This is a genomic window from Paraeggerthella hongkongensis, assembly GCF_003726035.1.
Taxonomy (GTDB): Bacteria; Actinomycetota; Coriobacteriia; order Coriobacteriales; family Eggerthellaceae; genus Paraeggerthella; species Paraeggerthella hongkongensis.
On sequence record NZ_QICD01000003.1, the window covers coordinates 1 to 57,671 of the forward strand.

General features: G+C 59.8%; 48 protein-coding genes (1 of these 48 running past the window's edge). 18 read left to right on the plus strand and 30 right to left on the minus strand.

The genetic code is table 11. The features are described 5' to 3' along the window. The 5 genes from DMP08_RS12410 to DMP08_RS02720 all read left to right on the plus strand — a co-directional run. Window positions 1-547, plus strand: a 547-nt coding sequence (locus DMP08_RS12410) for a hypothetical protein (RefSeq protein WP_161555407.1), incomplete at its 5' end; no start/stop codon positions are given. Continuing rightward, the gene (locus DMP08_RS02700; RefSeq protein ID WP_123191463.1) at window positions 534-833 is read left to right on the plus strand and encodes a hypothetical protein; all 300 of its coding nucleotides are present in this window, start codon (window positions 534-536) and stop codon (window positions 831-833) included. The genes DMP08_RS12410 and DMP08_RS02700, both read left to right, overlap by 14 nt. Before the next feature lie 5 nt (window positions 834-838). Continuing rightward, window positions 839-1,879 carry a Shedu anti-phage system protein SduA domain-containing protein gene (locus tag DMP08_RS02705; RefSeq protein WP_123191464.1) on the plus strand — a complete coding sequence of 347 codons (1,041 nt, stop codon included), beginning with the start codon at window positions 839-841 and terminating at the stop codon, window positions 1,877-1,879. 830 nt (window positions 1,880-2,709) lie between these two features. Further along, window positions 2,710-3,567, plus strand: coding sequence for an Abi family protein (locus DMP08_RS02715; protein ID WP_161555408.1), 858 nt, complete (start codon window positions 2,710-2,712; stop codon window positions 3,565-3,567). Between the two features lie 323 nt (window positions 3,568-3,890). Further along, window positions 3,891-5,333 carry a hypothetical protein gene (locus DMP08_RS02720; RefSeq protein WP_123191467.1) on the plus strand — a complete coding sequence of 481 codons (1,443 nt, stop codon included), beginning with the start codon at window positions 3,891-3,893 and terminating at the stop codon, window positions 5,331-5,333. A 439-nt stretch (window positions 5,334-5,772) separates the two neighbouring features. Here DMP08_RS02720 and DMP08_RS02725 read toward each other — a convergent pair whose 3' ends face one another. After that, complete coding sequence (locus DMP08_RS02725) at window positions 5,773-6,192, minus strand: YjdF family protein (RefSeq protein WP_123191468.1); 420 nt, start codon at window positions 6,190-6,192, stop codon at window positions 5,773-5,775. A gap of 149 nt (window positions 6,193-6,341) precedes the next feature. On the opposite strand from DMP08_RS02725, the gene DMP08_RS02730 reads away from it, so the two are divergent. Both DMP08_RS02730 and DMP08_RS02735 read left to right on the plus strand, forming a co-directional pair. Continuing rightward, the gene (locus tag DMP08_RS02730) at window positions 6,342-6,596 is read left to right on the plus strand and encodes a helix-turn-helix transcriptional regulator (protein WP_280176541.1); all 255 of its coding nucleotides are present in this window, start codon (window positions 6,342-6,344) and stop codon (window positions 6,594-6,596) included. Between the two features lie 203 nt (window positions 6,597-6,799). Continuing rightward, a complete protein-coding gene (locus DMP08_RS02735; protein WP_123191470.1) occupies window positions 6,800-7,486 on the plus strand; it encodes a class I SAM-dependent methyltransferase in 687 nt (228 codons plus the stop codon). 148 nt (window positions 7,487-7,634) lie between these two features. On the opposite strand, the gene DMP08_RS02740 is transcribed toward DMP08_RS02735, so the two are convergent. From DMP08_RS02740 to DMP08_RS02775, 8 genes are all read right to left on the minus strand, one after another. Continuing rightward, window positions 7,635-8,381: a class I SAM-dependent methyltransferase gene (locus DMP08_RS02740; RefSeq protein ID WP_123191471.1), complete on the minus strand. Its 747-nt coding sequence runs from the start codon at window positions 8,379-8,381 to the stop codon at window positions 7,635-7,637. A gap of 167 nt (window positions 8,382-8,548) precedes the next feature. After that, the gene (locus DMP08_RS02745; protein ID WP_123191472.1) at window positions 8,549-9,964 is read right to left on the minus strand and encodes an MFS transporter; all 1,416 of its coding nucleotides are present in this window, start codon (window positions 9,962-9,964) and stop codon (window positions 8,549-8,551) included. A 152-nt stretch (window positions 9,965-10,116) separates the two neighbouring features. Further along, on the minus strand, window positions 10,117-10,989 hold the full coding sequence (locus tag DMP08_RS02750; protein WP_123191473.1) for a MaoC/PaaZ C-terminal domain-containing protein: 873 nt from the start codon (window positions 10,987-10,989) through the stop codon (window positions 10,117-10,119). Between the two features lie 214 nt (window positions 10,990-11,203). Further along, entirely contained in the window at window positions 11,204-12,778 is a 1,575-nt protein-coding gene (gene caiC / locus DMP08_RS02755; RefSeq protein WP_123191474.1) for a crotonobetaine/carnitine-CoA ligase, read from the minus strand. A gap of 220 nt (window positions 12,779-12,998) precedes the next feature. After that, on the minus strand, window positions 12,999-14,213 hold the full coding sequence (caiB, locus tag DMP08_RS02760; RefSeq protein ID WP_123191475.1) for an L-carnitine CoA-transferase: 1,215 nt from the start codon (window positions 14,211-14,213) through the stop codon (window positions 12,999-13,001). A gap of 72 nt (window positions 14,214-14,285) precedes the next feature. Next, window positions 14,286-15,437: a crotonobetainyl-CoA dehydrogenase gene (caiA, locus tag DMP08_RS02765; RefSeq protein WP_123191476.1), complete on the minus strand. Its 1,152-nt coding sequence runs from the start codon at window positions 15,435-15,437 to the stop codon at window positions 14,286-14,288. A gap of 70 nt (window positions 15,438-15,507) precedes the next feature. Next, window positions 15,508-16,503: an acetyl esterase gene (aes, locus tag DMP08_RS02770; protein WP_123191477.1), complete on the minus strand. Its 996-nt coding sequence runs from the start codon at window positions 16,501-16,503 to the stop codon at window positions 15,508-15,510. Window positions 16,504-16,596: 93 nt separating this feature from the next. Next, entirely contained in the window at window positions 16,597-17,889 is a 1,293-nt protein-coding gene (locus DMP08_RS02775; RefSeq protein ID WP_123191478.1) for an MFS transporter, read from the minus strand. A gap of 303 nt (window positions 17,890-18,192) precedes the next feature. Between DMP08_RS02775 and DMP08_RS02780 the strand changes: the two genes are divergently transcribed. Beyond that, the gene (locus DMP08_RS02780) at window positions 18,193-19,656 is read left to right on the plus strand and encodes a helix-turn-helix transcriptional regulator (protein ID WP_123191568.1); all 1,464 of its coding nucleotides are present in this window, start codon (window positions 18,193-18,195) and stop codon (window positions 19,654-19,656) included. Between the two features lie 8 nt (window positions 19,657-19,664). Continuing rightward, window positions 19,665-20,255 carry a hypothetical protein gene (locus DMP08_RS02785; protein ID WP_244596756.1) on the plus strand — a complete coding sequence of 197 codons (591 nt, stop codon included), beginning with the start codon at window positions 19,665-19,667 and terminating at the stop codon, window positions 20,253-20,255. Here DMP08_RS02785 and DMP08_RS02790 read toward each other — a convergent pair. The 3 genes from DMP08_RS02790 to DMP08_RS02800 form a co-directional block, all read right to left on the minus strand. Beyond that, window positions 20,245-21,180, minus strand: coding sequence for a LysR family transcriptional regulator (locus DMP08_RS02790; RefSeq protein WP_123191479.1), 936 nt, complete (start codon window positions 21,178-21,180; stop codon window positions 20,245-20,247). The two genes, DMP08_RS02785 and DMP08_RS02790, sit on opposite strands and share 11 nt — an antisense overlap. A 143-nt stretch (window positions 21,181-21,323) precedes the next feature. Beyond that, window positions 21,324-22,589, minus strand: coding sequence for an MFS transporter (locus tag DMP08_RS02795; protein WP_244596757.1), 1,266 nt, complete (start codon window positions 22,587-22,589; stop codon window positions 21,324-21,326). Window positions 22,590-22,898: 309 nt separating this feature from the next. Next, window positions 22,899-24,053 carry an acyl-CoA dehydrogenase family protein gene (locus DMP08_RS02800; RefSeq protein ID WP_114566018.1) on the minus strand — a complete coding sequence of 385 codons (1,155 nt, stop codon included), beginning with the start codon at window positions 24,051-24,053 and terminating at the stop codon, window positions 22,899-22,901. Between the two features lie 485 nt (window positions 24,054-24,538). On the opposite strand from DMP08_RS02800, the gene DMP08_RS02805 reads away from it, so the two are divergent. After that, a complete protein-coding gene (locus tag DMP08_RS02805; protein ID WP_123191481.1) occupies window positions 24,539-25,849 on the plus strand; it encodes a CaiB/BaiF CoA transferase family protein in 1,311 nt (436 codons plus the stop codon). A gap of 287 nt (window positions 25,850-26,136) precedes the next feature. On the opposite strand, the gene DMP08_RS02810 is transcribed toward DMP08_RS02805, so the two are convergent. Next, window positions 26,137-26,760: a flavodoxin family protein gene (locus DMP08_RS02810; RefSeq protein WP_123191482.1), complete on the minus strand. Its 624-nt coding sequence runs from the start codon at window positions 26,758-26,760 to the stop codon at window positions 26,137-26,139. Between the two features lie 95 nt (window positions 26,761-26,855). Next, window positions 26,856-27,734, minus strand: coding sequence for an enoyl-CoA hydratase/isomerase family protein (locus DMP08_RS02815; RefSeq protein WP_123191483.1), 879 nt, complete (start codon window positions 27,732-27,734; stop codon window positions 26,856-26,858). 641 nt (window positions 27,735-28,375) lie between these two features. Here DMP08_RS02815 and fadK point away from each other — a divergent pair. Beyond that, window positions 28,376-30,004, plus strand: a complete 1,629-nt coding sequence (gene fadK, locus DMP08_RS02820; RefSeq protein WP_123191484.1) for a medium-chain fatty-acid--CoA ligase — start codon at window positions 28,376-28,378, stop codon at window positions 30,002-30,004. Window positions 30,005-30,156: 152 nt separating this feature from the next. Here the strand turns inward: fadK and DMP08_RS02825 are convergent, their stop codons facing one another. The 6 genes from DMP08_RS02825 to DMP08_RS02850 form a co-directional block, all read right to left on the minus strand. Further along, on the minus strand, window positions 30,157-31,023 hold the full coding sequence (locus DMP08_RS02825; protein ID WP_123191485.1) for an MBL fold metallo-hydrolase: 867 nt from the start codon (window positions 31,021-31,023) through the stop codon (window positions 30,157-30,159). Further along, on the minus strand, window positions 31,008-31,844 hold the full coding sequence (locus DMP08_RS02830) for an NUDIX hydrolase (protein ID WP_123191486.1): 837 nt from the start codon (window positions 31,842-31,844) through the stop codon (window positions 31,008-31,010). Before DMP08_RS02830 ends, DMP08_RS02825 begins: the two co-directional genes overlap by 16 nt. Before the next feature lie 66 nt (window positions 31,845-31,910). Beyond that, window positions 31,911-34,025 carry a heterodisulfide reductase-related iron-sulfur binding cluster gene (locus DMP08_RS02835; protein ID WP_123191487.1) on the minus strand — a complete coding sequence of 705 codons (2,115 nt, stop codon included), beginning with the start codon at window positions 34,023-34,025 and terminating at the stop codon, window positions 31,911-31,913. 1 nt (window position 34,026) lies between these two features. Further along, window positions 34,027-35,019 carry an electron transfer flavoprotein subunit alpha/FixB family protein gene (locus tag DMP08_RS02840; RefSeq protein WP_123191488.1) on the minus strand — a complete coding sequence of 331 codons (993 nt, stop codon included), beginning with the start codon at window positions 35,017-35,019 and terminating at the stop codon, window positions 34,027-34,029. An 18-nt stretch (window positions 35,020-35,037) separates the two neighbouring features. Continuing rightward, window positions 35,038-35,829, minus strand: a complete 792-nt coding sequence (locus DMP08_RS02845; RefSeq protein WP_123191489.1) for an electron transfer flavoprotein subunit beta/FixA family protein — start codon at window positions 35,827-35,829, stop codon at window positions 35,038-35,040. 51 nt (window positions 35,830-35,880) lie between these two features. Next, window positions 35,881-37,020, minus strand: a complete 1,140-nt coding sequence (locus tag DMP08_RS02850) for an acyl-CoA dehydrogenase family protein (RefSeq protein ID WP_123191490.1) — start codon at window positions 37,018-37,020, stop codon at window positions 35,881-35,883. Between the two features lie 396 nt (window positions 37,021-37,416). Between DMP08_RS02850 and DMP08_RS02855 the strand changes: the two genes are divergently transcribed. Further along, on the plus strand, window positions 37,417-38,271 hold the full coding sequence (locus DMP08_RS02855) for a phage tail protein (RefSeq protein ID WP_123191491.1): 855 nt from the start codon (window positions 37,417-37,419) through the stop codon (window positions 38,269-38,271). Between the two features lie 364 nt (window positions 38,272-38,635). Here DMP08_RS02855 and DMP08_RS02860 read toward each other — a convergent pair whose 3' ends face one another. Then, a complete protein-coding gene (locus DMP08_RS02860; protein WP_123191492.1) occupies window positions 38,636-39,820 on the minus strand; it encodes an acyl-CoA dehydrogenase family protein in 1,185 nt (394 codons plus the stop codon). Between the two features lie 138 nt (window positions 39,821-39,958). Then, on the minus strand, window positions 39,959-42,040 hold the full coding sequence (locus DMP08_RS02865; RefSeq protein WP_123191493.1) for an oxidoreductase: 2,082 nt from the start codon (window positions 42,038-42,040) through the stop codon (window positions 39,959-39,961). A gap of 345 nt (window positions 42,041-42,385) precedes the next feature. Between DMP08_RS02865 and DMP08_RS02870 the strand changes: the two genes are divergently transcribed. Next, window positions 42,386-43,039, plus strand: coding sequence for a TetR/AcrR family transcriptional regulator C-terminal domain-containing protein (locus DMP08_RS02870; protein ID WP_123191494.1), 654 nt, complete (start codon window positions 42,386-42,388; stop codon window positions 43,037-43,039). A gap of 63 nt (window positions 43,040-43,102) precedes the next feature. On the opposite strand, the gene DMP08_RS02875 is transcribed toward DMP08_RS02870, so the two are convergent. From DMP08_RS02875 to DMP08_RS02900, 6 genes are all read right to left on the minus strand, one after another. After that, a complete protein-coding gene (locus DMP08_RS02875) occupies window positions 43,103-43,579 on the minus strand; it encodes a PaaI family thioesterase (protein WP_244596767.1) in 477 nt (158 codons plus the stop codon). A 269-nt stretch (window positions 43,580-43,848) separates the two neighbouring features. Beyond that, entirely contained in the window at window positions 43,849-45,333 is a 1,485-nt protein-coding gene (locus DMP08_RS02880) for an aldehyde dehydrogenase family protein (protein ID WP_123191496.1), read from the minus strand. A 479-nt stretch (window positions 45,334-45,812) separates the two neighbouring features. Then, window positions 45,813-47,342: a 2-isopropylmalate synthase gene (locus tag DMP08_RS02885; protein ID WP_123191497.1), complete on the minus strand. Its 1,530-nt coding sequence runs from the start codon at window positions 47,340-47,342 to the stop codon at window positions 45,813-45,815. 210 nt (window positions 47,343-47,552) lie between these two features. Next, entirely contained in the window at window positions 47,553-49,133 is a 1,581-nt protein-coding gene (serA, locus tag DMP08_RS02890; RefSeq protein ID WP_123191498.1) for a phosphoglycerate dehydrogenase, read from the minus strand. 217 nt (window positions 49,134-49,350) lie between these two features. Further along, a complete protein-coding gene (locus DMP08_RS02895) occupies window positions 49,351-49,791 on the minus strand; it encodes a hypothetical protein (protein ID WP_123191570.1) in 441 nt (146 codons plus the stop codon). Between the two features lie 76 nt (window positions 49,792-49,867). Then, complete coding sequence (locus DMP08_RS02900) at window positions 49,868-51,667, minus strand: InlB B-repeat-containing protein (RefSeq protein WP_161555409.1); 1,800 nt, start codon at window positions 51,665-51,667, stop codon at window positions 49,868-49,870. 194 nt (window positions 51,668-51,861) lie between these two features. Between DMP08_RS02900 and DMP08_RS02905 the strand changes: the two genes are divergently transcribed. The 3 genes from DMP08_RS02905 (at window position 51,862) to DMP08_RS02915 (ending at window position 54,296) form a co-directional block, all read left to right on the plus strand. Then, window positions 51,862-52,584 (plus strand): LytR/AlgR family response regulator transcription factor, encoded by a 723-nt coding sequence (locus DMP08_RS02905; RefSeq protein WP_123191500.1) that lies wholly within the window; start codon window positions 51,862-51,864, stop codon window positions 52,582-52,584. Window positions 52,585-52,588: 4 nt separating this feature from the next. Continuing rightward, entirely contained in the window at window positions 52,589-53,884 is a 1,296-nt protein-coding gene (locus tag DMP08_RS02910) for a sensor histidine kinase (RefSeq protein ID WP_123191501.1), read from the plus strand. Window positions 53,885-54,035: 151 nt separating this feature from the next. Then, window positions 54,036-54,296 carry a hypothetical protein gene (locus DMP08_RS02915; RefSeq protein ID WP_123191502.1) on the plus strand — a complete coding sequence of 87 codons (261 nt, stop codon included), beginning with the start codon at window positions 54,036-54,038 and terminating at the stop codon, window positions 54,294-54,296. Window positions 54,297-54,307: 11 nt separating this feature from the next. Here the strand turns inward: DMP08_RS02915 and DMP08_RS02920 are convergent, their stop codons facing one another. Continuing rightward, window positions 54,308-54,649 (minus strand): arsenate reductase family protein, encoded by a 342-nt coding sequence (locus DMP08_RS02920; RefSeq protein ID WP_114565987.1) that lies wholly within the window; start codon window positions 54,647-54,649, stop codon window positions 54,308-54,310. Window positions 54,650-54,654: 5 nt separating this feature from the next. Continuing rightward, window positions 54,655-56,610, minus strand: a complete 1,956-nt coding sequence (locus tag DMP08_RS02925) for a fructose-1,6-bisphosphatase (RefSeq protein WP_123191503.1) — start codon at window positions 56,608-56,610, stop codon at window positions 54,655-54,657. A 252-nt stretch (window positions 56,611-56,862) separates the two neighbouring features. Here DMP08_RS02925 and DMP08_RS02930 point away from each other — a divergent pair, with 252 nt between their 5' ends. Together DMP08_RS02930 and DMP08_RS02935 are read left to right on the plus strand one after the other, a co-directional pair. Continuing rightward, window positions 56,863-57,231, plus strand: a complete 369-nt coding sequence (locus tag DMP08_RS02930) for an Hpt domain-containing protein (protein ID WP_123191504.1) — start codon at window positions 56,863-56,865, stop codon at window positions 57,229-57,231. 4 nt (window positions 57,232-57,235) lie between these two features. Beyond that, a protein-coding gene (locus tag DMP08_RS02935) for a bifunctional diguanylate cyclase/phosphohydrolase (protein WP_123191505.1) crosses the window boundary here: on the plus strand, window positions 57,236-57,671 show its 5' end (the start). It continues 1,661 nt past the right edge of the window; only the first 436 of its 2,097 coding nucleotides appear in the window; the start codon lies at window positions 57,236-57,238; the stop codon falls past the right edge of the window.

Genomic DNA, 57,671 nt, shown 5'->3' on the forward strand with positions numbered 1-57,671 from the left:
TTGGCTACCAGGTTCCGGCGGAGGTGATGGAAGACTTCTTCAAGCGCACGGCACCAAAGCAGCCCGCGCTGCAGAAGGCGGCGTAAATTCTCTAACTTTTGTGTCCGAAATCTTGACACAGGTCAAGTTGACCCAAAGCGTCACGACCGACATCAAATACCTTACTGAGGGGCGCTACAAAGCGAGAAAGACAGGGCAAAAGGGAGCAATCGAGGAAAGGCTTGCGAGCATTCGCAGCTCCCTCGACGCAGTCAATATGTCTTATGCCTTGAAGGCCGCAATTTACTATTCCGATGGCGAAACTGACGCGATGCTGAAATGCCTTGAGCAGTATGCCGACTTCATCGGGAAGTCTATTGCATCGAAGAGCAGGAAGCTTGCCGAGCTGGACTCTACCGACAAGCTGCCAAAGGGTGGCTTCTGGGAAGAGAAAGCTCTTGCGCTAGAAGCCGTTGGCAATATACGCGGACTCCTTTGTGAACCAGATGAAGCTATTGAAGTATTGGCTTTGGAATCCCCCAAGGAGTCTGAAAATGTCGAAGGATAAGAGAGTTAAGGGCTGTTCAAACCCGGAATGCCCAAAGGCCGAGTCAAAGGTTCAGTACAAGAGCGATGAATGCTTCTGCGTCACCTGCGGCAGCGAGCTTGTGTTTGTATGCGCAAAGTGTCATGGTCCGCTCGACGACGAAGGTGCCAAGCATAGAGTCTGCGCAGCTTGCGAGGCTGCCGCGGAGGATAAGAAAGCGAAGATCGTAGATGGCGCCAAGAAAGCTGGCGGTGTTGTTGTTGGAGTTGCTGGTACTGCTATTGCCGTGCTGTTGAAGAAAAGGTAGTCTACATGGTCGACAATTCCTCAATAGTGACCCGTAAAGCCTCTTCAAACGAAAACGTCGAGTATACCGAACCTGTCATCCTGAGTGAAAATTCAAAGACAAAAGTAACTCTTAACGGATGGTATATTCATCATAGCGATCATATTGAATTCAAGGCAAAAATCACCACATACCAGAAGCCAGAGCTAGGCTGGATTGAAATTGAGCAGAAGTCAATCAGCTTAAACGGAGAGGCAACCTCGAAGCTTGCCTCCGAGTTGCAGAAGCTTTCTTCAATTGCGAATGAAATCATGCCGGGTGATTACTTGACCATCCGTCTTTCCGACGGAACAGCAAATCTTGATCGGCTTGACCCAGATAAGGTTGTCTCGAGCCTGCTTGATGTTATGAGCCAGGAAAATATCTCCAAACACCTTAACGGGAGAGAACTTGGCCCAGAACTCGCTAAAGCTCTCCGATACTCCGTTCGCCTTACGGAAATGAAAACAGCAATGTTGGAGTTGAGAAGGCTGCTAGAGTCGAATATCACTCAAGAACGTTATTACCAGGAGTGGTGCGAAAAGTACCCGTGGGCATTTGGCAATCAGTTCGTGATTAACGATGAGATAAGGTCAATCGGAATCCATGACCAGGTCGATATTTTGGTTCCTAGAATCATGGCAGGCTTCCGCGACATCATCGAACTGAAACGACCGGATATGGACGTGCTGTCCTACGACAACACTCATAGGGATTACTTCTTTACACGTGATGCTTCTATGGCTATAGGTCAATGCCATCGATATCTTGATAAGTTTTCCGAAGCAGCAAGGCACGGTCTCGACGACGCTGCCCATATAGTTGCATACCATCCAGAAGCCACGATCGTCATGGGACGCTTGATTGGATGGGAGGACGAAAAAATCAAGGCTCTTCATGGGCTTAACAGTAGGCTCTCAGGGATTCGAATTATCACGTACGACCACTTATTAGCTCAAGGTGAGAGCCTTGTAGACTACCTCTCTCAAGACAATGAAACGACTAAGGAAGACGACATACCGTTCTAAACATCTCAGCCACATGCAACATAAAGAATACGGGCATACGTGAGTACATAATGAGTACACCGAAATCTCCCACTTTTGGCGTCCGATTGCCCACTAGGGGCACACCGCGTTACGAGAAACCACGACGATTCACATTTTCACAATTGAGTGGGAGCAGGGCGTATACTTGCTCGATAGCTTGTCTTTAGTGCCCGAAGGTTTCTTCGGGCACTTTCTTAATGGAAACTATTACGTAGTAGCGGCAGTTGAAGCTGCGGGATATTACAAATTCGCGAATCGTGACCCGAACGAAGCAAGCCTTCACTGCCTTCAGGAAGCCGAATTAATCATCGCCGCTAGCGGAACCGATGCCTCTTGCAACTCGGACCGCGATCCGCTTGAAGCAGCGAGGGCGCAATCGAGACAAAGGCTTAATTCAGCAAGAGAAATATGCGCATGCAATCCCTGAACGCCTCCTTAGTGTTGCTACCGCCCTTCTGCTCGACAAGAGACGTGCCGGCAAGAGCAATCTTAACTGTCTCGCGATCCGACGTCATCATGCTGGTCAAAATACGCTCCACCTCGCTTATGGTCGCGATGACCTTCGTCGATGAAGTAAATTCTCTGCACGTTGAGCGGGTAAACGTAATCCTCCGCCTTGGCCGCACCCCCTTTCACTACACTCGGCAAACTTTTTCTTGACCCATGGGTTATGCAGACTTAGACTAATGAAATCAGCGCCCACCCAAGGCTACGCTTAGCGTCCTGAAATGCGGTGGGCCTCCTTGTATCTGCGGAAGGCTCGCCATGTCCCAGGATAAGCCTTCAAAACCATAGATGAACTTGTTAGCTTGCTTGTTTACGACCGCAAAATCAAATGCGAAGATACGGACGAACTCGCTAAATTTCTCAAAGTAACGAACTACTATCGCTTTACTGGCTATGCGCGCCAATTCCAGCGTAATCCAGAATACGGGGACAACGCATTCGTCGAAGGCGCAAGCTTTGCCGACATACGGAAAATCATGGAGCTAGATAGTCAGCTTCGTAAGCTGCCGTTCCAGCAACTTACCGTAATCGAAATAGGCATAAGAGCTGCGCTTGCCCACGAACTCGGTCGTACGCATGGGAACAAAGCGTTCTATCTTGGCGAATCTTCGTATCTCAATCTAAACGACAAGCGGGAAAACATAGTTAAGAGCCTTGTGAGCGACCTCTCCCGGACAAAGGCTGCTTCTATAGCTCACTTCGCCGATGAGGAATTTAATGGCGATGACCTAGAAAGCAGGATCAGCCGTTACAGGAAGGTTCCCATCTGGGCTGCTGTGGAAGTTGTGTCGTTCGGCCATATTTCAAACATGATCGAATATTTCGCTGACCGTGATTCAGTCAAAGCAGTTGCCGCGTCATTATCGTTGCAGTGGGATCCCTTCGGCAGCGTAGTGCATTCGCTGTCCGTTCTTCGTAATATGTGCTGCCACCATGCTCAGATATGGCATCGCAGGCTCGACATCCAATGCCCCGTCCAGAAGAAGCTTCGCTCTCGCCACGTCAAATACGATCCAGCTGGACCATATGCCGCAATCATCATGGCGAACCATTACAGAAAAAAGATCGACGGAGACACAACCATTGCGGATGAGATCACTGCGCTTTTGGACAGCAGCCAGGAGTTTGCAAAAGGTATCTACTTCCCGCAACCGAAGTAATTCTCTCCGCTCATACCCCCGCACCACTTCGCGCGGTACTCCCATGGCTACGCGCTTGCCTCGCCTTCTTCGAGCGCGTCCTGTCCGATCCTACGGGCTGTGGCCAGGACGTCACTTAACACTTTATCAGCCTTATCCCTAAGTGAACCATTGCTGAAGCATGCAAACAGCTTCGCGCCTATTCCTAGGGCGCTGGTCATCCACATCAAAGGCGCTAATGAGCAGTCCGTCTGCATATCAGCAATATAATGAATAGCAAGCATCACAGGGCATTATAGGAGCGAACGAGCGTATGGATAGAAAAGCTATGGGAGGGGAACATTATGGGGTTTAATCTTCTCTCGAAGGCAGCAGAAGCAGTTCAGGGTGCTGCAAAAATTGCCGGCGAGGTCGCCGATACGACATCAAGCAAAATTCAAGAAGCAGCGAATGCGGTTGGCGAAACGGCTTCAGGGACTGTTAAGGCAATCAGTGGCGCTGCTGCGTCTGCCGCTGATGGTATTACCGACGCTATAAAGAATGCCCAGGAAGAAGATGAAAAGCGAAGGGCTCAAGAGCTTTCAACTTACCACGTTGAAACCAACAAGGCACTGCAGAAGTTATCTGAAAAGGACTCGGGGTCGAATGGCGAATTAGCCTGCAAACAAACATCGAAGGGAGTTATAAAACTTCCATTGGCTGAGCTTGCCGCGCTTGGTGCAGGTTTTGCTTCTCTTTCGGATTCGTTCCGCCAGATAGCCGTCCAATCAAACGCTTCGATTGCTGGCGGAGAAACCTTGTATCGCTGGAGCGCGCCGAGTATCGGAGCTGTACCGTTTGCCCGCGGAGACGGAGCAGGGTTTCTCTCGGCAACCACTGGGGCAAACGGATTAACCCAAGGCGCTTTCGTTCCTGTTGATTCAGGATTCAGCATGACGAGCATGGCGGTTGCGCCCATTGACCCCATGACGCTCTTTATTGCTGCAGCAGTTGTCAACATGGATAGAAAACTCGATGACATCAAGGAGGCGCAACAGGCCATTCTTGATTTCATAGAGGATAATGAGAAGGCGAAGCATATCGGCAATATTAATGCCTTAAACGAGATAACCGATACCTATCAGCACAATTGGAATAACGAGAAGTTCAAGGAAGCCAAACTGCACTTGGTCCAGCAAATTAAAAAGGACTCAGAACAGGCGATTGTATTCAGGCGTGGCAGGATTTCGAAAGCTCAAGAAGAAGGCTCGCTGATACATGGTGATATTTCCGTCAATTCAAAGCTTGAGACTCTGAATGCAGAATTTGACCAATACCAACTCGCGCTTTATGAATTCGCCCATGCATGGTTCCTTGAAGTCATGCTTCTGGAGAACTTCGAAGAAGGCTACCTGCAAAGCGTCCGTGACAAATTGGAGCGATATTCGTTGCAGTACCGAGAGCTTTATACCGAATGCTTTGATGGTCTGATAGAAAAGTCGGCCACAACCGTGGAATCGATGCTGCTTGGCGGCGTCTCCGTTGCAAGCAATGCAATCGGCAGCGTTATCGGGTCGATACCCGTTCTAAAGGACGGTCCAGTCGATGAAGCCCTTATCGACGTTAGCTCCAAGATTGGGGATTATCGCTACACCCGAATCGCCGAGTCGCTTGCCCGAATGAAGGAAACGGGCGATACGCGCATTACGCCGTTTATCAACTCTGTTGACGGTCTCAATGCGCTCCATAACGAGCCAATCGAGGTATTCTTCGATTCTGACGAGGTAACATTCAAGTTGCCGGAATAAAGCAGCCTAAAAAAAGAGTTGCGAAAAGTATTACGGGCAAAACACTTCTGCGATTCGCTTCCCTCACAAAAGTGTTTATCAAATTCCTACGTGCAAACAGGAAGCAAACACGCGAAATCAGTATCACCCCTATGATTCGGCTGCGGCAATCATAGAGGTGATTGCGCAATGGTTCGGGTCGGCGTAACTGCGAATGGCGAAGTGGTACGAGTTAATGCGAAGTGGCATGCATAGCGAAACCGCGAAAACGGAGTGGGAATAGGTTCCTCAAAATAACCGTAGGTATCCAAGCGAGTAAAGCGACCTGCCGATCAAAAATCGGCAGGTCGCTCCTTCTATGCAAACACGGCTCTGGGCCCGAAGCGAATGTCTGCACCACCGAACGGGTTTGGACGCACAATCAACCGCGACGATCATGACCGAGCGCATGACCCACCCGTCAATGTCCGCGCTTCTTTTTCTTGCGCTTCTCTGAGCGCTGCTCGAATCGAGCCCGCTTCTCTTCATCGTGTTTCAATTTGCGCAGCTTGACGGCCGCTCGCTTTCTCGCTTCGCGCCGATCCGCAAGCACTTGCTGCGCCTTCGTGCTCACAGCGGACTTGTCAAGCGCCTTAGACGCCTCGCGTTGGCGACGCTTCGGACTCTTCGCTAATTTCGGCTCGTCAGACCTCGCGTCGCCGAAGAACGACAGCGCCTCCCATTCACTCGCCACGAATCGCAGGATCTCCCCCTCCGACGGCTCTGCTCCGAAAACGATGCGCGTTACTCCGAGCCTGCCCTCTTCAACATGCTCGACAATTCCCACCCAAAACTGGCCGTCATGATATACGGTCAGAGTGGACGACACGCTGATCTGCATGGATGCTTCCTCCTTTTATGTAGACGAACCATGCAGAGAAGGGACAACCAAGGAGGCAGGTTACTGATACGCATTGCGCACGCCCACGACTACCCGACGGGGACTGTGTTTTCATCTCTGATGGGAGTCATTATAGCCCTACCTGCAACGTGCTGGCTCATCGCGCATGCATGGGGCAAACGAAGTTCAAGGCAACGTTCAAAAGCTACTTCGGAGCGTCCCCCAACGCTTTCGTTACCGAAGCGCGCATGGAAGAAGCCGCCGAACTCTTACGGACCACCAACATACCCGTTGCCGATATTGCCGAAAAGGTAGGATACAGAAAACCGGCGGCATTCTCCGAAGCGTTCAGACGCCATACCGGCATAGCCCCGAGCGCCATGCACGGCAAACGAATACGCTAACGCAGATCCCACGCGACCTTTCGTCGTTCCTGCTACCGTTTCCCACTCGCCCGCTTAAATTGGCTCGTTGGTTTGACAAAGCGCATCGCGAGCGGTAGCATCCAAAGTTAGTTAAAGTTAATTTATAGTTGAAGCATAACTTGAACGCCGCGCGAAGCGCAAGTCGCAAGCGCACCCTCCCCCGCCCAACCAGGAGCCGCTTTATGCCGAACAGCAAACCGAACAAGAAGTTCTGGGACAAGGTCGCGCCCCTGTACGCGCCCCTTGTCGAAAGGCGCAGCGGGCCTTACCCTCAGCTGTGCCGAGAATTGAGAAACTGGTTGGAAAGAGACATCGACGTGCTCGAGCTAGCCTGTGGAACCGGGCAGCTGACATTCGCGCTTGCAGGGTGCGTCCGCTCTTGGGAAGCTACCGATTTCTCCGGAGCCATGATCGAAAAGGCCCGCAGACGATCGCCCGAAAGCCGCGCCTCCTTCTCCGTGCAAGACGCCACGAGCCTTCCTTATCGCGAAGCTTCCTTCGGCGCCGTGGTCGTCGCCAATGCGCTGCATGTCATGCCCGCGCCCGAACTCGCACTTCACGAGGCGCATCGAGTTCTGAAACCGGGCGGCTTCCTGCTGGCCCCGACGTTCGTCCATGATCGAATAGTATCCCCCGCAAAACTGCGGCTCATGGAAGCAATCGGCTTCAGGACGTTCCACGAATGGACGTCCGAAGAACTGGCTTCCTTCGTCCAAAACTGCGGCTTCCATGTGATCAGCGCCAATCTGGTCGAAGGCGGTCCCGTCCCTGAATGCGTCTTGATAGGAATGAAGCCCTGGACGCCCGGCACGTCAACCACGCCCGGATGCACGATTCCGCTCCCAATGTTGCGCTCAAACGCATCTTGAAACCCGTTCGTCAGCAACGAGTATCCGCGACCAGGCGAAATGCACAGTCGCACCGAAGATCGTCGCCCCGCATGCCTTTCGAGCGCAACATTGCAGCGAGAATCGTGCAGCAAGCAAGGCGTCTGCCTCCGACGCCGCCTACAGCCCCTTAAACACCCGCGCGGACAACGGATGCTTGGAACCTACGATTGACCAATTCGGGAGTGAACTCGAATCCGCTCGGCACCACGCCGTCGCCCGGAGCGAACACGCACGTCGAGAAGCCTGCCTCTCGAACGGCGCGCTCGAACGTTCGCTTCGTGCGCGCCGCGCCGAAGACGTTGCCTCGCGCGGCAAGCTCGCCCATTGGCTCTTTCGGCAAAGGGGACTCGGCAAACACGCCGGCATGGTACAAGAACCCGCCCGGCGCAAGCGCGCGCACGATCTCGCACAATACGCTCGATAGGTCGCGCACCAGATTGAGCGAGCTGTTCACCACCACCACGTCGAACGTCGCATCCTTGACGCCAGCAGATCGCAGATCCTCGGGGCATCCCTGCGAGAACGCAAGGGTCCTCCGCCAATCATCGCCTTGAGGATGGTTGCAAGGCGCCAACTCCCGAGCGCGCCCAATGCGATCCTCGTCAGGATCGATTCCTAAAACGAATCCGTCCGGCCCCACCAGATCGGCAATCTTGTAAGCGCCCTTGCCGCTGCGGCACATCAGGTCAAGCACCCGTTTGCCCGAAAGATCGCCCGGAAGAGCCATCTCGCAGCGAGCGCTGTATCCCTGGCGCGGCAAGGCCGCGTAATAGCGCTCTTCGGAAAGCTGATCCTCCGAACGCTCACGGGTTTCCACCCCAAGCGAATCGAGCAAACCGACAAGCTCGTCTATGGTTTTGGGTTCTTGCAACATGCTCGCTCCTGAATCCAGAAGGTCGCTCGGCCCAGCAGGGCGGTGCCTTCTTCGTCGGCAGCCGTCATGGAATTCCTTTGACTATACCACCGACGCGAACTCAAGTGCAGGGTTGTTTTTTGAACGGATACCGCCTATCACCGAGCATCGAATCAGCATCTGCGCCACTAGTCCAGCGAGCTCGTTTCCAGAAGCGACTTGCCCTTGGTCTCGGGCGCCATGAGCACCGACAGCACCAATCCCAGGATCACGAGACCCGCCGCAACGAGCATGGTGGGTCCTATGCCGTACGCGGCCAAGAACAGCGGCGTGCCGTACGTGGCAACGATGGTGCCGATGCGCGAGATGCCGATGGCCACGCCCACCGCCGACGCGCGCACTTCGGTCGGGAACAGCTCGTTGGGATAGAGCCACTGCAAAATGCCCGGCCCGCCGCTGAAGAACGCGTACAGGCCGAACGCGAGGATGATCACGTACACGGGCGCATTGGGGAACACGCCCAGGATGACCAAGCCCACGGCCATGAGCGCCAGCGAGCGGATGAGCAGCGGGCGGCGCCCCATCGAGTTCAGCCAGAACATCGCCGGAATGGATCCGATCAAAAAGAACAGGCTGACCACGCTCTCTCCCAAGATGGCCTCGTGCCCCTCGCCCAGACCGAACGCCGTCATGATCTCGGGGCCGAACGTGTAGATGGCGTACATGGGCACCACCTGGCACAGCGTCAAGATGCCCAAGAACACGATGCGCTTGGCATAGCCGCCCGCGAACACCTTGCGCAGGCTGGTCTTCTCGCCCGGCTCCTCGAGCTCAAGCTCCACGCCCTCCCCGAATACGCGACGCATGACCTCGTCCGCCTCGGCAGTGCGCCCTTTCTGCGCCAGCCACATGGGCGATTCGGGAATGTCGTGGCGGCCGATCAGCAAAACGATGCAGGGAATCACCGCCGACCCGAGCATCCACTGCCATCCGTTGGGAACGCTGTACAGGAAGTAGCCCACGAACGCCGCAACGGTAGCGCCCAGATACCACGCGGCCGACACCATGCCCATCGAAATGGATCGATGCTGCTTGGGGGTGAACTCGGCAATGAGCGACGTGGCAATAGGATAGTCCGCGCCCACGAACACGCCGATGAAAAAGCGCGCCAAAACCAGCTGGAACGGGTCGGCGCAGAACACGCTCAAGATAGAGAACAGGCCGATAGCCACGATGTCGACGATGAACATCTTCTTGCGCCCGATACGGTCGGTCAGGTAACCGCCGAGAATCGTGCCCACGAAGATGCCCAGCAGAACCGACGCGCCGATAGCGGCGCTCCAGGCGCCCGTCAGGTTGAACAGCGGCGTGATCTGCGTAAGCGCCACGCCGATCAGGGAAAGCACGTACCCGTCCAAAAACGAGCCGCCGCTCGAGAAAAACGTGATTTTGCGCAAAAACGGGGTCATGGCAACGTCGTCCATGGTCTTCTTGGCGGACTTCTTCACCTTGCCCACCATGCCCTCGCCAATCTGCTTGGCACCGTCCATCGCCTCGCCCATTGTCGGGCTCGTCACCTGCGTGATCTGCTTCACATCATCCATGCTCTCGTCTCCTCACATGCTAAAACCAGCTCCGCCCGCGTCAATCGCAGGAGGCGATCCTTGGGCTGAGGGTGCCTGAAAGATCCTTGGAGCGAAGCGACGGTCTTTCAGGCACCCTCAGCCCAAGGATCGACCCCGCCCAATTGAACCTGCTACTCCCAGGTGCAAATACCGAAGTTCAAGTGCGGCTTCGCGCCCGTCTCGTCCACGTCCGCATCCACCAACTGGAAGCGGATCTCCTTCTCCCCCACCTTCCACATGCGGGTTTGAAGCGTGGTGCCCGGAAGCACCGGCGAAGTGATCCTCGTCTTGAATCGCTTCATGCGCTCAGGCTCGCCCGGGAAAAACGAGCTGATGACATGGCGCATGGAGAAGCCGCCCAAACTCACGCCGTGCGCGATCGGACGCGCAAGGCCGGTCTGCTCGGTGTAGGCGAAGTCGATGTGCTGCTGATGCCAATCGCCCATAAGGCGATAGATGAGCGGCATGTTGAGCGCCATCGTCTCCTCGACCACCGCATCGGGTGCGCGGTCGGGCATCTCGACGATGTCCTTCGGCGGCTTGGGTCCGCCCCATCCGCCGTCGTAGATGCACACGTCCCACGTCTCGGTTTCGCACAACAGCGTCCCGTCGGAGGCGAAGGAGCGTCCCGTCTGCTTCGACAGGCACCCGCGGCCCTCGCCGCGGTCGTACAGCGCGTCTTGCGTCACGAACGTCTCGATGCGGTCGCCCATCGGGAAGGGGGCATGCAGCTTGATTTCGAACCCATAATGCAGCGAGCCGTCATAGTTGTAGCCGTAGTCAAGCGTGCGCGTCATCTCCTCGTGCACCGTCAACGGCACGCCGAAAATGGGGAGCACCTTGAGCTGCGGGTTTTCTGCGTCATGCTCGTTCACGTACTCAAGATCGGTCTTGCCGTCGAAGCCCGCGTTGCAGCCGAGCGCGCATATCTCCAGATCCTTGAACGTGTACTCCCGCACGAACGGACCGAACTCCTTGCCCACGATCTCAGTACTGATACCCATAACGCCTCTCCTTATCTCCCAACCAAAAAACAGTACCCATTCACCAGGTTCTCAAGTACGCCCTACAGGTAGAACGCCCGCGCCCACATCTAGGATGTAGAAGCTTCACCGAGGCTGAGCGCGTCTGGGGCGGAGAGGTTGAACAAGATCCTTGGAGCAAAGCGACGGTCTTGCGAGACCTCCCCGCCCCAGACGCGCTCAGCCGCCCCACAGCTCACTTCAGCAACTTCTTCTCGATCTTCATAGAGCACGTGCGCGGAAAGTCGTCGACGATCTGGACGAACGAGGGAACCTTGAACCCCGCCATGTGCTCCTCGCAAAACGCCAGCACCTCTCCTTCGGTGATCTCGACGCCCGCGCGCGGCTTCACGAAGGCTTTGACGGCCTGGTCGCGAATAGGGTCGGGCACGCCGATCACCGCGGCCTCGTCGATGGCGGGATGCTGCATGAGCACGCTTTCAAGCTCGCTGGCCGATATGTTCTCGCCCGCTCGCTTGATCATGTTGGCCTTGCGGTCGACGAAGAAGAACCAGCCGTCCTCGTCCATGTAGCCCTTGTCGCCCGTGCGCAGCCATCCATCCTGGGTGAACGTGCGCGCCGTGGCCTCGGGGTCGTTGTAGTACTCCTTCATGATGGTGCGACCGCGCGTGCCCTTGACCTGGATCTCGCCCAGTTCGCCCGCAGCGGCTTGCGCACCGTCGTCGCTCGCAATGCGAACCTCGTACCCCAAGCCCGGGCGTCCGACGCTCGGCCAACGACGCGGACCGGTCGGCGGGTCGGTAAGCACCCAGCTGATCGACTCGGTGGAACCGTACGTGTTCATGATGCGCACGCCGTAGCGCTCCTCGAACGTGCGCTTCTCCTCGTCGGAAACGGCCAGGAAGTACAGCATCTCGCGCAGGCAATGATCCTTTTCGTTCGGATCGACCGGCTGCAGCAGCAGGGTGCGCAGCATCATGGCCACGCATTGCACGACCGTGGCCCGATAGTCGCGGATCTGCTTCCAAAAGCGGCTCGCGCTGTACTTCTCCACCACGATGAGCGTAGCGCCTGCCGTGAGCACCGGGGTGAGCGCCGCCAGTTGAAAGTTGGAATGGCAGGCAGGCATGGTCGAAAGCATGCGGTCGTCGCGCGTAAGCGACACTTCCCAATCGCCGTACAAACCGCTGAACAGCATGTTCGCATGCGTGAGCACAACGCCCTTCGGACACGACGTCGTGCCCGACGTGAAGATGATCTCAACCGGGTCGTCCGAAGCAAGGGGGCGCACCTCGCGCAGCACGGTCGGCTCGGCCGCGCGCGCCTCGTCGAAGCCGCGCACCGGAACGGAAGCAGGCAAGCCCGCTTCTGCATCCGCCGCGCCGCGCGCGACGAACACGCCCTTGGCAAGATGGCCCTGCCCATCAGCCAACCCGTCGTACAGGCCGACGAAATCCGCCTCAACCACTGCGCACGACGCGCCCGTACGCTCAAGCACGAACGCCGCCTCTTCGGCCAAATACTGCTCGTTCATCGGCACCATGACGGCGCCGATCTTCGCCAAGCCGAACAGGCACATCATGAACTCGGGGCAGGTGTGCATCTGCACGGCAACCCGCTCGCCCGCCTCGATGCCTAACGTAAGGAACAGGTTGGCGGTTCGGTTGATCTCCTGGTCGAACGCGCTGTAGGAAAACTCGCACGTCGAGCCCTCGCGATCCTGGAAGATGAGGAACGTGCGGTCACCGCACGAGTCGACGAGTCCTGCCCAAAGGCTTCGCAGCGTTTCGTTTCCTACGATGTCGGTCACCCGTCTCACCCTTCTCGTCCTTCGACCCCTCGATCAATCCCCTACCCGCACGATGCCGTCGTTCGACCGCGCCTCGCCTTCGAAAGGCGGCATCGTGCGGGTGCGCGGAACGTCCAAGCCGCGCACCCGTGTTCGGTTTCACCGGACGGCGGTCCCTTGAAAACGGAACCGCCCTGCGGGTGGCGTGCTTCTCGCAAGCCGCCCGCCAAACGCATGGACCTTATTCGCCGATCTTGACGACGCCGGCCTCGGCCAGCTCGTTGATCTGCTCGGGCGTGTAGCCCAGCTTCGTCATGATGTCCACGGTGTCGCCGCCCTGATGCGGCATCGGACGCCAGATCTGACCCGGGTTGTTCTTGAACTTGGGGAACACGCCCAAGCCGTGGAACGTCTCGCCGTCGACGGTCTCCCAGTCAACCCACGTGTTGCGCAGCTTCAGGTGCTCTTCCTTCACGAGGTCTTCCATGTCGTTGACCACCTGGGCAGCGATGCGGTGCGCGGCGAAATCCTCTTCGATGTCGTACTTGGAGTTCGCCAGGCAGTACTCCTCGAACGCCTTCTGGATCTCGTCGGCGTGCGGGTTGGACAGCCACAGGCCCGACGTGTCCTCGGGAATGTCCTCGGTGCCCCACAGATGGCCCAAGCCGATGGTCTCCAGGAAGTACTTGTTCTGGTCGACGCCGTACAGGCACACGCCCAGGAAGCCGTCCTTGCACTTGAACTCGCCGATGCCGCACAGGTTCTGGTTGCGCGCGCCGGGGCGGGGCCACTTGATGCCCTCGTTCAAGTAGTCCACCAGGTAGTACTGGCCGATGGCAAGCAGCGTCTCGTACATGGCCAAGTCGATGCTCTCGCCCTTGCCGGACTTCTCGGCCTTGTAGAGGGCCGCCAGCGCGGAGCTTGCGATCATGAGCGTGTTGAAGTAGTCGCCGGCGTACGGTCCGGGCAGCATCGGCTGCTCCTCCGTGCCGTTCTGCATGATGATGCCGGAGTAGGCCATCACCGTCAGGTCGTACGCAGCGCGCTTGACCATCTTCGGATCGCCCTCCTGGCCGAAGCCGGAAACGTGCACGATGACCATCTTCGGGTTGAGCTCCCACAGCACGTCGTCGGTGATGCCCTTGCGCGCCCACGTGCCGCCCTTCGATGCCTCCATGAAGATGTCGGCGTCCTTCACCAGGTCGAAGAACACCTTCTTGCCCTCTTCGGAGAAGTAGTTCAATGCCACGGAGCGCTGGTTGCGGCGCTCGGCCTGCTTCACGTACGCGGTGTCGCGGATGGTGTCGCCCGCGCCGGTGTTCTCGAGCCAGATGACGTCGGCACCCCAGTCGGCCATGAGGTCGGCTGCTTTCGGGCAAGCCAATTCGACTGCCGCATAGACGACCTTGACGCCGTCGAGGGGACCGTAGGATGGCTTGTCGGTAGGAATTGCCATGTTGTTCCTCCTTGTTCGCATGGGTTTCGGGATGCGGGGGCGCTATCCGCGCCCCCGTGGACGAGCGGCAGGTTACTTCTGCTTGTACTTGATGGAAGCGCCCTTGGAGGTGGCCAGGATCATCATCTCGTCGGTGCCGCCGGAAACGCGGTCGACGCGCAGGTCGCGCCAGATGCGGTTGATGCGATGCTCACTGGCCACGGCGATGCCGCCCATGATCTGCATGGCGTCGTCGGTCACCTCGAAGGAGGCGTTGGCGCAGTAGTACTTGCACATGGCGGCCGCCGCGGCGTTGAAGTTGCCGTCGTTGTTGTCGGCGTTCCAAGCAGCCTCGTACAGCATGTTCTTCATGTTGGTCAGCTTGATGCACATCTCAGTGATCTTGAGCTGGTTGAGCTGGAAACGGCTGATGGGCTTGCCGAAGGCGATACGGGAGTTCGCATGCGCCATGGCATCCTCGAACGCGCAGATAGCGGTGCCGTAGTCGCACGCGCCCACGAGCCAGCGCTCGAAGTTGAAGTCGGACACGCCGCGCATGAAGCCGTTGCCCTCTTTGCCGAAGATGTCCTTTTCCTCAAGCTCCACGTTGTCCAGGTAGACTTCGCAGCAGCTGTCCATGCGCAGGCCCAGCTTGGTCAGCGGGGACAGCTTCACGCCCGGCTTGGACATATCGACGAAGAACTCGGTGAACACGGACTCGTCGTCAGCGTTCTTGGCCATGATGACCAGGTACTTCACGCCAGCGGAAGAGGTGATGAAGGTCTTGGTGCCGTTCAGGTAGATCTTGCCGTTCTCGCGCTTGTAGGTGGTGGCCAGCGCGCCCACGTCGGAGCCGGCGCCCGGCTCGGTGCATGCGGAGTTCCAGATCTGCTCGCCCGTGCCCAGCGTGGACATGACGGCTTCGATCTGCTCTTCGGTGCCCTCGCGAATGATAGTCTCGAAGCCGGGCAGCTGGTACAGCACGTAGGTGGGGGCGCCGTACTTGCCCAGGATCTCGTAGACCGCCATCAGCGTCACGCACGGCTGCTCAAGGCCCAAACCGCCATGGCTCTCGGGAAGCATGATCTGGTCGAAGCCCAGCTCGCACAGGCCGCGCACCCAGCGAAGCGGGTACTCGTGCGCTTCGTCGCACTCGTGGAAGTAGGTCTCCCAATTCTCGCTTTCCATGTACTCGCGGTAGCTATCGACGATCAGCTCCTGCTCGTCCGTCAACTTGAAATCCATGACGATCCTCCTTTTTGTATGTGTTCAGCGGGGTCCTCCCGCTTTGAAACCCGAATGGTGTATCTCTCGCCTACAGGCCCATCTGCTGGCGATAGAAGGTCGCACCGTGCTCAAGGGCGTCGTTCGCCTCGTCGAGCATCTTGGTGTAGTGCAGAAACGCGTGGATAACGCCTTCGAACAGTTCGAAACGGTACGGAATCCCGTGCTCCTCGCAGATCGTCGCCAGCGTGGTGCTGTCGTCGCACAAGGGGTCGTACTCGGCCGCCGCGATATAGCAAGCGGGCATGTCGCGCGTCATGTCGTTGAGGAACAGGTTCGCGTACGGGTTTTCCTCCAGCTCGGCGGGATCATTCGCGTACATCTGCATGTAGAACTTCCAGTCCGCCTCGGTCAAGCCGTCCCAGGAACCGCCCAGAAGACGCATCGAGGACGAGTCCTTGAGCCCGAACCAGCCGTAGTACAAAAGGCAGCACTTCACGAAATCGCTGCCGCCCAGCTCCTCGCGCAGGTACATCGTGGCCGCAAGGCTCAAGTGCGCGCCGCCTGAATCGCCTGCGAACGACAGGCGCTCGCCGTCGATGCCGTGCGCGGCGCCGTGCTCGTGCAAATGCGCAGCAACGGCCGCAACCTCGTGAACCGCGCTCGGGAACTTCGCTTCGGGCGAAAGCCGGTAATCCACGGCCACCACGGCAACGCCGGCGTTGCGAGCAAGCACGCGGCAGATGCGGTCGTGCGTGTCCAGGTTGCCCAGTACGAACCCGCCGCCGTGCACGTACACGATGGCCGGAGTCTCAGGCTTGCTCGCGGCGCGCGCCGCGGCGGACTCGTCAGTGGGATAGTAGTAGCGCACCGGGATGTCGCCGTACGGACCCGCCACGGCAGCGTCGAGCTTTTCAACCATGACCGGGCCGCCTTCGACCCAGTACGCGCGACCGGCAACGTAGTTCTCGCGCATCTTCTCGAAGCCCACGCTCGTGTCGTTCGCGTCGCCGGCCAGCTCGTCTTCCTTCGCCAGTACGGCGTTCATCTGCGGGTTGATCAGAGACAGTACATCGAGCTTGTTCACGTTCGCCTTCCCTTTCCGATCGGTGGTACAAGGCCGCGGAGGGCTCGGGCGAGCCGGCGCCCTCCGCGGTGATTTGCAAGCGCAGCGCCTGAATTACGCCTCGTCAGTCTGAACGTTCGAACCGAAGTGCTTCTTGACCGTGCGAAGCAACATGACCAGGCAGAAGCAGCCGATGACGCCGAACATGATTTCGAATCCGAAGATCATGTTGAAGGCGGCGGTGCCCTGAGCGTCGATCATGCCGCCGTACCAGGTATGGATGAACACGTCAGGAAGGAAGCCGACGACCGAGAGGATGCCCGTAGCGGTGCCGAAGATGGACATAGGGATCTTGACCTCGGACAGCGGGGAGGAGCCGATGGAGAAGGCACCGTAGGTGGTGAAGCCGAACACGACCACCAGGATGGAAGCGATCACGGCACCGGAGGGATCCTGCGGGAAGAGGATGAACCCGACGAGCACGGCGACGGAGAGGACCAAGCCGCCCAGGATAGCCCTCGAGGGGCTCTTGATCTTCGTGGCGATGCAGCCGATGACCGGGCCGGCGATGAGGCCGATACCGTAGGTGCGGATAAGGCCGACCACGTTCACCAGGTTGCCGTCGGCGTTGAAGCCCTGCGTCAGGTACGGGGTGGTGTAGGTAGCGCCCTGGTACACGGCGTACACGCAGAAGTACGCGACGCAAGCCCAGATAACGCCCGGATGCTTAATGGCCTGCAACGCCTCGGACACGCTGAACAGCTTCGCGTCCTTGTTGATCTCGCCCTTGAAGTCGGGGATGATGAAGTACGAAGCAACGCCCAGGATGGCGATCATGACGCCCAGGAAGATGAGCATGGCCTGCACGCCGGCAGAGCCGGAGATGGCGGCGATGATGCCAGCGTTGATAAGGCCGATCACCAAGCCGGTCACACCGTAGATGGAGTAGCTGACACCGATCTTGGAGGCGTATTCGTTCTCCTCGCAGCATAGGCGAATGACCTTGAAGCGCGTGCCCCACCACACCAGAATGGAGGTGACGCCCATGAGCACGAACAAAATCAAGCAGATCTGCACGGAGGGCAGCGTCGCGTATACGAACACGAGCACTGCGGTGGCCAAAAAGCCCAACCACGCCAACGTGCGCATCCGGAACTTGTCGGCCACGATGCCGGAAGGCAGGTAGCAGATCATGGCAGCGATGCCGTAGGCGGACACCATCAAGCCGAGGTCCGCGTTGGTGGCGCCGAGCGCCTGCATCAAGGGATCGTAAAACACGTTCTTCAGGTACATAGGCGCGTAGATAATCGACGAGCCCATGGAGATGAGCACGACGAGCGCCCACTTGTGCAGCGTGGAGAGTTCCTTATAGGTAACCTCTCCCTTGCTCTTGGCAAGCAACGACATCTTTCATTCCTTTCTCCTTGTCTTTGCCCGACCTCGCGGCCGGCCGCCGGTAGCTTTCCCTCGGCGTCCGGCTGCCAAGTCGAGCCGATGGGTGCATTCTGTCCTCGAGCGGTCGAATTGGCATCGCAAAATGCCCACTAATTAGGCGAATACTTAATTTCTTGCGAGGGTTTCATGACGAACTAGTGATAAGTTTCTACACTAACGATTGCGAGGCTATGCACTCCAAGTGCTGGGCAATCCGAGCAGTTCAGCGGCATCATCATCTATCACAAACGCACGATAGGAAGGATGGTCGACTTCATGGCACCCCAAACGGCAGCATCTCCTGCCACCGGAACGGAACCGCGCGAGGCTTTTGCATCCATCATGGACCGCCCGTCGTTGAAGTACGTGGGTTTCGCGCTTCTTCTTGCCTGGCACTACGCGCTTTGGTTCGTTCCCCACATGTTCACGCAGACCGAACTGCTCGACGAGCGCGTGACCATCTCCTGGCTCGTGAACCTGGGAGCCACCGTTTTGTTCCTTTTGGTGTTCGCGTTTTTGCTGGGGCGCAAAAAGCACCTTTCATCCTATACATGGATGTATGTGACCGCCCCCGCGCTGACGGCAGCAGCCACGCTGGCGCTCTGCCTGCTCCCCCAGGTGTTCACCGTTCCAGGTTTGGCGTACGCGCTTTCGTTTTTCCTGGGAGCCACCGAATCGGCTCTGTGGATCCTCTGGGGCGAGCGCTACGCGTGCGTGAAGGCTAACTACTCGCTGCGCCACATCGGCACGACGTTCGGCGTTGCCGTTCTGGCAACCGTCGCCATCGCCTGGGCGCTGCCAGCATACGCAGCCACCGTGTTCGTAGCCGCCCTGCCCCTCGCATCCGGAGCGCTGCTGGTGCAGGCTCGTCGCGACGGCGAGCGGTCCTTCCCCGTCCTGCTGCCCAAAAGCGCGGCGCAAGGCGGACTCAAGAACATGGTAGCCGTCAGCGCCATCACGTTCCTAGCGAGCGTCGCCTGCTACTTCCTCGTGGCCATAATCCCTTGGGAAGTGCTCCCCACCGGCGATTCCAGCTTCACCCTCGGCGTGGTCGGCGGAGCCGTCCTCATGCTGGGACTGGCCGGTATATCCCTTCTCACGAAGGACAAGGCCAACATATTCAAGATGTTCCCGTGGATGATCGTGCTGCTGATAGCGGCGTTCGGCCTTTTCCTAGCTGACCCGGTCTCCTACTTCCCCTCGTTCATCATGTCCACGGGCATTTCTTCGCTCATGGAGATTCTGCTCATCATGTACTTCGGCATCCTGACGTCGAAGGGCTACGTCACGCCCGCTATGGCCTTCGCGTTCGCCGGCGGATTCGTGCGGGCGGGCATCGCCGTGGGCAACACCTGGGCCGTAGGCTACGAGCATGCACCGCAACTGGCAATGGCCATCACGCCTGAAACATGCCTTGCGCTTATCTGCCTGCTGGCTGTGCTGCTGATTCCGCTTGTCCGCCAAGAGTTCAACATCGTGGCTTTGACCGCAGCTCCGCCCACGAAAGCCGAAATCGACGAGATTTGCGCCGAGGTGGCGAAGGAGTTCAACCTGTCGGGTCGCGAAAGCGAAATCCTCGTGCTTATCGCGCGTGGGTACACTACCAACAACATGGCCGAAAAACTGGTGATATCGCCGTACACCGTGAACACCCACGTGCGCCATATCTATGAGAAAATGCAGATACACAAACGAAGCGAGCTGCTGAACTACCTCAACATGCAGCGCAGCGATTTTTAGGAGGGGTCTTGGGCGAAGCGAACGCAACCGAGCAGCGCATGAGCCCAACGCGCACGCGTGCGTCGTGGAAGCCCGGCGTAAGCAGCCATCCCCTGCCGTTTTTTCGCTGCTCCGAATGCCACGCCGTGCTCTGCGCCGTCGACAACGCAGCGGACCTTCAAATAGACCGCTCGCTGCGGCGCGAAGACGCGACGCTTCCCTTCGCCGGAAATACGCTCGCTCCTTCGTGTTGTGGAAGGCCCATGGAGCGCTTGGAGCCGCTTCCCGACAACCAACGCGCCGGTTTCTCGATCGGTTACGAGGTGGTGGGCGGAGTCGACGCGAACGCGCTGCGCGTTCGATGGAACTCGACAAGCGAGCATCCACTGCGCTGGGTCGCGCTCAAAACGTTCACCGGCGTGCAGCTGAAGTACGTGCTACCCGGAAAAAAACCGCCGCTCGTATTCGCGTTTGCGGACGAGGACGCCTATGCATACTGCAACGAGGATCCATGCCGCGCTTGCACGTTCCGCTGCAAGCGCGGATTTCACCTGTACGCCTACGTGGATGGCTTGGGCATGATCGACCAAGCCATCCACGTAGAAGCCCTTACGACGTAGAGACAGGTCGCCCTTCGGGCCAATGGCCGAAATCCACATCGTCTGAATCGAAGCGCTTCACGAAATCGATGAACGAGCGCACGGCCCCGCTTTTGTAATGCTTCTTGCTGCACGCGAGGTACACCCAGTAAAAATCTCGAGGAACGCCTTCGATGGGAATCATCGTAATGTCCGAGAACAGCTTGATTCCAACCGAGTTCAACATGAGCGCGCCGGTGCCGCCGTCAATCGAGATTACCGAAGCCATGGAGATATCGTCGTCGTAATTTTGCACAACGCCTTCAAGAGCCGCTTCCTCAAGCAGCTTTTGAACTTGTTCGCCTATGGGAATGCCTCGCCGATACGTGATGAGGCGCATGCCGCGCAAGTCGTCGAACGTCACCGAGGAGCGCCGCGAAAGCGGGTGGCCCGACCGAACGCACAGCTCGAGCGGACGGTTCAGCACCGGAAAGTAGGCTATGTCGGGCTCGTTTTCCCGTTTCCCGCAAAACGCCAGATCCAGGGTTTCGTTGTGCAGGTTCTGCGTCAGATAGTTCGTGAACGCCTGATGGATCTCGATGCTCACGTTGGAGCCGAATTCCGCCTGGTAAGCACGCAATAAAGCCGGCAAGTAGTCATCCTGCACGGTAAAGATCATCCCCAGATTGACAAGGCCGTGCAAGTCCCCCTTGCGCGCCTCCATGGCGGCAACCCCCTCGTCAAGCTGACGCAACGAAGCGCGCACGTACTCGTAGAATTCCGCACCGTGCGGCGTGAGTTTTATGGACCGGCCATCTCGCTGGAAAAGAGGAAGCCCCAGTTCCTTTTCCAGCGAGGATATAGCGTCGGACAGGGTCGGCTGCGTGATGTACAGCTCCTTTGCCGCCCGCGTGTAGTGCTGCAGTTCCGCCAACTTCTTAAAGTAGTACAACTGCGATAGGTTCACGGTTTCCCCTTCGTTCGCCCTGAAGCAATGATATAAGAAGCCCCCCCCCCGACAAGACTTCCCATATACCGAAAAAAAGGGGATCCGAAAAACCGGATCCCCCGTGAAGCTTTTCAGAAGAGCCGCCCCTTTTTCTCGAGACGTTATTCAGTCCACTGGCTCTTGAACTTTTTGGCGTTGGAGAAGGTGAAGAAGCCCAGCATCAGGATGAGAGCGAGCATCACGAGTCCGACGATGAACACCACGTTGAAGCCGAAGCTGGAACCGATCCAAGCCCAGATCATGGACGCGAACGCTGCGATCAGGTTGAACACGGTGCTAACACGGGAGTAGATGACCGAGTACTCACGCGAGCCGAACGACTGGCGAACGATGATCGGCACGAGCACAACCGCGGTGGCGTAGAAGGCGCCGAAGATGAACGACCCGATGTAGAGCATGTACTCGGAAGCGAAGCCCATCCAGCACAGCAGGATGCCGGCAACGCCGCACACGAAGGCGAACACGAGCGCGCCCTTGGCGTTCTTGTCGGCAACCGCGCCCAGGATGATCTTGAAGATAGCCTGGCCAACCATCATGACCGTGGTCATGAGACCGCCGACCACCAGCACGTCGAAGGTGACGTCCGTCAGCGACTTGGTGTAGGTGGGGAACTGCATGGCGATAAGAACGGCGATGTTGATGATGCCGGCGCACACGCAGACAGCGTAGAACGCGGGGGTCTTCATGGCCTTGGCAGCAGAGAGGCCCATCGGCTTGGCAGGAGCCTGGCCGGCGGCAACGGAGGCGCCGTACGGAGCAAGGCCGCAGTCCTCGGGAGAGTTGCGCACGCAGAACAGCGTGAACGGCAGCGAGGTGACAAGCGCGATAACAGCCCAGATCAGGTAGATGGTGTGGAAGTCCATGCCGCCGGAGCGCAGCGCGGTGAACACTGCAGACCAGATAGCGCCGCCGATGCCCGTGAAGGCCATGCACAGACCGATGAACGTACCCGCTTTATCGGCGAACCAACGGTTGATGAGCGTGGGGATGGCAAGCCACAGGATGGAGATCTCGCCCAAGCCCAGCAGCACGGCCGCCAGGTAGAACATCCAGATCTCGTTCGAGAAGCTCATGAGCAAGAACGCGCCGCCCACCAAGCAAGCGGAGACGGACAAGATGATGCGGATGTCCATGGTCTGCAGAAGCTTGCCCATGAACGGAGAAGCGACGGTCATCGTCAGGTACATAACCGTGACGTACATGGCGAAGGCGGTAGTTTCGACCCCCAAGCCCTCAGCCACGACCGGCTGGAACAGGCCCCACGTGGAGAAGCACAAGGCCGAGCATCCGAACGTAATCATGATGCCCGTGAGAACGACGAGCATGTGGCGCACGCTCATCTTCTCTTTCGTTGCTGTTGTACTCAATTTGATCCTCCTAAGAATGTCTGTCGCCCCTTTTCGTGAAATTGAGTCACACGAAAAGGAACGGCGCCCCTGAACCGATACTACACAGAGCTGGCTCTCTGGGCAGCATTGTCCCCCGTTCGCCGAAACGTGAGAATGGTCATACTTGAGAAACTGACCGAGGAAACGCTTCCTCAATGGACAATTGCCTATATTTGAGTAGGTATTACATACAAAAAGACCTGCAGAACCGCAAACGCATTCTACAGGTCTTTGAAGCACAGGACAGGGGATGCTCATTGCGCCGCATCCCAACGCAAGAAACTTCCCTTAGTATTTGTCCAGAACAAGCGGTGCGGCAATGTACACCATGATCTGATCCGTACCCTCTGCAATCTGATTGCCGCGACAATCCTGCCAGATTTGACTGACGCGCGCATGCTCGGTATAGCCCATGCCGCCAAGAATCTGCATGGCGGAACTGGCCACGTCGGTTGCAGCTGCCGGGACGTAGCGCTTCATGAGCGCCACGGACAGCCGCTCGTCGTCTTCCCCGTTGTCCACGGCAAGACAGGCGCGATACAACATGGAGCGCATGTTGTAGATGCTCACCTCCATATCCACGAGCATCTGCTCGATCTGCTGGAACCGCCCGATCTGCACGCCGAACGCCTTGCGGCTGCGCGCGTGCTTGACCGCGTCCTCCATAGCCGCGCGCGCCATGCCCAAAGAGCCCGCGCACGTTGTCACGCGCCCGAACTCCAGCATACGGAACAGCTGACGGAAGCCGGCGTGGCGTCCCGTCAGACGATACTCCGGCTGCAACTCGACGTTTTCGAACACCACCGTGGAAAACGGCAGCATCGACTGCCCTATCTTGTTCACCGGATATGCGCGGATGCCCTTTAAATCGCGCGGCACCAGCCAGAATGTAAGCGCAGGGTACTTGTCCGATCCCTCCGCATCGCGATCGATGGCCGCAACAAGGATGTAGGGCGCGTACTCCCCGTTGTTCACGAACGTCTTGCACCCGTTCAGAATCAAGCGTCCGTCAACCGTGCGGTTGTATGTCTGCATGTTCATGGAGTCCGAACCGGCTTCCGGCTCGGAGATGGCAAGCGCGAACATAAGGCGGCCCGTCTTGCGATAATCGTCGACGATGGCGTCGAACTCGCTTTGCGCGGCGAACTCGCCCATGAGCGCCAAATTGAACAAGTCGATCTGGAACGGCAGCGTCGCGCCCGAGCAACGCGAAAGCTCTTCGATGATAAGAGCTTGGGAGCACAAGCTGAACGCGCCGGGGCCGTCGCCGTCCGCAAGATCCTCCAACCCGAAATACAGATCGACGAATCCCTTGACCACCTCATCGGGCAGTCCTTGGTCGCGGCGCCACTGATGCACCAGTTCGGGCTTGAAGCGCTCTTCGCCGAACGTCCGAAACGCCTCGACGAGCTTGCGCTGACCTTCCGTCAGGCTGAAGTCCACGATGGGATCCTTTCTCCTATATATATGCAAGACGCTTTCGAGCGCCCTCGTTTCAAGGACGCGTATTGGCTCGAGCGCCCGATCTTCTCTAAAAAGTATAGCGGGCATCTGCCTCGCCGTTACCCCCAGTTTAGCGAATTCAACCATGTCAAACGGCAAAACGCTTCCTAACCGACAAAAACCCATGCCGTTTGCGAACTCAAAACGACCTACAACCGTAACCACCTGATTACTCTGCAAAACCCAGCGGTCGAGCCGTATGCGAAGGCGGACAAAAGCACATGCCCGGACGAATCAATAGATCTGTGTACGCAGAAGGCACATCTGGTAAACAAATAGCGTTGCCTGTGAGTATTTCCAGCAAATTTAATATTAATTGCAAAAGTCCATCAAGTATTAGCAATTGTCCATAGCAACAAAAACAAGAACATGTGAGTATAACGACAGGAGAAATCACCGACCGCAAAAGAAAGGAGAACCGTCGTATGACCGTCACTGAGAAACTCAATGGCTACGGCCCGCTCGCGGGCATCAAAGTGGTCGAGATGTGCACGTACGTCGCGGCTCCCGCAACTGTTCGAGTTCTGTCCGAAATGGGTGCCGAGATCATGAAGATCGAGTCGTTCGATGGCGACATCCAGCGCACTCAGGGCCCGGGCTTCGGCTGCGAGCTCACCGACACCGAGGATCCCACGATCGACCTCAACAACACGAACAAGAACTGGATCTCCCTCAACCTGAAGTCCGAGGAAGGCCTGGCCATCGCAAAGAAGATGATCGGCGAAGCTGACGTTTTCATGAACAACATGCGCACGGCCGCCCTGGAGAAACTAGGCTTGGACTACCCCACGCTTTCCGAGCAGTTCCCGGGCCTGATCTGGGCTCAGATGCGCGGCTATGGCGAGCACGGCGAGTTCGCGCACGCTCCCGGATACGACGCGGTCTGCTGGGCAGCACGCGGCGGCGTCGCCGGTACCTTCTGCGAGAAGGGCACCTCTCCCGCCATCCCGCCTCAAGCGTTCGGCGATTACAACACGGCTATCATGATGGCTGCGGGCATCCTGGGCGCGCTTGTCAACAAGCTGCGCACCGGCAAGGGCGACAAGGTCGTCGTCAACCTGTACCACGCAGCCATCTGGGGCGGCAGCATCGGCATCTGCGCCCAGCAGTTCGGCGCCGACTATCCGAAGTCGCGCACGAACGTCCCCAACCCGTTCAACAACACGTACAAGACCGCTGACGACAAGTGGATCTACATCTGCCAGCCGCAGCACAACCGCTACTACAACGACATGATGAAGATCATCGGTCGCGACGACCTGGTCGACAGCCCGGACTTCGCCACCATCGAGAGCATCAAGGCCAACAACCTGCAGCCCGATCTTATCAAGATCCTCGAAGAGGGCTTTGCGAAGAAGGAGCTGGACGAATGGCTGCCCATCCTGTCCGAGTGGCAGGTGCCGAGCCAGAAGGTCTTCCGCTTCACCGACATCATCAAAGACGAGGAAGCCTACGTCAACGACGCCATCCGCAAGGTCGAGTACAAGGCGTTCGGCGAGCACGCGCTGCCCACCACCCCGATTCGCTATGCGAGCTTCGGCGATCCCCCGGTAGTGCTGTCCAAGCCCATCGGCTACCACACCGCCGAGTACCTGCAGAAGTACGGCTACACCGACGAGCAGATCGCGGAACTGGAGGCAAACGGCGCTGTCAAGTGCTACCACGGCGAAGAAGTTCCCGACGTGATCTTCAAGTCCCAGCGTCAGGTCGAGGGCAAGGTCGAGTGCAGGTTCTAAAACCTTGAACAGGGCATTGATTCAGAAAAAGGAGCCTTCGGGCTCCTTTTTCACATTCGAACGCACAGACCACATGATGCGACGCATCGGTAGCTCCGTCGCATCATGTGGTCTCAACGCCGCCGTATTGTCGATCCAAAAACACGTTTTTCGGGCTTAAAACGTGTTTTTGGATCGACAACGATCGCCACAGACACGCAAAAGGGAACCAACCGGGCTCCCTTTCAACCACTTGCGGCAAACTACGCGGATAGCAAGCCTGACGCAAGCTCGAACACCTGGCAGCGCTACGCTCCCAAGCGCTCCAGCAGTTCCACCATATCGCGTCCCAGCTGGCGAGCGACGTCGAAGGCCACCTGGTCGTCCTCGACGCGGCGCCACTGTACACGTCTCTTCTCGGCGTTGAAGCCGGCGTACTGGGTGGCGGCAGCTCCAGATCCGAGCACCGGGCCTTCCGGGCGAGGATGCACCACCAGCATCTCCTGCGTAGCGAACCAGCGATCCATGGCGGCAAGCGTCTCCTCCACTCCGCAATCGCTCAAACCGGCCGTAGCCACCATGCCGCCCACCTTGCCCTTGAAGGCGTTGGCCACCATATGCTGAGGACGCGTGCGCTCCATGAACGTCTTCATGCGAGCCGAAACGCTCGAAAAGTAGTCGGGAGAGGCCAGCACGATGCCGTCCGCTGCCAAGAGCTTTTCCACAAGCTCCGCCATGTCGTCCCCTGAGAGCGCGCAAGCAGGCTTCGCAAGGCATGCGTTGCACCCCACGCAATACCGGATGTCAAGGTCGGCAAGCTCTACAAGCTCAACCTGCGCGCCTGCCGCCGACGCCTCGTCAAGAACCGCCGCCAAGAGATGCGACGTGCCCTTTCCGCTTCGATGGCTTCCGTTTACACCGATGATCTTCATGCGATTCCCTTCTCCGCCTCGGTATAGGACAGTGCCCCCGCGCCAAAGGGCACGAGGGCACCGCAGAGCATTCGAACGTTGCGCTTGGCGCGTTCTTACATGTTGTGGAACGCGTACTTGTCCGGGTTGTCCTTGACGTCCTGCTTGTTCTTCGGATTCATCTTGAGGGTGCCCATGATGCCGTCGTTGGTGTTGGAAGCCAGCACCTGGTTGCGGTTCTCCATCTTGATGACGTTCTCGAAGCTGGTGCCGTCCAAGGAAGCCTGCAGGCATTCCTTCGTCAGGCGCAGGCCGAACGGAGCCGTGGCATCGCACATCTGCTGAGCGAAGGCAACAGCCTCTTCAACCACGTCGTCGTCGGCAACGACCTTGTTCGCGAAGCCCCACTCGAGCAACTTCTCGGCGCCGAAGCGGTTGGGGTTCATGAGGATCTCGCAAGCGCGAGCATAGCCCACGATCTTGGGCAGGAAGAACGCGCCGCCCATGTCGGTGCCAGTGTAGCCGATGGACAGGTAGCCAGCGTTCATCTTGTAGGACTCGCCCAGGAAACGCATGTCGCATGCGCAGGAGATGGACAGGCCACCGCCCACAGCGTAACCCTTGAGCGCGCCGATGATGGGCTGCTCGCAACGACGCATGTTGATGATCTGGTCGGAGCACATGCGTTGCATGATGTAGAAGTCGCGCTGGATGCGGCCCATATCCTCGGGCGGATCAAGAGCCAGGTCGTTGAGGTTGAAGCCAGCGCAGAAGGACTTGCCTTCGCCCGTCAAAACGATAGCGCGGCAATCCTTGTCCAGGCGCACCTTGATAAGGAAGTCGTTGAACTCGCTCATCTGCTTGTACGACATGGCGTTGAGGTTGCCCGCGTCATTGAACGAGCAGACGTAAACCGGGCCGCGCTTGTCGATCAGCAGCTTCTCGTACTCGTAATCGAACTCCGGCAGATGGTAGCTTTCCTGATATACGCTCATTGGTTTCGTACCCCTTTCCCTGTGTTCCTCATTTTTACGTTTTGATCCATACGATTTTTTTAACGCACACAGGCTGGTACTATAGTCACACGCTAGCCCGGCATACACCACGGACAATTCAATAGTATTGTTGATTTTGGAAGTCATATTGGTAACACATTTAAAATAATGACCGGTATCTTAAAGGGAATCTGCTGACGGAAGCGATCGGGCGTCTGTTATTCCCTCGTTGCTGCAGCATGCATCGAGTCGGCAGAATCGGGAGCATTTTCAATCTCATGCGCGTCCACGTTGCCTGCCCTCCTGCCGGCAGACCCCGCCGCTAACCGGACGCTCGCACCGCTCGCCTGGGATTATAGGCGCTCCCTATCGTTTCATAGGAACTACCGATAGGTCCCGAAGCATTTCACCGACAAATAATACCTTCAGCATCATACAATGGCCGCAACGCACATGATCCATGCAAAAGGCCGCACAAGCGCGGCGTCGCAGTCCGCATCTCGAACACGAGGAGGCCACCCCGCACAGGCAAGTCATACACCATCGGCACTGAACCAGCTTCAACCCGCTTTGCTGCAAAGCACATCGACGGTTCAAGGGCACAGGCGGGCAAAAGTCGATCAGGAGAGGACATCAGGGGCATGATAACCGATCTAAAAATCAACGAGGATCGCAAGCGGCACTACTACGAGCAGGGGTATTGGACCGAGAAAACACTGGGGGATCTTTGGAGCGAGCGGGTGGCCAACCATCCGGATCGTGAATACGTAAGCGACGACCAAGGCTCGCGCTACACCTACGGGGAGGTTGACGACAAGGCATCGCGTTTGGCTGCATGGCTGGTCGAGCAGGGTGTGCAGCCCGGCGACGTCGTGACGTTCCAGATGCCCACCTGGGCGGAATTCTGCATCGTCTATGTAGCGGCGCTCAAGGCAGGTGCGGTCATGCATCCGCTGCCCCGCAACTTCAACGACGCCGACCTGGTGTACGGTATGAACCTTGTCGAATCGAAGGCGTTCATCTGCCCGACGAGAGCTGGCAAGGTCGATTTCGAGCAGCAGATCCTGAGCATCGTCGACCAGATTCCCTCGCTCGGCCCGGTGGCGCTCGTCGACAAAGTGGAGCCCAAGCATTCCGATCTGCCCGCTTTGAGCGAAATCTGCTCGCAGTACGAGCCTTTGACGAAGCGCCCGGACATCACGTCCGACGACATCGCGTGCATCCTGTCCACCTCGGGGACCACGGGCAAACCGAAAGCCGTTCTGTTCACGCACAACAACCTTATCTTCTCGGAAAGCTCTTTCGTGAAAGGCACCGAGCGCACGTCGGACGACGTCATGTTCATGGCTTCCCCGCTCAACCACGCCACCGGCTTCTACCACGGCCTTATCTCCCCCATGATTCTGGGCGGGCGCACGGTACTGCAGCAGGATTTCCGCCCTGCTCAGGCCATCGAGCAGATGAACCGCGAGAAGTGCACGTGGTCGATGGGCGCAACGCCGTTCATCTACGACATGCTCAAGTGCATCGAGCACGAAGGCGGACCGCAAATCGAAACGCTCGAGCTGTTCCTGTGCGGAGGCGCGCCGGTTCCCGGTTCGCTCGTGCAGTGCGCCGCCAACCACGGCGTCATGCTCTGCGAGGTCTACGGCTCCACGGAAAGCTGCCCGCATATCTTCGTTCCGCCTACGGACTGCCGCGAATGGAACGGATCGTGGTCGGGCATACCTTTCCCCGGCATCGAAGTACGTATCGTGGACATGGATCGCAACGAGGTGCCCTTGGGAGAGCAAGGCGAAGAGATCTCACGCGGACCCCATCAGTTCGTCGGCTACCTCAACGCGCCCGAGCGCACCGCCCGCGCCTTGGACGATGACGGTTGGTTCTACAGCGGCGATTTGGGATACATGGACGAACAGGGACGCATTCGCATCAACGGCCGCAAGAAAGAGATCATTATCCGCGGCGGCGAGAACATCTGCGCGCGCGAAATCGACGACGATTTGATCGGCTGCCCCGGCATCGGCGAAACGGCCACCATCGGCATGCCCGACGAGCGCCTTGGCGAGCGCATATGCACCTTTGCCGTACCCACCGACGACCGCCGTCTCACCGTGGCAGACGTGACTGCCTACCTAGCCGAGCGTCATGTCGCAAAGCGCCTGTGGCCCGAGCGCATGGAGTACATCGACGCCATCCCGAAGACGGCAACCGGCAAGGTGAAGCGCTTCGAGCTGTCGCAGGAGCTTGCCAGGCGCATGCAAGCGTAAAGATCGCTCGAGAACTGCTCTAAAGGCAGCTAAAAGGCCCCGTACCAAGAAGCGCATAACGTGCGAGCTTCACGGTACGGGGCCTTTCGCGCTATCGAAGCACGTTTTGACCGTTACGGATTCGATCGCGCAACAACGATGCAGAGCGCCTTTTACATGCGGGCCAAGGAAGCAGCCTCTTCCTGCAAGTACGCGATCTGCGCTTGAACGTTGACGCGCGCAGCGGGATTCAGACGCGCGTCAACGTCGTCGTACACCGTTTCCAGAATACGATCGACATCGAACCCCGCCCCCGCCGCGACGATCCTCCTCACGCGATCGAGACGGCTCAGGCGGTGCGCCGTCTGCCGATCGATCAAGCCAAGGGGATCGTCGATCGGCAATCCGTGAGCAGTCAGCAGCACGCGTATGCGCCGCGTTCGAACGATGCGCCTCAAGCGTTCCAGGCTGGCTAAATAGTCGGACAACGTGCCGTCCGGCCAGCAGATGAGCGTGGAACTCTGTCGAAACACGTGATCGCCCGTCACAACGGACCCGTCCTTGGCAAACACAAGCCCTATAGAATCTTTTGAATGACCCGGCAAGAACACCGCCTCGAGCGCAGGAGCATCTGCTCCCAGGTCAAGAGGGCCTTCTGAAAGCGTCCGGGCACGACGCCCGAGCAGCGGAGCCTTAGCCCGTCGTGCGAACTGCTGCGCTCCTTCGGCATGATCATAGTGGTCGTGCGTGAGAACCACTGCCGCAACGTGCAGCCCGTCCTCTTCGCACGCGGCATGAACGGCATCCAGATGTTCGGGTAACGCGGGACCGGGATCGACCACGACGCACCCCGTGCAGCCCGGTTCCGAGAGCACCCAGGTATTGGTGCCGACATACGTAAGGGGCGACGGATTGTCGGCCAGAACGCAGCGCGCCCGCACCGAAAAACGCCCGCCGCGCCACGTGGCCCGATCGGCCGGCACGGTGCCCGGAGCCGGCCGGGAAAGCTCGCGCTCGCGCGCAGCTACGGAAGCACGCATCGCAGCACCGTCCCTTCATGCTCGCGCTTGCACGGCTCGAGCATGATGCGCCGAGCGCCATCGACGCCCGCCGCGAAAGACTCGAGGCTTTCGGCGTACGCAAGATGGGATAAGTTGTACACCGTAGGCGGCACAAGGCGCATCTCGCCCCGAGCGCCTTTCTCCAGCGCGTCGACCGGATCAATCCAACCGGCGCCATTCGCTTCGCTTGTACGGTCATCGGGAACCTGCCCCTGCGGAGCAAGCGCAGCGAAAAAGTACGTATCGTAGCGACGCGGCTCGAATTCGGGCGTCAGCCAATGGGAACGCAACCCTAGAAGATCGGCGCGCAGCACAAGTCCATGGCGAAGCAAAACCTCCGCGAACGACGACTCGTGCTCGGCAAGACGTTGACGCTCCTCAGCCCACTCGGAGGTGCCCACATGCTCCACGACGGCGCCGTGATCCCGTCCCGCCAGCAGCACGCCGCACTCCTCGAACACCTCGCGAGCCGCCGCCGTCACCACCCGCCGCGCCGTCTCCTCGTCTACGCCCATGCGTCGAGACCAGACGGCAGGCGAAGGGCCCGTCCAGGGAAGACGCTCGTCAGCATCGCGAGGGTCCACTCCCCCGCCAGGAAACACCACCGCATCGGGAACGAACGCCATGGTTTTCGCGCGGCGCAGCATGAACACTTCGCGCGGGCCGCGCACCAGCATCACCGTGGCGGCAAGGCGCGAAGACGCGGGGCAGGCGCCCGACGCTACGTACGAGCGAAGCATCTCCGAAAGCGCTTCGCCCATCGGCACTTCCAGCAGTTCTCCTGAGCGCCACGCATTCACCGCGAACTCCTTCCCGCATACGCCCCGACGCCGCCGCAAACAGAATGCGGCGGCGTCGACGACACGCTATATCAATCGAAGAGCCTCGGCAAGAAGCTCCGCTACGTCTCTCGCGGGAACGTCGGCATCGCGCGCCGCCAACCCGTCCTCGAACATGGAAAGGCAGAACGGACACACTGTTGCCACCGCATCTGCGCCCGTTGCAAGCGCCTGATCGGTTCTCATAGCGTTGATGCGCTGACCCTCGCGCTCCTCGAGCCACATGCGCCCGCCGCCCGCGCCGCAGCAGAAGCTCTGCTCGCGCGTACGCTGCATCTCCACCACGCGCGCGCCGCTGGCGGTCACCAATGCGCGCGGCTCGTCGTACACGTCCGCATAGCGGCCCAGATAGCACGAGTCGTGATAGGTAACGTACTCGAACGGCAGCCTCGAACCCATGCCGGCGGTGCAGCCAAGATTGCCTTCCCTCACCAGGCGCTCCAGCAACTCGACATGCCGCACCACCTCGAACGTGCCGCCCAACTGCGGATACTCCCGTTCGATCACGTGCGCACAGTGAGGGCACTGCACGATGATCTTCTTCGCTCCGTACGCCTTGAGCGTCTCGATGTTCTCGGTAGCCAGCTGGTAGTACACGAACTCGTTGCCCAGGCGCCGCGCGGCATCGCCGCAGCACTTCTCTTCGTTTCCAATGACGGCGAAGCTCACGCCGGCGTGCTGCAAGAGCGCCACCAGAGCGCGCGACACCTTGCGGTTGCGCGCATCGTACGCCCCAGCGCAGCCGGGCCAGTACACGTACTCGGCATCCGGAACGTCGGCCAACGTCGGCACGTCGAGCCCCTCAGCCCAAGACAAGCGGCTCTGCCACCCCAAGCCCCACGGGTTTCCGTTGGTCTCCAGACTGCGGAACGTCGATGTCGCCTCGCTTGGAAACGCGCTTTCCATCGACACCTGGTACGTGCGCATGCCGACCGTCTTCGGAACGTGCTCCAGAAGCGCCGGGCAAGCCTCCATGCATGCGCCGCACGTCGTGCACGACCAAAGCGCTTCAGAGGAAATCACATCGCCCACCAGCGTCTTGCCCAACACCGCTTGCTGCTGCTCGGTCGGCTCGAACGCGACCGCCGGAGCGCCGCTCTCCTTCGACCCCGATTCGGAACCCGCCGCCTTCGCCTGCGCAGACTCGGATTTGCGCTGGGCGAGCACGATCGGCCCGCGTTCGCCCAGATGAGCTCCGAGCGACTGCATAAGGTCTTTCGGAGACAGCGGCTTTCCGCTTGCATGGACGGGACACATAAGTTCGCAGCGCCCGCATCTGACGCACGCCTGCGTATCAAGCAGGTCCTTCCAGGTAAAGTCCTCCAGCTTCCCAACGCCGAATTCCTCCAGGTCCTCGTCTTCCAGGTCAACGTAAGGCAGCGTACCCTTCGGCTCCAGAGAACGGCAGTATACCGTGGCAGGCACCAGCAGCACGTGAGCTAGTTTGGAATACACCCAGTACGCCAGAATGCCGAAGGCCACGGCCATGTGACCCCACCAAAGAACCCGATGAACAAGCGAGATCTGCTCTGCGCTCCAGGTGACGAACAGTTGCGAGAACAAGTTTCCTATCGGCGAGAACGCCGCCCAAGGATCGCTCGTCCCCACGATGCGCAGACCTTCGACGAAGAAGCCCGACACGCCGATGACCAGAAGCCACACCAGCACGACGATATCGGCCGGCTTCGTATCCAGCGAAGGGTTCGATCCTGAGACGCGGCGAACGATGCAGGCGACCATCGCGATGCAGAACGCAAGCCCTGCGACGTCGGTGGCGAAGGCTAGAAAATACAGGTAATAATCCCCCTTTGCGATATCAAGCCCCAGGTCGGCCTGGGCTGCATAGGTTGCAGTGGTCACCACCATAACAGCCATGCCCACGTACATCCCCAGGTGAGCCAGCTTGATGCCCGCCCCGCGTCCCTTGAGCACCGAAGCCTGCAGGACCGCATCGACGAACGCGCCTTTCAAGCGCTCGCGCGGATTGTCCGTCCGATCAACCGGAAGCCCCACCTTCCACAAACGGTAGCGCCGCCAGAAGCAGTAGGCGGCCACGGCCAGCACCAGCAAGAAGCACGGGTACATGATCCATGAACCCTCGATGTTCCACAAAACCTCGCGCGAGGGAACCGCCGCGTCCACGCTACGATGCCTTGCTGGCGCGGAACGCCTCGGTCAAAAGCGGAACAGCTTCGAACAGATCGGCTACGATACCGTAATCGGCCACTTTGAAGATGTCCGCTTCGGGATCGCGGTTCACCGCAACGATGCACTTCGAACCCGCAGCTCCTGCCATGTGCTGGATGGAGCCTGAAATGCCGCACGCGATGTAGAGCGAAGGCGCGATGGTCTTGCCCGTCTGGCCAACCTGGAACTGGATGTCAGTCCATCCCTCGTCGACCGCGGGCCGCGATGCGCCGACTGCAGCACCCAATACGTCGGCAAGCTCTTCGATAAGCGAAAAACCCTCTGCGCCCTTCGTGCCGCGACCGCCCGACACCACCGTATCGGCCTCGGTCAGCTCCACGCGGCCTGACGCCCGGCGCACCACGTCGGCCACCGTCTGGCGCATGTCGCCGAAGCCGTTCACCTGCTGCATGACAACGGAAGCCGTCCGCTGCTCGTCAGCCTCAAGGGGTTCGAACGCCTTCGGGCGCACAGTGGCCAGCATAGGACGCGCATCGGCTGCGAAAACGATGTCGGCCTGGACCTTTCCCGAATACGGCTCGCGCGTGAACGCGAAGCCCGCCTCTTCGTCGTGCCCGATCGCCACCACGTCGGCCACGAAGCCGGTGTTGAACCGCTGGGCAAGCACGGGAGCCAGATCGAGCCCCGTCGCCCCCTCCGCGAACAGCACGGCATCGGGGCGCTGCTGCTCAACCAACGCTTGCAGCGCCGACGCGTACGCATCGGTGGTGTACGTCGCCAACGCTGCATCGTCCAGCACAGCGACGACATCGGCGCCCGCATGAGCAAGACGATCGAGCGAGGCATCGGCAAGCCCGCTGCCTAGAACCACGGCCGTCACGCTGCCATCGCCCTCGGCGGCCATCGAACGCGCAGCCGCCATCATTTCAAACGTCACGCGCGGAAACGAACCGTCTTTCGGCTCCGCGTAAACCCAGATTCCTGCCATCGGTGATCCCCTTTCGTCCTACAAGACCTTGGCTTCGCTAGCCAGCAAATCCATCGTGGCGCGAACCACCTCGGCAGTCGTTTCGCCTTCGACGACGCGCCCTCCCTGACGGGCGGGCTTCTCGCGATAGCGCAGCACGCGGGTTCGGGGCTCCGCCTCAACGACTTCCGCCTGATCGACGCTTATATCGGCAAGCGTCCACACCGTGACGGGCTTCTTCTTCGACTGCATGATCGACCGAACGTTAGGATAGCGCGGTTCGGCCAGGCCCTGCTGCGCCGTTACCACGGCGGGCAAGGCAACGTCAACCAAGGCAACGCCGTCGTCGATCTCGCGCGTGGCGCGCACCGTTGCACCCGCTACGTCAACCGTCAGTTCCGTGACCACCTGCACACACGGCAGGCCGCGAAGCTCGGCAACGCGCGGCATGGTCTGCGCGCTCGACGTGTCGGCGGATTTGCACCCGCCCAAAACCAGATCCACGGACAGGCGATCGAGGGCGGCGGACAGCACCCGCGCCTTCGCCGCACCATCGATATCGCAAAGAGCCGGGTCGTCGATGAGGTACCCCGCATCCGCGCCCATGGACAGCGCATGCCGAACGGCAGGCATCGACTCGTCCCCGCCTACGCACACGACGAAGACTTCCCCGCCGTGCTCCTCTTTCAACTGCACCGCTCGCTCGACCGCGAATTCGCTGTACGGATCGATAACGAGCGTCTGGCCCTCGGTCGACACGCGTCCCTCGGAATCGACGCGCACCTCCGCCTCGGTGTCGACGGTTTGCTTGATGCAGACTGCAACGTTCATGGGCAGCCCCCCTTCGTAGTCATCGCGCCGCGCTCGGCGGCGCAACGCTTTCTAATACTCCTTCAGAACCGATTTCGCAATAAGGGAACGCTGAACTTGGCTGGTCCCTTCGACGATGGTGAACGATTTCGCGTCGCGGTAATAACGCTCGACCGGGTAATCCTTGCACAAGCCGTAGCCGCCGAAGATCTGCACCGCCGTTTCCGACGCCTTCACCGCCGCCTCAGAGCAGTACACCTTGGCCACCGAAGCGGTTTTCATCATGGCCTGGATGTCGCCGCCGAACGCGGACGATGCCTGGTCGAGCAGCAGACGCGAAGCTTCCAGGGATATTTCCATATCGGCCAGCATGAAGCGGATGGCCTGCAGATCGGCAATGTGCTTGCCGAATTGGATACGGTCCTTCGCGTACGCCGCAGCTGCCGCAAGCGATGCGGCCGTCACGCCCGTTGCAAGCGCGGCAACGGCCAAGCGACCGCGGTTGAGCGTGTGGTGCGCGATCTCGAAGCCGTCGCCCACGTTGCCTACCACGGTTTCGGGACCCACGTGCATGTTCTCGAAGAACAGCTGCGACGTCACGGAGCCGCGCAGCCCCATCTTGTCCTCTTTGCGGCCGATGATCAGACCCGGCGTGTCTTTATGCACGACGAAGCACGAAGGCTTCGATTCGCCATCCTCGTTGACGCGCGCAAACACCGTGAAGTAGTCTCCTACGGCGCCGTTGGTGATGAATATCTTGCTTCCGTTGATCACGTAGCCGTCCCCGTCGGGCAGAGCCGTTGTCGCGATAGAGGAAATATCGGAGCCGGCATTGGGCTCGGTCAACGCAAAGCAGATCTTAGCTTCGCCTGCGGCCAGCGCGGGAAGGATGGACTCCTTCTGCTCGTCGGTGCCGGAAAACACCAACGCGTCTGACCCGATAGCCGAAATAAGGATCATCAGGGCCACAGCCGGAGACTCCCGCGCAATGCGCTCGATCACCTGCACCCAGCAGTGCATGCTCACCTCGACGCCGCCGTGCTCCTCGCCGTACGCAAGCGCGAACAAGCCCTGCTCCACGAACAGCTCGTAGATGTCCTCGGGGAACTCGTCCTCCTCGTCAATATCGGCAGCACGCTGCGACACAACGTCGACGCACAGATCGTCCACCATCGCGAGGATCATGCGCTCCTCTTGCGTTAGTTCGTACATGGGACCCCTTCCCTTATCGTGCTTTGATCGAGGATTGATAGCAGGAGGCCGCCGCATACAGGCCGAATCGCCCACAAGCGATTGCAACGGCGTATTCCTTTCCCACTGATTACTTTCATGATAGAGCGTCAACAAAGTATGCCTACGGTCAAAACAAACGGAATGAGCATCATTGCTGGCCAAAGATTTGGTTCTGTTCCTTCCTTGTACATGCGCAGTCAAATCCGATTGGGTAAGCTGCGAATTCTGCCCCGATACGCATGTGCGAAAACTGCACACAGGAAAGTAAATGACCGGGTCGCATCAACCTCCGACGCGCTATCATCACACTGAGAGATCATTTGAATTGCGCCCGGAAAACGCAAGGCGCAAGCAAGCCCGCAAAGGAGAACCACTATGGCCGTCCAGCTTCGGCAGATCATCGAAGTGCCGTGCGAAATAGACGCGCTTTCTCATCTTGACGTGCTGCGCCAGCTGGACGACGATGCGCTTGGAGCGCTCGGCATCGATCCGTCCGAACTCGACGAAGCTCCAACCGAGGAAGAGCCCGCATCGGGCGATCCGGACGACGTGACCGACGAGCCGTTCGAACCCGAGCTTTCCGAAGATGCCGCGCATCGCATCGACCGCGCCGTTGCCGCTTGCCTTGCCGCGTACGAACCGCGCGGAGCTTACAAGGTGTTCAACCCCGCCATCTGCACGCTACCTCCCAAATACGTCGAACCCGCCATCAAGCTGGTCGGCACCATGATGGTGTTCCACGGGCAAAGCTCCTACGAAAAGCTGCGTCGCGCCACGCATTGCGCGCTCATGGCCGCAACCATCGGGCCCGAGCGGCCCGAAGCGCTGCCGGCAAACGCGGACGACCTCGATCGCGCCATCGCACGCGCGTGCGCGCTTGCTTTGGTGGAGAGCACGGCCGACCACGTGAACGCCGACATCGTGAAAACCGCCCTGGACGAAGATCTCTACACCGACGACCGACTCTGCCCGGGCGTCGGCGACTTCCCGTTGGAGTCCCGTTCGCAGTTCGTGTTCTACACGCAGTCTGAACAACGCCTGGGCTTGAAGTTGAACGCCGACGGAGCGTTCGACCCTCCCTTCAGCACGGTCGGCGTCGTGGGCATGTACGACCCCACGCAAAAGGGCCGCAGGCGCGCGTGCGGCCGCTGCAAGTACCGTTCCTTCTGCTCCATCCGCGCCATCGGTATGAACTGCCACGGAAGCAAGGGATCCTTCAAGAATCTCTAAACCCCCTTCGCGCGATAACGAAAACCTCCTGCGAAGCCCTGCGCGTTGCATGCGCAGGGCTTCGTCATCGCGTCGACAGCACGTCCTCCCCCCCGCCGGCATGGGCGCAAACGAGGACCCCTGGCAGTCATCGGGAGCCTTTCCTGCGTCACTGCGCTTGCAAACCAAACAAAACCCCAGGTGGTGAAAATCACGCAGCATCTTAACCGGTCGAAATCCCCTTCAGGATCGTCACAGGTCCCCCTTTGCGCCCACGATCGATCGAGGCGCTCCCATAAACGGCGAGAAGCCCCGGCTTGCACAGGGGCTTCCGCATCGCTTTCGGAAACGTCTGGGAAAAGACGATCCGACGGGTAGGTGGAACTTAGATCGTGTACAGGTGATCCGGATCCTCCACGGCCTTCGCGTACTCCTTGAGGATGCCGCGACCGGAGATGTGCACCATGATCTCGACGGTGCCGCCACCGATCTGGAAGCCGCGGCAGTCGAGCATGAGGCGGGACACGCGGGTCTCGTCGGTGTAGCCCAGGCCGCCCATCAGCTGCAGAGCGCGCGAGCAGCAGTCGGTCATCGCGGGAGCGCCATAGCGCTTGAGCATGGCGGCGTCGTTGTTGACGGGGATGCCGTTGTCAAGCTTCCAGCAGGTGCGATACAGGAAGTTACGGGTGTTGGAGAGCTCGATCTGCATCTCGACGATGTGCTCCTGAACCAGCTGGAACGTCTTGATGCCCTTGCCGAACTGCAGACGCTCGTTGGTCCATGCGCAGGCGTCGTCCATAGCAGCCTGAGCCTCGCCCAGAAGCTCGGCCAAAAGCACGCAGCGCTCCCACTCGAAGTTCTTCATAAGCTGGTAGAAGCCCTTGCCCTTGATGCCCAGCAGCGCGCTCTCCTCGACCACGACGTCGTCGAAGTGGATCATCGAGAACGGCATGATCTGCATGCCGATCTTGTTGAGCGGCTCGATGGTCACGCCGGGAGCGTCGGAAGCCACCAGGTACATGGACATTTCCTTGTTCTCGCGGGACGGATCCTCGTCCTTGCAGACAACGATGAATCCGCCGGAGTTCTCGCCCGAGGTCACCCAGGTCTTCGTGCCGTTGATGTGGATCTTGCCGTCGGCATCCTTGGTGGCGCAAGTTTCCATGCCCTGGTTGTCGGAACCGGCACCGGGCTCGGAGATGGCCAGGCAGTACGGAGGATAGCCGTTCTCCTTGTAGTAGTCGATAGCGTACTTGACCTGCTCGGGGTTGCCGAACTCGCACATGTCGAACATGATGAGCAGGTTGGGAGCCATGGGGATGTTGCCGCCAGCATGGTTGAGCTCTTCGATGATCATGGCCATGGTCACATGATCGACCGGCTTTCCGCCGTACTCCGCGGGCAGGCCGTACATGCCCCAGCCGTCGTCAACCCAAGCCTTGGCAACCTCGGGAGCGATGCCGCGGTTCTTGTAACCGGCAGCGATGACTTCCTCGGTCAGGTGCTCCTTGCACCACTCGCGAATACCCTTCTTGATCTCGAGCTGTTCCGGGGTGTAGCTGAAATCCATGTTTCCTCCTTCAAAGGACGGTCTCTATTCAAAACACTTGCGTGCTTGAACCTTGGTGATAGGATGCCGCCGTTGCAGCGGACGGCATCCGCTTCCAGAGGCGCAGCGACGCCGCGTCTCCGGGTTGTGCCATAAGAGCTACAGGGTCATCGACGCTGCGTAGCCGCCCTTGACAGCCTCGAGCGTTCGGTACACCTTGCCGGCCGGCGTGGTAGCGTCGCCGATGAGCTTGGCGTTCGGGAACACCTTGGCAATCTCGTCGTAGAGCTTGGTGTTCTGCTCGACGCCGAGCGACGTCAGAATGGTATCGCACTCGATAAGCTGCTCTTCGCCAGTCTCGACGTTCTGAACCTTCGCGCCCTTCTTCGTAACCTCGACCAGTCGGGTCAGCGGCATGAGCTTCACGCCCTTGGACTTCACCAAGTTGATGGTGGGGTTCTTGTCGATGATGCCGATGCCGTTGCCCATCTTCTTGGCTTCTTCGATGACCGTGATCTCGCGGTTCTCGCACATTGCCTCGGCAACTTCCAAGCCGGCGAATCCGCCGCCCACGACCACGACGCGCTTGCCCACGATAGCGGTGGGGCCGGACGCCATGTTCAGACCCATGCGCATGAAGCCCACGGTACCGCCCTGCGCCTTGATGGCCGCAACGGCAGCCTTCCACAGCATGCCCTTGCCCTCGGGAACCTTGCCGGAGCACATCTCTTTGATGTCCTCGGACTTCACGACGTTCTTGCCGTCGATGCCGGGAACGTCAAGGCTGATGATGCCGCCACCGGGAGACACGATGACCTCGTCGGGGTTGAGGGCCTTCACCGCGTCGGCGTCCACGTAGGTGTTGAGCTTGAGCTCGATGTTCGGATGCAGCTTCATCTCTTCGTTCCAGTAGGACACCAGCGGCTCGATCTTGGCGTTGAGCACCTGCGCCATGCCCAGCAGGCCGGCAACGCGGTCGGACTTGTCGAGCACGGTCACCTTGTGGCCGCGAACGGCCGCAACGCGAGCAGCTTCCAGGCCGCCGGGGCCGGCGCCAACGACGACGACGTGCTTCTGAGCCTCGGCCGGCTTCTCCTCGGGCAGGCCCACCTTGACGCCCTCCCACACGTTGGCGTTGACGGAGCACTGGCACGGCTTGCCGATGAAGATGTTGTCCAGGCAGCGGCTGCACACGATGCAAGGGCGAACCTGCTCGGGATGACCAGCGGCAACCTTGGCAGCCGTGTCGGGATCGGCGATGAACTGGCGCGCCATGCCCACGGCGTCGCCGTAGCCCTGCGTGACAACCTTGTCGCACATGTCAAGCGTATTGATGCGGGTGCCGGGGAAGACGGGCTTGCTCGTAACGGTCTTCACCTGCTTGGCAAGATCGATGAACTCGCCTTCGGGAACGATCTGGTTCGCAACCGGACGCGGAGCCTCGTGGAAGCCAGCCTGCACGCTCCAAGCGTCCACGCCGTGCTTCTCGACGATCGGGATGATTTCGAGGGTGTCCTCGATGCGGTTGCCGTTCGGCATCAAGTCGTCGGCGGAGATGCGCACCAAGATGGGCATGTCGTCGCCGCAGGTCTTGTGAATCTCGTCGACGATCTCGCAGAGGAAGCGAGCGCGGTTCTCGGCGCTTCCGCCGTACTCGTCGGTGCGATGGTTGGAGTACTTGGACAGGAAGCGCATGACCATGTAGCCGATGCCGGCGTGGATCTCGATGATGTCGATGCCGCTGTCCTTGGCGCGCTTGGCAGCTTCGCCGTACTGCTTCACCACGATGGCGATTTCTTCTTTGGTGTACTCGCGCTCGGGCATGCCCACGAACGGACCGCTGGGAACGTCCTTGGAGGGTGCGTAGGACAGCAGCGGATCGTCGCCGGAGGCGCGCCACTCGTAGCACAGCTGCAGCTGCGCGGCCACCTTGGCACCGTGCTTGTGGCAAACCTCGGCGATACGCTGCCAACCGGGGTTGAACTCGTCAGCCCAGATGCCGCATGCGCCCGTCGTGGTGTGGTACTTCGGCTCCGTGTTGAAGCAATCGCAGATGTACGCGCTGCCCACTTCGATCAGACCAACGCCGCCCTTAGCGCGCTGCTCGTAGAAGTCCACCAAATCGTCCGAAATGTGATAGTTGTCGACCTTCTCGATCGTCATCGGCAGCATGACGAACCGGTTCCTCAGCTCGACGTTGCCGATCGAGAACGGCTCGAGCAGCTTCTGATACTTTGCCACGTTACAACCCCTTTCCGCTTTGCGTTTGCCAAGCGTTCATTCACGTGATACGCCAAGAGGGCGACTCGTTTTGCCCGACCTCTTGATCGTCATTGTACGCGCTGACTTTTGGGCTGACGATGGACAGATAGATTAGATTGTTGGTTATTCGGGGTGTTTAACCCAACATTGCTGGTACAAATTGCCCATTTAGTGGGCTTTTTAGGGCATAGTTATCCCAATTCTGGGGGTTTGCAAACTACAAACATGCACATTTTTTTTATTTTGTCCTAGAAATAGCCGGCAGCACACGCTATACTGCAAGCGTTCACCGCAGGCCGTACAATCCGAGAGCGAGGCAGCCCTATGAACGCGCTAAGCACGATGCTCCTCATCGCCGACACCTTCGTGGCGCTTTGCGACGAAATGCCCTTGAAGAAAGTGTCGATCAGCGACATCATCGAGCGCACTGGGAAGAACCGCAAGACGTTCTACTACCATTTCGAGAACAAAGAATGCCTCATCACGTGGATATTCCGCTACGATTTAGGCCAGAAGCTCAAGAAGCGATTCCCCGAAAGCGCGCTGGTATACGAAGAGAACTCGAACGACTCCATCTCCCGCTTCCCCTACTACATCCTGCAGAAATCCGGCGTTCGCTCGCTCGACCATTCCGAGTTCTTCGAATGCTTCGGCAACGTGCTGGAGGCGAAGCGGCGATTCTACACGCAAGCGCTCGTGGACAACAGCCCCTATTCGCTGCGCAACTACCTGTACAACCTGTACTTGCCTGCATTGCGCACGGACATCGACACCATTTTGTCGAACCGCTACCTTCCCAACGAGAACATTCAGTTCCTTGCCGAGTTCTACACCTGCGCGTTTCTGTACTACTACATCCGCAAGTGCGACCAGCCCACTGTGGAGCATTTAACCGGTCAGGCAGGCCCTTTCGCCAACATCATCCACAGCTCGCTCGAAATGCAGATCAAGGAAGCGCAGCTGCGACGCAACCTGTAGGCTTTCAGCGCCCTGAAGGAAAGGCTGCGAATTGCGCGCTTTTTCTTCAGGGCGCTTTGCTTCTCATGCAGGAAATTTCGGCGGCAACGCGGCAGAGCCCAGTTCGCGCACAGCCGCGCTCATAGGCTGAAGACGGGGTCCTGCCAATAGCTTCGAAGTTGCATGCGCCAACAGTGCGCCCTGCTCGTCACGAACTTCAGCCTCGCAGAAACACATGGTGCGACCCCGCTTGACGACGCGACCCGTCGCCGTAACGGCGCCGACGCTCGAAGCCTTGAGGTTCGATACGTTGATGTCAATCGTCGTGCAGCCCTCGTCCTCTTCAAGCCATCCGTACAGCGCCCAATACGCAGCGCAATCGAGCAGCGAGGCATACGCGCCGCCATGGGTTCCGCCGAACGCGTTCATGTGCTTGCGCTGAAGATCGCACGACACGATGCACGACCCCTCGCCCAACTCCACCAACTTCACGTCAAGCAGCTCGAAGTAAGGAGAGCGGTTGATCAGCTCGATCACCGCGCTCGCGTGTTCCGGATTCATGGTAGCCACTGGTTTCGCCCTTCCCTTCCCATCGTCTGCGCTTCATGGTAGCGGCCCGCACGAGCCAGCGACACGGACAAATCGCACCCGACGTGAACCTCTGCAGGACCCCGCAACTAAAACGGGGGCTTGCAGATGCGCCCCGAAGCCGCCGTTCACAGGGAAAGCGCGCCCGACCCAACCGCGCGCCAATGGTTGCATACCGCGCAAAAGGGGCCCGGCGCAATGCCGGACCCCTTCGAAGGCTGAAACGCGAACCGCCTGCAGCGCTACTTCTGGGGGTAGAAGCCGCTCGGCTCTTCGCCCAGGTTGATCATGATGTTCTTGGCTTGCGTGTAGTGCTCGAGCATGACCTTGTGCGTCTCGCGACCGATGCCGGACTGCTTGTAGCCGCCGAACGGCGCGCCCGACGGAATCTGGTTGTAGGTGTTCACCCACATACGGCCCGTCTTCACGCCCTGCGCCACACGGAACGCGCGGTTGATATCGCGGGTCCACACGGCACCGCCCAAGCCGTACACCGAGTCGTTGGCCATGTCGATGACCTCTTGCTCGTCCTTGAACTTGATGACCACGGCAACCGGCCCGAAGATCTCCTCCTGAGCCACGCGGCACGAGTTGTTCGGCACCTCCAGCAGCGTCGGCTTGAGGAACGCGCCCTTCGCCAGCTCGCCTTCCGTGGCGCGCTCGCCGCCCACGAGCACCCTGCCGCCCTCCTGCTTGGCGATTTCCACGTACTCGAGGATCTTGTTCATTTGGCCTTGATCGATCTGGCTGCCCATCTGGGTATCGTCCTCCCACGGCAAACCGACCTTGACATTCTCGAAGGCCTTCACGGCATCCTCCACGAACCTATCGTAAACGTCTTCATGGACGAAAATGCGGCTGCCGGCGCAGCATACCTGGCCCTGGTTGAACAGGATGCCCAGCTGCACGCCGTCCAGCATCATGTCCCACTTGCAATCGGGGAAGATGATGTTCGCGGACTTGCCGCCCAGCTCCAGCGTGGCCGGGATCAAGCGCTCGGCCGCCGCACGGGCGACGTCGCGACCGACCTCGGTAGAACCGGTGAACGCCAGCTTGCCGATGCGCTCGTTGTCCAGAATATACTGGCCGGACTTCGATCCGCGGCCCGTGACCACGTTGAACACGCCGGCCGGGATGACGTCCTGCGTCAGCCGCGCAAGCTCGAGCACCGTCAACGACGTGGTCGAAGACGGCTTGAACACCGTGCAGTCGCCAGCCGCCAGAACGGGCGCCAGCTTCCATGCGGCCATGAGGAAGGGGAAGTTCCAGGGAACGATCTGCCCCACAACGCCGATAGGCTCATGGAGCACCAGCGACATCATGTTGCCCGGCAGCATGTCGGCCTCGCCCGTGTCAGCCAAAAGCACGCCGGCGAAGTAACGGAAGTGGTCGACGGAGTAGGCTACGTCGATGGCGCGCGTCTCGCGGATGGGCTTGCCGTTGTCAAGCGTTTCGAGCATTGCGAAATGCTCGGCGTTCGCCTCGATGATGTCGGCCACCTTGTTCAAGATGATGGCGCGCTCGGCCTTGTCGGTCTTGCCCCAGGTCTCGAAAGCCTGCCACGCAGCATCGACGGCGCGCTCGACGTCGTCCTTCGACGCGTCGGCGATAGTGGAGAGCTTCTCCCCGTTCGCAGGGCAGTACACATCGAGCGTCGCGCCGTCGGACGCATCGACCCACTGGCCCCCGATGTAGAGTTGATAAGATTCCTGAGCAGGATTGTTCATTCGTGCATCCTTTCTCTTGGAAGCGCAGCAAATGCGCCTTGAAGAGCGATTCACTATGATCGCTGGCCCTAGCATACCCTGTAGGCGAAGGCGCTGTCTGTCGTCTTCCCATGAAGAATCGTCAACGGTCGGTAAACGTGGGTGATCAGGTGTCAATTCCATGGCACGCATACGGAAAACGGGGCGGATGCTACCGGACGCAACCGCGAGACGAGCGGCAAGGAAGACGCCGCGCGGGTTGCCCGCACAAAGCGACGGCCAGTCGGACAAACATCGATTTCTGCTCGACAGCGAAAACGCGAAGCCATCGCCCCACTCCGAGCCGATCCCGTTGCACAGTGAAAAAGGACCCTGACAGAAATGCGAGGACGACGGCCTGCTCGCAACCTCTCGACTCGCACGACGAGCGCGCAGATCGAAAGGCAAAGAGCACACAAAAGCGCCGGCCCCTATCGAAGGCCGGCGCTCGGCAGACGATGCTACGCGCGCTGCTGCTTGTCCAGAAGCAGCCGGTTCAAGGCGTTCAGGTACGCCTTCGCGGATGAAACGATGATGTCGCCATCCGCACCGCGACCGGTGTACGCCTCGCCGCCCTCGGCCGTCACGCGCACGGTCACTTCGCCCAGCGCGTCGATGCCGCGCGTAACGGACGTCACCGTGAACTCGGTCAGGTCGTTGCCCACCTGCACGATCTTGTCCACGGCCTTGAACGCAGCGTCGATGGGGCCGGTTCCGTACTCGCACACCGTGCGAATCTCGCCCTCGGCATCGCGCAGCGTGAGCGTCGCAGTCGGGGTGAGCGGGAAACCGCAGCTGATCTGAATGGCCTCCAACGTGTAGAGGGCGCGCTCGTTGCGCTCGCGCTCGTTGATGAGGCTTTCCAGATCCTCGTCGTAGACTTCCTTCTTCTTGTCGGCCAAGTTGAGGAACGCCTCGTACACTTGGTCGAGCGCCTCGCCCTCAAGATCGTAGCCCAGTTCCACCATGCGGTGCTTGAGCGCCGCATGGCCCGAACGCGCCGTGAGCACGATCTGGCTTTGTCCCGCACCCACGTCCGCCGGATCGATGATCTCGTAGGTATCGCGCTTCTTCAGCACGCCGTCCTGATGGATGCCCGAAGAATGAGCGAACGCGTTCGCGCCCACGATCGCCTTGTTTGCCTGCACGTTCATGCCGGTGATGGACGACACCAAGCGACTGGCCTTCACGAATTCGCGCGTGTTCACGTCGGTGCGCGCGTCCAGCTCGGCCTCGTGCATCTTGATGGCCATGACCACTTCTTCCATGGCCGTGTTGCCCGCGCGCTCGCCCAAACCGTTGATCGTGCACTCCACCTGGCGCGCGCCGTTTTTCACGCCGGCCATGGCAAGCGCCGTGGCCATGCCCAGATCGTTGTGGCAATGCACGGCGATCTTCACGTTCTCGATGCCGTTCACGCCATCGACCAGGTACCTGATGCGCTGCCCGAACTCCTCGGGCAGCGAGTAGCCCGTCGTGTCGGGAATGTTCACCACGGTAGCTCCCGCGTTCACGACCGCCTGTATCACGCGCACCAGGAAATCGTAGTCCGAACGGCCCGCGTCCTCCGCGTAGAACTGCACGTCCTCGACGTACTTCTTCGCGTACTTCACGCACTTGACCGCGCGCTCGACGCATTCGTCCTCTGAAATGCGCAGCTTGTCGCGCAAGTGGCTCGGGCTCACGCCGATGCCCGTATGGATGCGCGGGCGCTTGGCGTAGCGAAGCGCGTCGGCCGCCGAATCAATGTCCTTCTCCACCGCGCGCGTCAGGCCGCAGACGACGGCCGCATCTCCCGCCAGCTCGGCGATACGGCGAACGCTCTCGAAGTCTCCCGGACTCGAAATGGGGAAACCCGCCTCGATGACGTCGACGTTCAGACGTAGCAGCTGACGCGCGACCACCAGTTTCTCCTCGGTGTTCATGGATGCGCCCGGCGACTGCTCGCCGTCGCGCAGCGTGGTGTCGAAGATATCGATCTTGCGCGTCATGTGCTCATTCCTTCCCGTCATACGCCTGCCGCCCGCTACGCCGAAGGGCGCTGCGGGCGGCAGACTGCTCAAATTGGTTTGACAATCATAGCTAATTAAGCCAACCAATTCAATTGGGATTCTTCGAGCTCCGGTCAATTCCGGGAAACCGACCGTAAAGGGAGGCGAGCGGCGCGTTCCGGAAGCACCGCTGCAGCCCCTCCCCCGATCTTACAGCTTGATGTACCAGAGATTCTTGAGATCGACCAAGCCCGCGCGCAGCTTCGCCAGCACTTCGTCGTCAACCGTGCCCTCCACGTTCATGTACACAAGAGCGCAGCGCTCCTCCGGCTTCGTGCCGATCTGCATCGTGGTGATGTTGATGCCCGCTTCGCCCAGAATGGTTCCGATGGTTCCCACGCGGCCCGGAGCGTCTTCGTACTCGAACACGAGCGATTGCGACGCCGGGGCGATATCCATCTTGTAACCCAAAAGCGACACGAGACGCGCAGCCTGGGCCTCTCCGGCAAGCGTGCACGCAACCTCGGTGCCGTCGGCAACGATGGACACCGTGGAAGCGTAACCGGATGCATCGGCGCTCGAGAGCGTGTCGATGCGAATGCCATGGCGCTTCGCCACGGCCTCGGCGTTCACCGGCGTGACCGTAGCCGTATTCTGATAGGACAGCAGCCCCTTGAGCGTGCCCGCCACCAGAATGGAAAGATCTGCGTTGGCCAGCGTGCCGGCGGCCGTCAGCTTCAAGAACTGGGGGATCTCGCCATGGATCTGAGCCAACATGCTTCCCATCATCTGACAGGCGGGAACGTAGGGCCCCACCGTGTCCATGACCTCAGGGGGAACGGGAGCCATGTTGAGGGCCGTGGGGACGATGGACCCTTCAAGGCCGGCCGCCACGTACTCGGCCGTCTGCACGCCTGCGCGCAGCTGCGCCTCAAGCGTGCTGGCGCCCAGATGCGGCGTGAGGATGGCGTTCTCGAACTCATGCAACGGGCTTTCGCGGCACGGCTCGGTTTCGTACACGTCCAGGCCCACGGCGCCGATCTTGCCCGCCGCCAGGAAGTCGGCCAGGGAATCGACGTTGAAGATGCCGCCGCGCGCGGCGTTCACCAAGATGACGCCGTCTTTCATGGCGGCGTACTGCTCCGGCCCGAACATGCCGATGGTCTCCTTGGTTTTGGGCAGGTGCACGGTGATGAAGTCGGCAAGCGGCACGATGGCGTCCACGTCGTCGTACAGCGTAACGCCCAACTGCTCCGCGCGCTCAGGGCTGCAGTACGGATCGTAGCCCACCAGCTTCATGCCGAATGCGCGAGCACGCTCTGCCACCAAGCCGCCGATGCGACCCAAACCGAAGATGGCCAGCGTTTTCTCGTACAGCTCGACGCCCGTGAACTTGGCGCGCTCCCACACGCCCGCATGCATGGACGCGTTCGCCGGCGCGATGTTGCGCGCGCAAGCCAGCATGAGCGCCATGGTATGCTCGGCGGCCGACACGATGTTGGACGTGGGCGCATTGCACACGATCACTCCGCGCTCGGTGGCGGCGTCCACGTCGACGTTGTCGACGCCCACGCCCGCGCGCCCGATAATGCGCAGCTTGCCGCCCGCCTCGATCACCTCGCGCGTGACCTTGGTGGCCGACCGCACGATGAGCCCGTCGTAGTCGGGAATGGCCGCGAGCAGCTCTTCGGGCGTCATCTTCAGCCTGACGTCAACCTCGATGCCCTTGTCGCGCAGCACCGCAAGGCCAGCCTCAGCCAGCTTCTCGGAAACCAGCACCTTCTTCGTCATAACGGAACCCACCTTTTGCCTCATGGAATAGTGTCGGAATGAAAACCGCTCCGCCCTAGCCGAACATGCGGCCCTGACCGAGCAAGCGTACCCATGATACGAAAAAACCGCTCGCGCGAAAGGCCGAGCGGCGAAATAACCGATGAAATGCGAATGCAGGACGCATGCGGCCGACCAAGCGCCGCATGCGTCCTGCAGTTGAAAGAAAGCCCCTGCTTTACCAGCGCATTTCCTGATGCTTGATATTGTTCGCAAGCACCACGCACACAATGGGCAGGCCCAAAGACAGCAGCGAGCTCACGATGGACGAGAAGTCCAAGCCGTTGAACAGCGTACCCACCAGATTCAGCGCGCCGAACACCACGCCGATGACGGCCAGCACGAAAAACACGCCGATCTTGCTGGGGTTGTTGGCCCCGCGTACGCCGAAGATGCCGATGATCAGGTCGAAAAGCGACGATAGGAGCAAGCCGAATCCCAAGATCATAGCCAGTCCGCCCGCTACGGCCGTGCCGTCGTCGGCCATGTCCACGCCCGTCACGCCCATCGCGCCGCCGCCGATGAGCAAGAACAGCGAAAAGGCAAGCCCCAAAACTCCCACAACTATCATGATGATCGAGATCACCTTCAAAGCCTTCTGCGATGTGCTCTTTTCCATGTCATCCTCCATGTTCTCGGGAAGGATCCGCGCGAGGCAACGCTTGAAGCCGGCGGATCCTTCGCTTCCCTCTTCGTTATTCGTCGCGCTTGCGCGAACCGGCCGCGCCCAGCGCAACGGCACCGGCCGCCGCGCACGCGATCAACGCCAAAGCCGTCGTGCTCGACGCGTCTCCCGTTTTAGCCAACGTCTTAGCCTGAGCCTTGGCCGTCGGCACGACCTTGCCGCCCTGCACGTCCTTGGGCGCCGTCAAGGCGAACGGCGAAAGCTCGTCCACGCTGACCAGCACCCTTCCGTTCGCGCATTCGGCCGTCATCGTCTCCACGGTTCCGTCCGCCTTCAGATGGCGAACCGTGACCGTCTTCCCATCGTGCTTCCTATCCAAAGGAAACGACAGCCGCAACGCGCCCTCGTACGAGCCGCCCGTCACGCGCACCTCGTACGCGGAAAGCACGTCGTGCCCCTCACGGCCGGCCTGCGCCGAAACCGCCTGGTACGCAGCGCCCGAGGACAAGGGCGCCACCTCGAGCACAGCGCCCTCGGTCAGCTTCCCGCTCACCTGGACCAGGCTCTTTTCGTCCACGACGGTGCGGTCGACGTACACCGGCGCCAAAGCCGTCCACTTCGCGTACAGCGTGGTATCGCGGGCAACCGTATCGCTTTCGAAATCCCACGGAACGGTCAATGCGGGATCCTTGCACCATCCGCCGAACGCCGCACCGCTCTTCACCGGGTCGGCCGGCTTGGCGACCTTCGATCCGGCCTTGACCGTTTGGGGCTCCACGGCGCTGCCGCCGGCAACGTCGAACGAAACGGTGCACACGGCCCTGGACGCGATATAGTCGGGAACCGGGTTCTTCTCGCCCATCAGCACGGGCAGGTTCCCGGAGGAAAACGTCCAAGCGCCCAGAGGAGCGGCTATGAACCCGAGTCCGTCCCGGCGCTGCCACCACGATGCGTCGACGATGTCCGTTGCGGACGCATCCGCGCCGTTCTTCGTCTCGGCGCCCTTCTCGAGCACGGCGCCATCGGTCTTGCCGTCCTCTTTCGCGCTCGCGAACCCGTAATTGCTCGCGCCTTCGAACACCGCCCCATTATGGACGCCGCCCCAGATACGGCCCGCCGACGCGGCGGCATTCGTCGCAATGACGAAAGGATTGAGCCCCGCGCAGTTCTTGATGACGTTCTCTCCGTCCACGTTGCCCACGATGCCGCCGACCTTCTCCGCCCCCTGCACGCCTCCCGAGCTGTAAGAATACGAAACGTTCGCGCTTGAACGCACGAAGCCTGCGATGCCGCCGATGGAGGTTGACGACCCCGTCACGGAAGCCGTGCTGTAGCAGTTCTCGATAAGCGCGCCATCGGTGGCGCAACCCACCAGCCCGCCCACGGAATCGATACCGCTGACCGCGCCCGAAACGAAGCAACGCGAAACGACGCCGCCCCGCAGCTCCGACGCCAAAGCGCCGGTGTAGTTCCCCCCGGTCACGGCAACGTTCGCCAACCCCAAATTCACGATACGGCCCCTCACCATGCCGAACAGCGACGCCTGCGAAGCGCCGTCGTTGACGACCAAGCCGGAGATCGTCTTCCCGCCCCCGTCGAAGGTGCCGGAGTACATCCCGTGAGGAGCATCCCAAACTTCAGCGAGCTCGATGTTCGCCGTCAGCTTGAAGCTCGCGTTCGAGAGGGTGCCGTCGTTCAGTCCGGCTCCCATGGCGCGCAATTGGGCCTCGTTCTCGATCAAGTACGGATCGTCGCCCGATCCGGTGCCGCCGCCGAACGACGCGGCGGACTCCGCCGCGAACGCCGCCGCCGGCATCAAAGCAAGCATCAGGACCGCCCCCGCGAGCGCCTTCGCCCATCGTTTGCCCATCGGCTTCCCTTCCTTCCATTCGATCGCGTACGCTTTGAGGGTAATCATGTCATATATTCGATCTGCAAACCGTTTTCTGCACGAACGGTAAGGTTTCCCAACATGAACGGCGCGGGAAAAAACGGTGGCGTTTCCGGCTGCGTTCAGCGACAATACCTAGTGGAACCCCCGCATTCGGCCAGAAAGGCATCACCGTGCGCATCGCGCTTTGCGACGACAACCCCAAAGATCTGGCTTCGCTTGCAAGCCTGCTGGAAACGTACCGCCGGGAAACGAAGGCGAACCTCTCGATCCGCACCTACGCGAACGGCGTGGCGCTGCTTGACGACGTTCGCACGGAGCGCTTCGACCTGATGATGCTCGACGTCATGATGCCCTTCGTGGACGGCATCCAGATCGCGCGCGAGATCAGGGGATTCGACGAAGGCGCTCGCATCGCGTTTCTCACCTCGTCGCCCGAGTTCGCAGTGGAAAGCTACGAGGTGGATGCGTTTCACTACCTTCTGAAGCCCGTGACCCGCGACAAGCTGTTCGCCGTCCTGGACAAGCTTCGCCGCACCGTGGACCGGCAAGGCGACGGCTTGACCGTCAAGCTCAAGGGAGGAGTCGCCGGCATCTTGTTCGCGCGCATCGCCTTCGTCGAAGTGCTCAATCGAACGGTTCGCTTCCATATGACCGACGGAAGCGTGAAGGAAACGGCGGGATCGCTGTCGGATTACGAGTCGAAGCTTCTGGAGCGCCCCGAGTTCGTGCGCGCGCATCGGGCGTTCATCGTGAACCTCGACCAGATCCAAGAGCTCGACAAGCTGAGCCTGCGCACGTTCTCGAACGAATCCGTCCCCCTGTCGCGCAGATTGTCCGGCGAGGTCAAATCCGCCTACCTGAAACGGCTGTTCCTGCAAGCGGAAATGGCGTAGCCCCATGTCGCTCGTTCCCGTATTCATCCTGCCCGTCTACGCCGTTGCCCTCATGTGGATCCTGCTCGACGTGAAACCCGCCGAGATCCCGCCGCGGCGCAAGAAGGTCGCGGTCGCATTCGCCCTTGGCACGATCATCGTCAACGTCGCCGTGTTCCTGCTGTTCGGACGCGATGCGTACGCGCGGACGTACGCCCTGCTCATGCATGCTCCCATCTTGATCGCGTTCTCGATCGTATCGCCGTACCGCGGCTGGAAAGTGGTGTTCGCGTTTCTCACGGCCTTCGTGTCCTGCGCAGTCCCCGTCATCGTGGACTCGATCGCGCGCCTGCATCGGGAAACCGGGGTCTGGGCCGAGCTGGCCATCTTCGCCATAACGTGCGGATTAATGCTCTTCGTGGCGGCACGAGGATTCCGCAACCTGTTCGTCTACGCGCTAAAGCACGGAGAGCCCGGCGATTTCGCGCGCTTCTCCCTGATCCCGTTGACGTACGAGCTGTACGCGTTCTCGGCACGGGGCAGCTTCTCCATCACGGACCTGCCCGCCGGGCTGAACGCGCGCCTGGTACCCCTTGTGCTTACGGTGCTGTCGTATTACCTGGTCTTTCGCGTATTCAAGAACACGCGCGAAAAACAGGTGCTCCTGCGCGAACAGCAAGCCGCCGCAGCGCAGCTCGACCAGGCCAAACTCGAGCTCGGCCGATTGCGCGAGACAACCGCGCAAACCGCAGCCTACCGCCACGATATGCGCCACCACCTCTCCCTTGTCAGCAATTTGATTGCCGAAGGCGACGCCGAAAAGCTCAAGGAGTACCTGACGGAAATCGAAGCCGATCTGGAAGCCATCACCCCGCAGCGATACTGCAACGACGAGACGACGAACCTGATACTGTCCTCGTTTTCCGCAAAGGCGCACCACCTTGACGTGTCGATGCAGGTAACGGCAAGCCTTTCCCGGCACACGCCGCTGAGCGACACGGAATGGTGCGCCTTGCTGTCGAACCTGCTGGAAAACGCCGTGACCGCCTGCTCGAACGTGCACGACGGTCGAAACCGCGAGGTTCGCTTGGCAATTACGAGCGCCGCCGACCGCACGTTGCTGATCCTTGTCGAAAACCCCTGCTACAAAGTCGTGACCATGGAGAACGACAGGCCGACGACGTCCGAGGAAGGCCACGGCTTCGGCGTCAAAAGCGTGGACGCCATCGTGGAAAAGCACCGAGGCATGTCCCTGTACGAAACCGTCGGCGGCGCGTTCGTCGCCCGCATTGCCATCCCCTTGGAGCAGCAGCCCGCATAGCGCTCCCGCCGCCCAAACTTCGGCACGCCGCTCTTGTTTCTCCTTAAAGTTAGGTTACACTAACTTTAAACCAAGCGAAGCGCGAGAAAAACGCGGGAGGCGAAACGTCCCTGTCCAGCCCCGCTTTTCCTACAAACATCGGAGCAGCACCATGAAGGTCAAGGCATATTACGCAGTCCAGGACAGTCACGAACTAGGAATGGGGCAAAAGTTCGTCAAAACGTCGCCGGTACTGCATGAATTCAAAAGCGCAAAGGCGCGCGACGCCTGGGTGGAACGGGCGGCCGACCGTCGTCGTAAAGTGACCGCGAAAGAGAAAGAGTCGCTGCAAGCGCAGTCGCCCTTGCGAACCACATCCCCCGTGCGTCACGCAACGCTCTCAGAGAAAAGCGGGAGGCAGCCGATCAGATAACCGCGCCGCGCCTATTCCCAGCTTCCCCACACGTCCGGGGCGTAGCCCACCGTGGCCTGCTTTCCGTTGCGCACCACCGGCTCCGCTACAACGTGCTGGTTCTCCAAAACCTTGTCGAACTTTTGGTCGGGGCTCAAATACGCGAGCAGCGCCACCAGATCGGCATCCTTCGCCTTCGGGTCCACCAGCTTGTCGATCCCGCCCACGGCGCGGCAGACCGACTCCAACTCCCCTTTGCTCATGCCCTTTTCCTTCAAATCGATGAACTGGAACTTCACGCGGCGCTCCTTGAAGTAGCGCTGGGCCTTCTTGGTGTCGAAGCTTTTCTTCGTGCCGAATACCTGGATGTTCATGCTTCCTACTTCCCGCCTTCGGCGATGTCGCCGCGCCTGTACGCCGCCAGCAGCTGCTCCAAATCGGCGATCTGCCGCTTCAGAAGCGCGCCGGTGTCCGTGTCGGCCACAAGCGTACGCCTCTCCACGCGCTCGACCACACGGCGCGACGAGTGGATGTCCAGCTCGTTCTCGACCGCGGCGCGCGTGGACTCGAGCGGCTCGTGCGCCGCCAAGACGAAGCCGTACGAGTTCGAGATCAGCGTGTAGCCGGCGATGCCGGTCGTCGGCTGGTACGCCTTGGAGAATCCGCCGTCGATGGTGAGCACCCGCCCGTTGCATTTCACCGGGTCCTCGCCGTCCTTCACCTTCACCGGCACATGCCCGCACACGATGCGCGACGTCTCGGGATCCAAGCCGAAGTCCTCGAATATCCCAGCCAGAACGGCCTCGTCGTCCAGATACGAATAGAACGCGTTTTTAACCTCTTTGCGAGCCGCCTTGTCCGCGATCAGGTACAGCTCGAACGTGGCCATCTTGCTCTTCGCGAACAGGGGCGACCCCTCCCCCAGCCACAGGTACCAAAGAAGATCGCGCCCGCGCTTCGCACGCTCCGGATCGGGATCGTTGAAAGCCGCGCGCACCCAATGCTCCATGACGTCGTACAGCGCCCGTCCCTTGTGCTTTTCGCCGAAAACGTCCACCTCTTTCAAGGTTCCGTCGGCGTTCAAGGGCACGCACGCGTGGAACAGAAGGCTTCCGTTGTAGATTTTGTACAGGCTTCCCGCTTCCAGGAAGAAGCGCATATGGCGCTGCAGCTTCTCGCAACCGGTGAAAGCCTGTTCGAGACGCTGCATCACCTCTTCTTCCTCAGGGGTCAAACGATACGGGTCGGCCGGATCCACCGTGGGAAACACCGTATCGGCCAGCTCGTACTCGATCCCGTCGACCACCACCGTGCCGCGCCCGTGGTCTATCTTTCCGAGCAGCTTGCGGTCCTCAAGGCCGAAGTCGGGGTTCTCGTCGATGAGCGCCCCTTCCACCTTGAACTGGATGATGGCCATGGCCTTCTGGATCTTGACGTTCATCTCGAGCTCCTGGGGCGTCAGCTCCGGATTGCCCTTCAGCCCGAACGCCACGCAAGGATCGTCGCGATACGCATCGAGCGCGAACGAAGCGAGCGGCAGGATGTTGATGCCGTACGCATCCTCCAGAATGGAAAGGTTTCCGTAGCGCGCGCAGTTGCGCACCACGTGCGCGATGCAGCCGCGCTGCCCCAACGCAGCGCCCATCCACACGATATCGTGATTGCCCCACTGGATGTCCAGCGAATGGTATTCCGTAAGCGCATCCATGATGACATGGGGATACGGGCCTCGATCGTAGATGTCTCCCACGATGTGCAGATGATCGATGGCCAGCCGCTGGATGAGCAGGCACAGGGCCTCTATGAGCGCCCCGCCCCGATCCGTGCGTATGACGGCGTCGATGATGGCGGCGTAGTAGGCCTGCTTGTCAACGCCATGGCGGTTCTCGGTCATCAGCTCCTCGATGATGTACGCAAAATCCTTCGGAAGCGCCTTGCGCACCCTCGAGCGCGTGTATTTGCGCGCGGCGCGCTTGCACACGGCCACCAACCGCGGCACCATGACGCCGTACCATGCCTCGGGGTCGTCCACCTGGGACAAGACCAGTTCCATCTTCTCACGCGGGTAATAGATGAGCGTGGCGAGCGAGCGCTTCTCCTCCGAGCTCAGCTCGTCGCCGAACACATCGTCTATCTTGAGGCGGATGGAGCCGGATCCGTTGCGCAGGATATGAGAGAACGCCTCGTATTCGCCGTGGATGTCCGAAGCGAAGAACTCGGTGCCCTTCGGAAGATTCAAAATGGCGCTGAGGTTGATGATCTCCGCCGAAGCCTTGGCGGCAGAGGGGAACAGTCGGGAAAGGAGCTCCAAATACCGCAGTTCCGTCGCTTCCATGCATAGCCTCCTTGTGGGGTACTGACACGTTAACCGAATGATAGTACCAGCAAACATGCGGTAACGAGCACCGCAACGAACGAGCGGCGTGATTTCTCGATGGGGATGCGCATCGTTTCGGATCGGCTCAATTCGATGTCGAATGCATTGGAATGCAATCTGATCAAAATTACCGATGAAGCCCGTTGCGTTTTACGGTAAAGTAATCGGTACTATTTCGCAATCAAGACGAAGGCAGGGCGAACGAGCGAAATGACGCTGGAAACCCTTTACGCTCACATGGACGCCGACTACTCCGAATCCCTTCGCAGGATCGGCGGAGACGAGCGCATAGTGAAATATCTTCGCATCATGAGGCGGGACCCCTCCTTCGACGCTCTGCGCGAAGCCGTCGAGAGCCAAGACTACCGAACCGCCTTTCGCGCCGCCCATACCATCAAAGGGGCATCGCTCAACCTGGGTTTGACGAAGCTCGTAGACTGCTCGTCCAAGCTCACGGAAGCCTTGCGGCCGCAGGAGCCGAACGAAGCCGTCGCCCCCCTGTTCAAGGAAACCGAACGAGTTTATCAGGAGGCGATCACCTGCATCGACGCCCTGCTGGACGACACCGAGGAAAGATAACGCCATGAAGGACCGCAACCTTGTTCTGATCGTGGACGATTCGGAATTGAACCGCTCCATGCTGGCCGACATCCTGTCCGACGAATACGACATCATAGAGGCCGAAAACGGACTGGAGGCCATCTCGCTGTTCGAAAAGCACCAGTTCGACATCTCCCTCGTGCTCCTCGACATCGTGATGCCCGAAATGGACGGCTTCGAAGTGCTCGCCATCATGAGCAAGAACAAGTGGATCGAGCGCGTCCCCGTCATCATCATCTCCGCCGAAAGCGCCTCTTCCTACATAGACAACGCCTACGATCTGGGCGCCACCGAATTCATCAGCCGCCCCTTCGACCCCAAGACCGTGCAGCGGCGCGCGTCGAACACCGTCCTGCTCTACTCAAAGCAGAACATGCTCGAGAACATGGTGACCGAGCAGATGCTCGACAAGGAGAAGA

Coding starts and splice junctions, on each gene's coding strand:
- DMP08_RS02700 (WP_123191463.1), top strand. CDS start 534: ATGTCGAAGGATAAGAGAGTTAAGGGCTGTTCAAACCCGGAATGCCCA.
- DMP08_RS02705 (WP_123191464.1), top strand. CDS start 839: ATGGTCGACAATTCCTCAATAGTGACCCGTAAAGCCTCTTCAAACGAA.
- DMP08_RS02720 (WP_123191467.1), top strand. CDS start 3,891: ATGGGGTTTAATCTTCTCTCGAAGGCAGCAGAAGCAGTTCAGGGTGCT.
- DMP08_RS02725 (WP_123191468.1), bottom strand. CDS start 6,192: ATGCAGATCAGCGTGTCGTCCACTCTGACCGTATATCATGACGGCCAG.
- DMP08_RS02735 (WP_123191470.1), top strand. CDS start 6,800: ATGCCGAACAGCAAACCGAACAAGAAGTTCTGGGACAAGGTCGCGCCC.
- DMP08_RS02740 (WP_123191471.1), bottom strand. CDS start 8,381: ATGTTGCAAGAACCCAAAACCATAGACGAGCTTGTCGGTTTGCTCGAT.
- DMP08_RS02745 (WP_123191472.1), bottom strand. CDS start 9,964: ATGGATGATGTGAAGCAGATCACGCAGGTGACGAGCCCGACAATGGGC.
- DMP08_RS02750 (WP_123191473.1), bottom strand. CDS start 10,989: ATGGGTATCAGTACTGAGATCGTGGGCAAGGAGTTCGGTCCGTTCGTG.
- caiB (WP_123191475.1), bottom strand. CDS start 14,213: ATGGCAATTCCTACCGACAAGCCATCCTACGGTCCCCTCGACGGCGTC.
- caiA (WP_123191476.1), bottom strand. CDS start 15,437: ATGGATTTCAAGTTGACGGACGAGCAGGAGCTGATCGTCGATAGCTAC.
- DMP08_RS02775 (WP_123191478.1), bottom strand. CDS start 17,889: ATGTCGTTGCTTGCCAAGAGCAAGGGAGAGGTTACCTATAAGGAACTC.
- DMP08_RS02780 (WP_123191568.1), top strand. CDS start 18,193: ATGGCACCCCAAACGGCAGCATCTCCTGCCACCGGAACGGAACCGCGC.
- DMP08_RS02805 (WP_123191481.1), top strand. CDS start 24,539: ATGACCGTCACTGAGAAACTCAATGGCTACGGCCCGCTCGCGGGCATC.
- DMP08_RS02810 (WP_123191482.1), bottom strand. CDS start 26,760: ATGAAGATCATCGGTGTAAACGGAAGCCATCGAAGCGGAAAGGGCACG.
- DMP08_RS02815 (WP_123191483.1), bottom strand. CDS start 27,734: ATGAGCGTATATCAGGAAAGCTACCATCTGCCGGAGTTCGATTACGAG.
- fadK (WP_123191484.1), top strand. CDS start 28,376: ATGATAACCGATCTAAAAATCAACGAGGATCGCAAGCGGCACTACTAC.
- DMP08_RS02825 (WP_123191485.1), bottom strand. CDS start 31,023: ATGCGTGCTTCCGTAGCTGCGCGCGAGCGCGAGCTTTCCCGGCCGGCT.
- DMP08_RS02840 (WP_123191488.1), bottom strand. CDS start 35,019: ATGGCAGGAATCTGGGTTTACGCGGAGCCGAAAGACGGTTCGTTTCCG.
- DMP08_RS02845 (WP_123191489.1), bottom strand. CDS start 35,829: ATGAACGTTGCAGTCTGCATCAAGCAAACCGTCGACACCGAGGCGGAG.
- DMP08_RS02850 (WP_123191490.1), bottom strand. CDS start 37,020: ATGTACGAACTAACGCAAGAGGAGCGCATGATCCTCGCGATGGTGGAC.
- DMP08_RS02855 (WP_123191491.1), top strand. CDS start 37,417: ATGGCCGTCCAGCTTCGGCAGATCATCGAAGTGCCGTGCGAAATAGAC.
- DMP08_RS02860 (WP_123191492.1), bottom strand. CDS start 39,820: ATGGATTTCAGCTACACCCCGGAACAGCTCGAGATCAAGAAGGGTATT.
- DMP08_RS02870 (WP_123191494.1), top strand. CDS start 42,386: ATGAACGCGCTAAGCACGATGCTCCTCATCGCCGACACCTTCGTGGCG.
- DMP08_RS02875 (WP_244596767.1), bottom strand. CDS start 43,579: ATGAATCCGGAACACGCGAGCGCGGTGATCGAGCTGATCAACCGCTCT.
- DMP08_RS02880 (WP_123191496.1), bottom strand. CDS start 45,333: ATGAACAATCCTGCTCAGGAATCTTATCAACTCTACATCGGGGGCCAG.
- DMP08_RS02885 (WP_123191497.1), bottom strand. CDS start 47,342: ATGACGCGCAAGATCGATATCTTCGACACCACGCTGCGCGACGGCGAG.
- serA (WP_123191498.1), bottom strand. CDS start 49,133: ATGACGAAGAAGGTGCTGGTTTCCGAGAAGCTGGCTGAGGCTGGCCTT.
- DMP08_RS02895 (WP_123191570.1), bottom strand. CDS start 49,791: ATGGAAAAGAGCACATCGCAGAAGGCTTTGAAGGTGATCTCGATCATC.
- DMP08_RS02900 (WP_161555409.1), bottom strand. CDS start 51,667: ATGGGCAAACGATGGGCGAAGGCGCTCGCGGGGGCGGTCCTGATGCTT.
- DMP08_RS02910 (WP_123191501.1), top strand. CDS start 52,589: ATGTCGCTCGTTCCCGTATTCATCCTGCCCGTCTACGCCGTTGCCCTC.
- DMP08_RS02915 (WP_123191502.1), top strand. CDS start 54,036: ATGAAGGTCAAGGCATATTACGCAGTCCAGGACAGTCACGAACTAGGA.
- DMP08_RS02920 (WP_114565987.1), bottom strand. CDS start 54,649: ATGAACATCCAGGTATTCGGCACGAAGAAAAGCTTCGACACCAAGAAG.
- DMP08_RS02925 (WP_123191503.1), bottom strand. CDS start 56,610: ATGGAAGCGACGGAACTGCGGTATTTGGAGCTCCTTTCCCGACTGTTC.
- DMP08_RS02930 (WP_123191504.1), top strand. CDS start 56,863: ATGACGCTGGAAACCCTTTACGCTCACATGGACGCCGACTACTCCGAA.